Below are 46812 nucleotides of genomic sequence, written 5' to 3'. Positions count from 1 at the left end.
AAGACGGCCAGATTGATCCCGATCAGGATCTTGGTGACCAGGAAGGAATCCTCGGCGATCGTCCCGCCCGCGATGGTCCGCGGCTGGTTGGCCGCCGGGCCGTGCCCCGTACCGGAGCCGGTGCGGACACAGTCGGGGCACTGGAAGCCGACGGAAGCACTGATCATGCAGTCCGTGCAGATCGGCCGCTCGCAGCGGGTGCAGCGGATACCCGTCTCCCGGTCGGGGTGGCGGTAGCAGCCGGGCAGGCCGTGCGCGCCGCGCGACTCCTGCGGATGGCCTGGGGCCTGGTCCATGAGCTTCCACCACGTCCTTCGACATCCCGGCCGGGCGTCCCGGCTCCCGTGCGGGCCGGCCGGCCCCCGCTTCGTACGGACATTCCTGTCCGGTGTTCCGGTGCGCGGCGGCACCGGCTCCCTCCGTCGGCTTCCCCGGCCGGGCCCCGGCAACACACCGCCCCGCTCATCCAGACGGACGGGCGGGGCGGGTTTGTTCCCGGCGGCCGGAGATCAGCCCTCGCGGGTCTCGATCACCACGGACTCGATGACCACATCGTTGACCGGGCGGTCGGTGCGCGGGTTGGTCGGGGTGCCGATGATCGCGTCCACGACCTTCTTGCCGGCGTCGGTGGAGACCTCGCCGAAGATGGTGTGCTTGCCGGTCAGCCAGGTCGTCGGGGAGACCGTGATGAAGAACTGCGAGCCGTTGGTGCCCGGGCCGGCGTTGGCCATCGCGAGCAGGTAGGGCTTGGTGAAGGCCAGCTCCGGGTGGAACTCGTCCGCGAACTTGTAGCCGGGGCCGCCGGTGCCGTTGCCCAGCGGGTCGCCGCCCTGGATCATGAAGCCTTCGATGACCCGGTGGAAGATCGTCCCGTCGTAGAGCTTGTCCGTGGTCTTCTGCCCGGTCACCGGGTTGATCCACTCACGCTCGCCGGTGGCCAGCTCGACGAAGTTCTTGACGGTCTTGGGCGCGTGGTTCGGCAGCAGCCGGATCTCGATGTCGCCCTGGTTGGTCTTGAGGGTGGCGTAAAGCTGCTCGGCCACGGTCCTGCCTTCCGATGGGTTCGCACGGTCTTGTCGGTCGTCCCGATCCTCGCACGGATGGAGCGCACCGGCCGAAATGCGACCGGAAACGCCATGGAACGCCGTCTTCGGGGTACGGGCCGGATGACCCGGATGCCCGCACCGCATGCCGAGGCCCCGGCCCGGCGGCATGATTTTCCCACAGACGGACAGGCGATCAGACGACATGCACTGAACTGGGGTGGGAAGCGGGGTGCGCCCGGATGTGTCCCGTAAAGCCACCGACGAGGAGGTTCCCGTGACCAGCATGGAGAGCGTGCGCACCGCCGGCGATACGGCCAAGGAGAGTGTGCTGCACGCGGCGGAGGTGATGGCGCCCTATGCCGGTACGGCCCGGGACCACGCCGTGTACTACGCGCAGGAAGCCCGAGACCGTGTCGTACCGCGCGTCTCGGACGCAGCGCGGCGGACCGCCGCTCAGGCGCGTCTGCAGTACGGCGCGCATGTGGCGCCGCATGTGCCGCCGAAGGTGGACGCGGCTGCGCACCGGGCGGCGTACCAGGCCCGGAAGGCGGCGCGTCAGGCGGCGGATTACAGCCGTCCGCGGATCGAACACGCGGTGGCCGTGGCCCAGCCCGTGGGGGAGGAGGCCGTTGTCAGGTCGGGTGCCGCACTGGCCGCACTGCGCGGCGGGGTGACGGCGGGGGAGATTCAGCGGCTGGTGCGGAAGCACGAGCGGCGGGCGAGGGCCGGCCGGCTCGTCAAGGGGCTCGCGATCGTCGGTGGGGTGGCGGCCGTGGCGTTCGTGGCGTGGAAGTGGTGGGAGCGGCAGGCCAACCCGGACTGGCTGGTGGAGCCGCCCGAGGCGACCGAGGTTCCGGACCCGGACCGCGATCCGCTGTCGTCCGTCGACGGCAGTCCGGAGGCGCTGGATCCCGAGGTACGGGCCAAGCAGGACGAAGCTGATTCCGCGGGGCGGGACGACCGTCCCTGATCGCACCCGGTACCGGTCGTGGTCCGGGGCGTCGCCCCGTTCACCGGCCTTCGCGGGCTTCCGGCCACCGGTCTTCGCGGACTTCCGGGTGAGCCCGGGCGCCCGAGGGCTGCCGTCTGCTCCGCCCTGACCGCGTACCGCTGCCGGGCGATGCCTTCACCCGGTGGTGCGGGTCCTTCGCGTACGGCGCGTACAGCGTGTTCGGCGTGTTCCCCGTCCCCGGCGTGCTGCCCGGGTGGTGCCGGTCGGAGCCGCCGGTCCGGTGGGAGCGGTGGTGCCGGCCGTGCCCGGCCGGTGTCGCCGAGGTGCCGCGTACGCGAATTCCGGAGTCTCACGCGGCCGTCGTGAAGGACGAACGCGCCGCCGGAACGGTGGTGCGGTCGGCGGTCCGGCCGGATGCGCTCTCGCCGGTGTCCGCGGCGCCGTACGGGTCGCTCCCCGGGGCACCGGCCGCGGCCTGCGTACGGTCGGCGGCGGTGTCCGTCTCCGGTCCGGTACCCGGCGCGTCCGTGTCGTACAGCGGGATCCTGCGGACCGACGGGGAGGAACCGTGGGCTTCGGCACCGATGCGCTGCTTGATGGTCGGCGGCAACGCCTTCTCCCGTGGCCCGGCGCTCCACCGCTGGGTCTGGGACGGGATGAGCATCGGCAGCAGCGAGCGTACGATCCGTCCGCGCTCCCGGGCCTGCTCCCGGAACCGTGCCGGGAGCAGGGACCGGGTCCGGTCCCCGGCCGCCCGGTCCTGCGGCGGGATGTCCGGACGCGCGGCCCGGGCCGGGGGATGGTGTGCGCCGCCTTCCACCGCGGCAGTGGCCCCGGCGGGCGAGTCCGTGCCGTGAGACGGGAGCGCCGGCCCGGCGGGGGCGCCGGCCGCGGGCAGTGTCCGGGCCGCCGCGGCGCCGGAGAATCCCAGCGACGCGAGCAGCGCGACAAGCGCGGCAAGGAACGCGCTCCATACATCTCTGACCTTCTGGGCGGTCATGATCCCTCGCTTTCGGGTTGGACGATCTTTCGGTTTGGCGGATCTTTCGGGTTGGGCGATCTGCATACCTTTCTCATGATGTGTACGGATCCCGAGTTGCGAAGGACCGACGCCGCTGCTAAGCGGTTCTTCCGATGAACACCACCCGAACGGTCCATCCCGGGTGGCGGGGCCGGAGCCGGGTGCCTACTGTGCGCGCGGTCGGGCACGGCGGCCTGCCCCGGCTGTACGTGCTCGCACCGGCCGCTTCCCGGATCATCCGGCCGGCCCTCCGGCCCGGAGGAAATCCCCGGGATCCGCCCCCGCAGGCTGCGGGCCTTCCCGGCTTCCCTGCTTCCCGGCCTCCCGGTCCATGATCGTCTCCGGATTGTTTTCCGTGCCCTGTCACACCGGTTACCTCCGGATGGTCAGAGCAGTGGCACACGGCTGCGGAGGAAGAAGAGGCGCATGGACGAGAACGATCTGCTGGCGGCACGCTTCGAGGAGCACCGGGGACATCTGCGCGCGGTCGCCTACCGGATGCTGGGCTCCTCCGGCGAGGCGGAGGACGCGGTCCAGGATGCCTGGCTGCGGGTGAGCCGGTCGGGCACCGGCGGCGTGGAGAACCTGGGCGGCTGGCTGACCACGATCGTCAGCCGGGTCTGCCTGAACATGCTCGCCTCCCGTGCCCGGCGCCAGGAGGACCCGCTGGACATCGTCCGGGTCCCCGACCCGGTGATCGGCGGACCGGAGGGCGGAAACCCCGAGCACCAGGCGGAGCTGGCGGACTCCGTGGGCCTCGCCCTGCTGGTCGTTCTGGAGACCCTGGCCCCTGCCGAGCGGCTGGCCTTCGTCCTGCACGACCTGTTCGCCGTACCGTTCGACGAGATCGCGCCGATCGTGGACCGGAGCCCCGCCGCGACGCGCCAGCTCGCCAGCCGGGCCCGCCGCCGCGTCCAGGGCACCCCGGCGCCGGATTCCGATGTGCACCAGCAGCGAGCCGTGGTGGACGCCTTTCTCGCGGCGGCCCATGAGGGCGACTTCGAGGGGCTGATCGCGGTCCTGGACCCGGATGTGGTCGTCCGGTCCGACTGGGGCGCCCTGCGGCCGGGCGCGGTCGTACGAGGCGCCGACCAGGCCGCCCGGAACGCGATCATGTACACCCGGCTCGCGGCCGGTGCCCGTCCGGCACTCGTCAACGGCGAGGCGGGCTTCGTCTCCATGGCCCCCGACGGTTCGCCGTTCTCCGTCATGGCCTTCACCATCCGGGGCGGAAAGATCGTCGAGATCAACGCGCTGGCCGGGGCGGACCGGCTCGCGGGACTGGACCTGACCGTTCTCGACGCCTGAGGCAGGACTCGGGCACGGCCGAGGTGTGGCTGCGGGGGCTGTTTCACGTGAAACAGCCCCCGCGCCCGCGCCCGGACACTCGCCTCTCTGCGGACGAAGCTAGTGAACGAAGCTGTAGCTCTTCCAGGACCCCGCCCCGGGGGCGACCACATCCGAGGTCATGGTCGCCACATAGATGGAGTCCTTCCCCGAGCAGTCGGCCGTGGGATAGGCGATCAGATCGACCAGGGTCTCGTTGGTCAGCGCCACGGCCCCGTCGGCCCCGAGCCGGTGGCACCCCTTCACCGGCGGGCTGTTCACCAGGGCGTGGTCCTTCTTCGCGGTGTCGTAGGCGACGATCCCGACGGAGGTACGCCCCAGGCCCGAGCAGCCGCCGAGAACCACGGCCAGCAGCCCGGCTCCCACGGCGGTGACGGACCGCCGGACCCGGTTCGAAGAGGGACACCGATGGCGGATGACGGCCATGACCAGTCCTTGTCTGCGCGGCGGCAGCTCCGCGCGGGAAGCCGTAGGGATGCTGCTCACCGCCACCCTGCCGCGTCCCTCCGGCAACGGCATCCGCTGAGGGCTGCCCGGGCGACCCCGCGAACGCCGTAGAGGCCCCTCCGCGGTATGCGGAGGAGCCTCTACGGGTCCGTGGAGCCTAGGGGAGTCGAACCCCTGACATCTGCCATGCAAAGACAGCGCTCTACCAACTGAGCTAAGGCCCCGGGTGAAGGGAGCGGGGACGGGACGGATATCCCGGCCTTCGCCGCGCACCAGAATACCGGGTATCCGCGGTCATCCTGCAAAGGGATTGGGACTCCCGGTGAACGACCACTCTCCGTAAGATGCACGGCGTGGTTCGCAGCAGTGAAGCGCGCCTCGGGGAAGCGATGGGGAGACGCACATGGACGCCGCTCAGCAGGAGACGACCGCCAGAGCCAGGGAGTTGCAGCGGAACTGGTACGGGGAGCCGCTCGGCGCCCTCTTCCGCAGGCTCATCGACGATCTCGGGCTGAACCAGGCCCGGCTCGCGGCCGTACTCGGACTGTCGGCGCCGATGCTCTCCCAGCTCATGAGCGGCCAGCGGGCCAAGATCGGCAACCCGGCCGTGGTCCAGCGGGTCCAGGCCCTCCAGGAGCTGGCGAGCCAGGTCGCGGACGGCAGCGTCAGCGCCGTCGAGGCGGCCGACCGGATGGAAGAGATCAAGAAGTCCCAGGGGGGATCCGTTCTGACCGGCACCGGACAGACCACCACCAGCTCGGGCGCGCCGACCGTACGCCGGGTGGTGCGGGAGATCCAGTCGCTGCTGCGCTCGGTCGCCGCCGCCGGGGACATCATCGACGCGGCGGATTCCCTCGCCCCCACCCACCCCGAGCTGGCAGAGTTCCTCCGGGTGTACGGAGCAGGCCGCACCGCCGACGCCGTCGCGCACTACGAGTCGCACCAGAGCTGACCGTCCACCGGGGCACGGCGGGTCCGCGGCTCCCGGGAGCGGTCGCGGGCCGGCAGCGAGGCGGGGCAGGCGCCTCACGAGGGAACGAGGAGCGGGCACAGCGCCATGGGTGAGGTCTTCGCCGCTCGGTACGAGCTGATCGACCCGATCGGGCACGGGGGTGTCGGCGCGGTCTGGCGTGCCTGGGACCACCGGCGCCGGCGGTATGTCGCGGCCAAGGTGCTCCGGCAGAGCGACGCCCACACCCTGCTGCGGTTCGTCCGCGAGCAGGCGATGCGGATCGACCATCCCCATGTACTGGCACCCGCCAGCTGGGCGGCGGACGACGACAAGGTCCTGTTCACCATGGATCTGGTCGGCGGAGGCTCACTGGCCCATGTGATCGGCGACTACGGGCCGCTGCCGCCGCGCTATGTCTGCACCCTGCTCGACCAGTTGCTCGCCGGACTCGCCGCGGTCCATGCGGAGGGCGTGGTCCACCGGGACATCAAACCCGCGAACATCCTGCTGGAGGCGACCGGCACCGGCCGCCCCCATCTCCGGCTCTCCGACTTCGGTATCGCCATGCGCAAGGGCGAGCCGCGGCTGACCGAGACCAACTACGTGGTCGGCACACCGGGCTACTTCGCACCCGAGCAGATGACCGGCGCCGAGCCCGATTTCCCCGCGGACCTCTTCGCCGTCGGGCTGGTGGGCCTCTATCTCCTCCAGGGGCAGAAGCCCGATGCGGACGCCCTGGTCGAGCATTTCGTCGAACACGGCACTCCCGGCGCTCCCATCGGTATCGCGGAGCCCCTGTGGCAGGTGCTGGCCGGGCTTCTCCAGCCCGATCCCGAAGACCGCTTCAAGTCCGCCGCCGGGGCGCGCAAGGCGCTTCTCGCGGCGGTGGAGGCCCTCCCGGAGCCGGGATCCGACGAGGAACCGGTGGAGATCTTCGATCAGCTGGAGCCGCTCCCGGAAGGCTTCGGCCCGGAAGGCCCCGACGGGCCGCCACCACCGGCCATCGCCACCGTCCCCGGCACCACGACCGCTCCCGGCATCTCCGCGGCGCCGGGTGCCACCGGTACGGAAGGACACGGCACGACCGGCGGCCGCGGCTTCGCCGCCGAAACCCCTGCCCCGCACCACCCCCACTCCACCGGCCGTCCCTCCGGGCATTCGGGCGGCACCCCGGTCACGGACTCCGCCGCCGGCCCCGCCACCGGCAGCCCTGCCGTCCCCTCCGCGCTTCCCGCACCGCCTCCCGTGCCTCCGGGCCCACCGCACACCGGCGGTGTCGCCATGGTCCCGGCGCCGCCCAGCCAGCCGCCGACCCCACCGCCGCACCCGATCGGCAGCACCCCCGGCCCGCCCCCGGGCCCGTCCTCCGGAACCACTCCCGCCACCCCGCCCGGCACGGCACCGGCAGCCGCGCCCGCACCGGCCCCGCCCGTACGGAACCTGCCACCAGAAGCTCAACCGGCCTCCGCCGAGCCCGCCGCCCACCGCCCCCACGCCCTCCCGGCCCGGAGCCCCGGCCCGCCGCACCCGCCCGGGCGGACCGCGCCGACGACCCCGCTGCCCTACGGCTCCCCCCAGGCCGCTCCGACGCGGACCTACACCGCCCAGAGCCCGCGGACTCCCCTCTCCCGCGCGGAGCTCCGCCGGGCCGCCCGCCGCCGCAAACGGGCCCTGCCGCCCCTCAAGTTCGCGGTGCCCCTGCTCGCGCTGGCCCTGGTCTGCTACGCCGTCGGTTTCTGGGCCCTCGCCGAGTCCTGACCCCCGGCACCACCCGCCGCCCCGGGCTCACCCGTGCCGCACACACCCCGCAGACCGTTTCCGGACAGCACAGAGCCCCGGTCGCGCCGAGCGACGACCGGGGCTCTGCCGAGTCGGATGACCTATGACTGCCGGGTCTCACACACCGGAGCCTGCGGGCACGGAGTCGGTCGCCTCCGTCCACAGATCCTGCTCGGCGCGGTCCGCCTGGATCTGGCGGTACACGAGGAGCCCGCCGATGGCGGCCAGTGCGACCAGGAGAAGCTTCTTCACCGCGCGACCTCGTCTTTCCTTGACGTATGAGGACTTCTGGCGCCCGACTATACACACCGACCGATACCGATCGGTGACCTGTGTACCCCTTGCCGCGACGGCCCGCACCGCCCACGGCCATCCGTTCGATCCCGGCCGCCCGTACCGTTTTCCCAGGTGGCACCGGATCCCCGGACCGCCTCAGACGGCACCGGCCGGGGCCGCGCCCCGGCCCGGATCCGTACCGCGCCCGCGGTCCCGGTCGAGGGGAAGGCCGAGCATCCGGATCGCGTTGCCGCGCAGCAGCTTGTACGCCACCTCCTCCGGCAGCCCGCCGACGTGCTCCTCCGCGACCCGTTTCGTCTCCGGCCAGGTGGAGTCGACGTGCGGATAGTCCGTCTCGAAGGTCGCGTTGTCCACCCCCACCTTCTCGATGGCCTCGATCCCGTGCCGGTCCCGGAAGAAGCAGCAGAAGATCTGCCGGTAGTAGTACACGGACGGCGGCTCGGGTACGAGATTCCGTACGCCTCCCCAGGCCCGGTGCTCCTCCCACACGTCGTCGGCGCGTTCCAGGGCGTACGGGATCCACCCCATCTGGCCCTCGCTGTACGCCAGCTTCAGCCGCGGGAACCGCACCAGGACCCCGCTGAACAGGAAGTCCGTCATCGACGCCATGGCGTTGTTGAAGCTGAGCGCCGCCTGCACGGCCGGCGGCGCGTCCGGTGAGGCGGCGGGCATCTGCGACGACGACCCGATATGCATGTTCACCACGGTCCCGGTCTCCTCGCAGGCCGCGAAGAACGGGTCCCAGTACCCGGAGTGGATCGACGGCAGCCCCAGATGGGTGGGGAGCTCGGAGAAGGTCACCGCCCGCACCCCGCGCGCGGCGTTGCGCCGGATCTCCGCGACGGCGAGTTCCACGTCCCACAGCGGGATCAGACAGAGCGGGATCAGCCGGCCCCCGCTGTCACCGCACCACTCCTCCACCATCCAGTCGTTGTACGCGCGCACACAGGCCAGGGCCACCTCCTTGTCCCGCGCCTCGGCAAAGGTCTGTCCGCAAAAGCGCGGGAAGGTGGGGAAGCAGAGCGACGCCTCGACATGGTTGAGGTCCATGTCCGCCAGCCGGGCCTGCGGATCCCAGCAGCCCCGGCGCATCTCTTCCCGGGTGATGCCGTCGAGGGTCATCTCGTCCCGGGAGAAGCCGACCGCGGCGATGATCCGCTTGTACGGGAAGATCTCGTCCTCGTACCGCCACCAGTCGGTCCGCTGGCCCTCCGGATCCGTCCGGAAGCGGTACTTCCCGCCCACGTACGCCAGCTCGCCGATGCCCGCGGTGAACGGCTTGGGCCCCCGGTCCCGGTACCTGGCCGGCAGCCAGGTCTCGAAGAGGTGCGCAGGCTCGATCACATGGTCGTCCACGCTGATGACCCGGGGAAGGTCCCGGCCGCCGTGCTCCTGCTCCCTGCCAATCACGCGGATCACTCCCCATCTGACGGTCCATCAGATCCGGACTGTCAGGCTACGACCCGCCTCCCCGCGAGAGCAAGCGCCCTTCCGCCCCGAGCGGGCCCGTACGCGGGTCCCGGCACACCGGCCCCGTAGCCCCCTCCCCCGTACGCCGCCCGGCACCGCACCGCACCGCACCGCACCGGCAGGGGATCCACGCGCCCTCCGGGCAGCAAACACAGAAAACCCCCGGGTGATCTCACCCGGGGGTTTTCCACAATGTGGGGCTAACAGGATTTGAACCTGTGGCCTCATCCTTATCAGGGATGCGCTCTAACCAACTGAGCTATAGCCCCGCCGCGCTCTGCGCTGACCTCTGAAGATTAGCGCACCTGCGGCGCAGCTCCCAAATCCGTATCCCGCCGCCCCGCCCCGGGGCCCGTACCAAGGGCCCGGAGCCGCGTCCGGCGGGCCTCCGGCAAACCGGCCGGGCGGCCGGTAAGGGCCTCCGGCCGGTTTCAACGGCCCCCGTCCGGCTGGTAACCGCCCCGGGGCCGGGCCCGCGGGCGTCCCGGAGCCCCGGAGCCCCGGAGTGAGACCGGACACAGCTCCGGGCACGGTCCCCGAGCCGCGGCGAGCGGCCCGGACCGTGCCCGGTGGAAGAGTCCGGAGGTCCCGGACCGAAGCCGCCCCGTCCGCCCGCACAACGGCGGAACGGCGGAGCGGCAGGTGGAATACGGGGTTACTCGTCCTCCGCCAGGGTCAGCTCGACGCCGCCCACAAAGCCCGCGGAGAGGTTGTAGATGAACGCGCCCAGCGTGGCCAGCGCCGTCACCAGGACCACGTCGATCACCGCGATCACCGAGGTGAAGATCAGCACCCGCGGCAGCGACAGAAACGCCTGGAGGTCAAAACCGTTGCTCTCGTTGGAGCCGGTGGCCTCGCTGATCGTGCCGCCGACGGTCGAGAAGACGCCCATCGCGTCCATGACCATCCACAGCACGGCAGAGGCGACCACCGTGCAGATCCCGAGGGCGATGGAGAGCAGGAAGCTCACCTTCATCACCGACCACGGGTCCGCCTTCGCCACCCGCAGCCGCGCCTTGCGCGTCCGCGGGGTGGTCCGGGCACCCGTACGCGGCATCCTGACGCCCGACTGGGTGTCGCCGCCCTCCGGCGTCCGGTACGCCTGCGGCGGGTGATACGGCCCCGTCTGGGGCTGCGCCGCCGGGCGCTTTCCGTCGAACACCGGAGACGACCTGTCCGCAGCCTCTGTCACCGAAACCCCCTGGGAGTCCGTGGCAGAGCCACGGGGACCGTTCGACTTCGCGGCTTTCGCAGCTCCGGCAGCAGCCGGCCCGGCTCCCGTGGCTCCACTCACGCGTTTACTCCTCGTGCTCCCCGGCCGAAGGCTCAATGCCCTCGGCGGCCGCCTCGGCCGGTCCACCACCGGCCACACCAATCCCCCTGACCTCTTCAGAGGTCACCGGGGACGATTCGGTTCCGTCGGCGCCGACTTCGGTTCCGTCGACTTCCTCGGCCTCCCGACCGGCCTCGGCGTTGCGCGCGATCCCGACGACGGCATCCCGCTTGCCCAGGTTGATCAACTGGACACCCATGGTGTCACGCCCGGTCTCCCGGACTTCATTGACTCGCGTACGAATCACACCACCGCCGAGGGTGATGGCCAGAATCTCGTCGGATTCCTCGACCACCAGCGCGCCCACGAGCGACCCGCGGTCCTCCACGATCTTGGCGGCCTTGATACCGAGGCCGCCGCGGCCCTGGACGCGGTACTCGTCGACCGGGGTCCGCTTGGCGTACCCGCCGTCGGTAGCGGTGAAGACGAACGTACCCGGCCGGACGACATTCATCGAGAGCAGCTCGTCGCCCTCGCGGAAACTCATCCCCTTGACGCCCGAGGTGGCCCGGCCCATGGGCCGCAGCGCCTCGTCCGTCGCGGTGAACCGGATCGACTGCGCCTTCTTGCTGATGAGCAGCAGATCGTCCTCGGCGGACAGCAGCTCGGCACCGATCAGCTCGTCGTCGCTGCCGTCCTCGGTCTCCCGGAGGTTGATCGCGATGACACCGCCGGCCCGCGGCGAGTCGTAGTCCTTCAGCGAGGTCTTCTTGACCAGTCCGCCCTTGGTGGCGAGCACCAGGTACGGGGCGGCCTCGTAGTCCCTGATCGCCAGGATCTCCGCGATCTGCTCGTCCGGCTGGAAGGCCAGCAGATTGGCGACGTGCTGGCCGCGGGCGTCCCGGCCGGCGTCCGGCAGCTCGTACGCCTTGGCCCGGTAGACCCGGCCCTTGTTGGTGAAGAAGAGCAGCCAGTGGTGGGTGGTGGAGACGAAGAAGTGGTCGACGATGTCGTCCTCCTTCAGCTTGGTGCCCCGCACCCCCTTGCCGCCGCGCTTCTGGGACCGGTAGTCGTCGGTCTTGGTGCGCTTCACATAGCCGCTGCGCGAGATGGTGACGACGATGTCCTCTTCGGCGATGAGGTCCTCGATGGACATATCACCGTCGAAGGGCACCAGCGCGGAGCGCCGGTCGTCGCCGTACTTCTCGACCAGGACCGCCAGTTCCTCGCTGACGATCTCCCGCTGCTTGGCGGGCGAGGCCAGGATCCCGTTGTACTCGTTGATCTTCGCCTGGAGCTCGTCGTGCTCCTGGATGATCTTCTGGCGCTCCAGGGCGGCCAGCCGGCGCAGCTGCATCTCCAGGATGGCGTTCGCCTGGAGTTCGTCGATGGCCAGCAGGTCCATCAGTCCGCCGCGGGCGATCTCGACGGTGTCGCTGCGCCGGATCAGCGCGATGACCTCGTCGATCGCGTCCAGCGCCTTCAGCAGACCGCGCAGGATGTGCGCCCGCTCCTCGGCCTTCCGGAGCCGGAAACGGGTCCGCCGGACGATGACCTCGATCTGGTGGGTCACCCAGTGGCGGATAAACGCGTCCAGCGACAGCGTCCGCGGCACCCCGTCGACCAGCGCCAGCATGTTCGCGCCGAAGTTGGTCTGGAGGTCGGTGTGCTTGTAGAGGTTGTTGAGGACGACCTTGGCGACCGCGTCCCGCTTGAGGACGATCACCAGACGCTGACCGGTCCGGGACGAGGTCTCGTCGCGGACATCGGCGATCCCGCCGACCTTGCCGTCCTTCACCAGGTCGGCGATCTTCTGCGCGAGGTTGTCCGGGTTGACCTGGTAGGGCAGCTCGGTGACCACCAGGCACTGGCGGTTCTGGATCTCCTCGACCTCGACGACCGCGCGCATCGTGATGGAGCCGCGGCCGGTGCGGTACGCCTCCTCGATGCCCTTGCGTCCCACGACCAGCGCGCCGGTCGGGAAGTCGGGGCCCTTGATCCGCTCGATGAGCGCGTCGAGCAGCTCCTCGTGCGTGGCGTCAGGGTGCTCCAGCGCCCACTGGGCACCGGACGCGACCTCGCGCAGATTGTGCGGCGGGATATTGGTCGCCATGCCGACCGCGATCCCCGCGGAGCCGTTGACCAGCAGGTTCGGGAAGCGCGCCGGGAGGACCGTCGGCTCCTGGTTGCGGCCGTCGTAGTTGTCCTGGAAGTCGACGGTCTCCTCGTCGATGTCCCGGAGCATCTCCATGGACAGCGGCATCATCTTGCACTCGGTGTACCGCATGGCGGCGGCCGGGTCGTTGCCCGGGGAACCGAAGTTGCCGTTGGAGTCGACCAGCGGCATCCGCATCGACCACGGCTGGGCCAGCCGGACCAGGGCGTCGTAGATGGAGGAGTCGCCGTGGGGGTGGTACGTACCCATGACGTCGCCGACCACGCGGGCGCACTTGTAGAAGCCCTTCTCGGGCCGGTAGCCGCCGTCGTACATCGCGTAGAGCACCCGGCGGTGGACGGGCTTGAGCCCGTCCCGGACGTCGGGCAGCGCACGCGAGACGATCACGGACATCGCGTAGTCGAGGTACGAGCGCTGCATCTCGGTTTCGAGCCCGACGGGCTCGATCCGCATCTGCGGCTCCTCCGCGGCGGCGGCGCCCGCGGGCTCCTCGGTGGTGGCGGGGTTGTTCTCGTCGGCCATAGCCGGTCTTCTGTCCTTTCGTACGGTCAGCTCGGACGGCTGGGGCCGACTCAGATGTCGAGGAAGCGGACGTCCTTGGCATTGCGCTGGATGAAGGAGCGGCGGGCCTCGACGTCCTCACCCATCAGCACGGAGAAGAGGTCGTCGGCCTGGGCCGCGTCGTCCAGCGTCACCTGGCCGAGCACCCGGTGCTCCACGTCCATGGTGGTGACGCGCAGCTCCTCGGCGTTCATCTCGCCCAGACCCTTGAAGCGCTGGATCGAGTCCTCGCGGATCCGCTTGCCCTGCTGCTTGCCCAGCTCGACCAGGGCGTCGCGCTCGCGGTCCGAGTACGCGTACTCGAAGTCGTCCCGACCCCACTTGATCTTGTAGAGCGGCGGGCGGGAGAGGAACACGTGCCCGGCCTCGACCAGGGGTCGCATGAAGCGGAAGAGGAAGGTCAGCAGCAGGGTGTTGATGTGCTGGCCGTCGACGTCGGCGTCCGCCATCAGGATGATCTTGTGATAGCGGAGCTTCTCGATGTCGAAGTCCTCGTGGACTCCGGTGCCGAAGGCCGAGATCAGCGCCTGGACCTCGGTGTTCTGGAGGATCTTGTCGATCCGGGCCTTCTCGACGTTCAGGATCTTGCCGCGGATCGGCAGGATCGCCTGGTACATCGGGTTGCGGCCGGACTTCGCCGAACCACCGGCGGAGTCACCCTCGACGATGAAGATCTCGCACTTCGTCGGGTCGTTGGACTGGCAGTCGCTGAGCTTGCCGGGCAGGGAGGCGGACTCCAGCAGCCCCTTGCGGCGGGTCAGGTCACGGGCCTTGCGGGCGGCGACCCGCGCGGTCTGCGCCTGGATGGCCTTGCGGATGATGTCCGCGGCCTCGTTGGGGTTGCGGTCGAACCAGTCGGTGAGGTGCTCGTGCACCACCTTCTGGACGAAGGTCTTCGCCTCGGTGTTGCCCAGCTTGGTCTTGGTCTGGCCCTCGAACTGCGGCTCGCCCAGCTTGACCGAGATGATCGCGGTCAGACCCTCGCGGATGTCCTCGCCGGAGAGGTTGTCGTCCTTCTCGCGGAGCAGCTTCTTGTCCCGGGCGTACCGGTTGACCAGGCCCGTGAGCGCGGCGCGGAAGCCCTCCTCGTGCGTACCGCCCTCATGCGTGTGGATGGTGTTCGCGAAGGAGTAAACGCCCTCGGTGTACTGGGAGTTCCACTGCATCGCGATCTCGACCGAGAGCATCCGCTCCTTGTCCTCGGCCTCGATGTCGATCACCGTGGGGTGGATCAGCTCGCCCTTGCGCGAGTTCAGGTACTTGACGAAGTCGACGATGCCGCCTTCGTAGTAGTACGTGACCGTGCGCGCCTTGTCGGCCTCCTCCTCCTCGGTGGAGTCGGCACCGGCGGTGGCCCGCGCGGACTCGCGCTCGTCGGTCAGGGTCAGGGTCAGGCCCTTGTTGAGGAAGGCCATCTCCTGGAACCGGCGCGAGAGCGTCTCGAAGGAGTACTCGGTGGTCTCGAAGATGTCGCCGTCGGCCCAGAAGGTCACCGAGGTGCCGGTCTCCGCGGTCTCCTCGTTCTGCGCGAGGGGCGCAGTCGGGACGCCGAGCTTGTAGTCCTGGGTCCAGCGGTGGCCGTCGGTCTTCACCTCGACGGCGACCTTGGTGGAGAGCGCGTTCACCACGGAGACGCCGACGCCGTGCAGACCGCCGGAGACGGCGTAGCCGCCGCCGCCGAACTTTCCGCCCGCGTGCAGCACGGTGAGGACGACCTCGACGGCCGGCTTGTTCTCGGACGGAACGATGCCCACGGGGATGCCACGGCCGTTGTCGACGACCCGGACGCCGCCGTCGGCGAGGATCGTCACGTCGATGGTGTCCGCGTGCCCGGCGAGCGCCTCGTCGACGGAGTTGTCGACGACCTCGTACACCAGGTGATGAAGCCCACGCTCACCGGTCGAGCCGATGTACATGCCGGGCCGCTTGCGGACCGCGTCCAGCCCCTCAAGAACGGTGATCGCACTGGCGTCGTACGAGGCGGTGACCTCGCCGTCGCCGACGGAGGGGGTGGACGGGTTGATCTCGTTGGGGTTGCCGGAATCGGCCACGAAGCGCCCTTTCTGGCACAGCACAAGCCGTTCTCCGGGCAGGCGGGGACGGCTGCGTCGTTCGACATGTTCCGCAAGGTGGCGGGATTGTCCACCAGTCTACCGGTACCGCCGACACGAATGGGGGTTTGCCGGTAGCTGAGTCCTCATGTGCCGCCCTGGGAACGCCCTGTCCGACTCCCCATATTCGGGCAGGGGCTCCAAGAGGCTCACACCGGCTTTGAGCGCTTCGGCCTGTCAACCGCTCGTCACGGTGAGGGAGGGCTCGGCAAGACCCCCCGGAATCCCGTGCTCCGCCACTGCCCCGACACCGGGCGGGGCCTCGCCGCGACCGGCGCACAGCCGGTGGAAAGGCCGGAAAAGCGGCGGAAAAAGGGCGGGCGGTGCCCTGTCCGGGCGTACAGACCGTACGGAGCCGGGCGGGGCGGGACCTGAGCGGGCCGTACGGTGCCGGGCCGTACGGAAACGGCCCCGCGCACCCACCGCCCCGCGCCCCGGCACGGGATCAGCCGTAGGTGTCGCCCGGTCCGGTGCTCCCCGGGGCCCGCAGCGGGCCGAAGCCGCGGCGCGGCGCCCCCGGGCCGAGCACCTTGATCAGTACGACGGTGCCCTGTCCGAGGTCCTCGTTGAGCCGGGCCACCAGCCTGGGCGCGAGCAGCCGCAGCTGGGTGGCCCACGCGGTGGAGTCGCACTGGACCGTGAGGACCCGCTCGTCCTCGTCGTACCGCTGCGGTACGCAGTGGTTGGCCAGGCCCTCGCCGACGATCTGCGGCCAGCGGCCCATCACACCGCCCACCGCGGCCGGGGTCTCCCAGCCGCGTTCGGTGATCAGCCTGTTGATGGCGGCGCCCAGCGGCAGCGGGTCACGGCCGTCCGCACGGGCGCCCGAACGCAGTCCGCCGCCGCGGCGGGCCTGGCGGCGGTCCTGGGCGGCGGCCCCGCGGGCCCGTGCCTGCTCCTTGGCCGCGCGCAGCGCGACCCGGGCCAGATCGACCCCGGACGCCTCCGGCACTCGGGCGCCTCCGGGCGCGCCGGGCAGGGGTCCGACCGGACCGGCGGCCGGGCCGCCCGGCAGCCCGGGGCCGCCCGTACCGGGCAGGGGGAAGGGTGTGTTCTCGCTCACAGCGGGGTCACCTCGCCCTCCGCCACCGTGTACCGCGCCCCGCTCAGCGCGTCGGGTACGTCCTCGGCGACCGCCGCGGTCACCAGCACCTGTTCGCCCGGAGCCACCAGCTCCGCCAGCCGTTCCCGGCGGCGCGCGTCGAGTTCGGCGAAGACGTCGTCGAGGACCAGAACGGGTTCATTGCCCTCGGCCCGCAGCAGATCGTACGAGGCCAGCCGGAGCGCCAGCGCGTACGACCAGGACTCGCCGTGGCTGGCGTACCCCTTCGCGGGCAGCCGTCCCAGCCGGAGCACCAGATCGTCGCGGTGCGGGCCGACCAGCGTGACACCGCGCTCGATCTCCTGTTTACGGGAGGCGCCGAGGGCCGTCATGAGCAGGGTGTACAGCTCGTCCGGGCTGTCCGGCAGCGGGTCCGTGCCCGGTTCGTCGCCGGTCTCGGCCGCCAGGGCGGCGGAGGAACGGTACTCCAGGGTGACCGGCCCGCCGCCCGGTGCCAGCGATTCGTACGCCTTGTCGGTCAGCGGCTGGAGGGCGGCGATCAGCTCGCCGCGCCGGGCCAGCAGCTCCGCGCCCGCCCGGGCCAGATGCTGGTCCCAGACGTCGAGGGTGGAGAGATCCCCGCCCCGGCCGCCGTGCCGGCGGGCCATCGCCGCCGACTTCAGCAGGGTGTTGCGCTGTTTGAGGACCCGCTCGTAGTCGGAGCGGACGCCTGCCATCCGCGGTGAACGCGCGGTGATCAGCTCGTCGAGGAAGCGCCGGCGGTCCCCCGGATCTCCCTTGACCAGGGCCAGATCCTCGGGGGCGAAGAGCACGGTCCGTACTATCCCGAGCACATCACGCGGTCTGACCTGCGACGACCGGTTGATTCTGGCGCGGTTGGCGCGGCCCGGGTTGAGCTCCAGCTCGACCAGCTGGGAGCGTTCGCCCTGGGTGACGGCGGCCCGGATCACCGCCCGCTCGGCTCCGGCGCGGACCAGCGGGGCGTCGGAGGAGACCCGGTGGCTGGCGAGGGTGGCCAGATAGCCGACCGCCTCGACCAGATTGGTCTTGCCCTGTCCGTTCGCCCCCACAAACGCGGTGACGCCCGGGCCGAGGGGCACCTCGACCCGGGCGTACGAGCGGAAGTCGGCCAACGACAGATGCGTGACGTGCATGGGTGTACGCCGACCTCCCCGGCCGAAGCCGTCTTGCTTCCCGGCCCGAGGGCCGTTACTTCTTGGTCTCCACCGCGTGGCCGCCGAACTGGTTGCGCAGCGCGGCGATCATCTTCATCTGCGGGGAGTCGTCCTGGCGGGACGCGAAGCGCGCGAACAGCGACGCGGTGATCGCCGGAAGCGGTACGGCGTGGTCGATGGCGGCCTCGACGGTCCACCGGCCCTCGCCGCTGTCCTCGGCGTAGCCGCGCAGCTTGTCCAGGTGCTCGTCGTCGTCGAGGGCGTTGACCGCCAGGTCGAGCAGCCAGGAGCGGATCACGGTCCCCTCCTGCCAGGAGCGGAAGACCTCGCGCACATCGGTAACGGCGTCGGCCTTCTCCAGCAGCTCCCAGCCCTCGGCGTAGGCCTGCATCATCGCGTACTCGATGCCGTTGTGGACCATCTTCGCGAAGTGGCCGGCGCCGACCTTGCCCGCGTGCACGGAGCCGAAGTCGCCCTCGGGCTTGAGCGCGTCGAAGACCGGCTGGACCTTCGCGACGTTCTCGGCGTCGCCGCCGTACATCAGCGCATAGCCGTTCTCCAGGCCCCAGACACCGCCGGAGACACCGCAGTCGACGAAGCCGATGCCCTTGATGCCCAGCTCGACCGCGTGCTTCTGGTCGTCGGTCCAGCGGGAGTTGCCGCCGTCGACGACGATGTCGCCGGGGGAGAGCAGCTCGGCCAGCTCGTCGATGGTGGACTGGGTCGCGGCCCCGGCCGGGACCATGACCCAGACCACGCGGGGTGCGGGAAGCTTCTCCACAAGCTCCGCGAGGCTGTGGACATCGGCGAGATCGGGGTTCCGGTCGTATCCGACGACGGTGTGGCCCGCGCGGCGGATGCGCTCGCGCATGTTGCCGCCCATTTTCCCGAGGCCGACGAGGCCGAGCTGCATCTCACTGTCCTTACACATAGTCCGACGTTTTCCGTACCTGACCTGGGTCGAGCCTACGCCGGGGCGGCCCGGGCGGCCCGGCGGGTCCACCGGCCGCACCGGTGGGCCCACCGCCGCACGGCGGTCGTCGGGCCCGGCCGGGGTCCGACGGCCCGGGGCTCACCGGAGGTCCGGTGGCGGTGCTCAGCCGGAGAGGCGCACCGGCATGATCAGGTACTTGTACGCCTCGTCGGCGTCGGCGTCGACGGCCGGCTTGCCGTTGAGCAGCGCGGGCTTCGTCGACGTGGTGAAGGACAGCTGGGCGACCGGGGAGTCGATCGCGCTCAGCCCGTCGAGCAGGAACGTCGGGTTGAAGGCGATGGAGATGTCGTCGCCGTCGAGCTGGGCGTCGACCCGCTCCACAGCCTGTGCGTCGTCGCTGGAGCCGGCCTCCAGGATCAGCACGCCCTGCTCGAAGCTCAGCCGGACCGGAGTGTTCCGCTCGGCGACCAGGGCGACGCGCTTGACCGCCTCGACGAAGGGCGCGGTCTCGATCACGGCCACCGAGTTGAACTCGGTGGGGAAGAGCGTGCGGTACTTCGGGAGGTCGCCTTCCAGCAGCCGGGTCGTGGTCCGCCGGCCGGCCCCCTCGAAACCGATCAGTCCCTCTCCCGCACCGCTGCCGGAGAGTGCCAGGGTCACGGTGTCGCCGCTGGTCAGCGCCTTGGCGGTGTCCAGCAGGGTCTTCGCGGGCACCAGGGCGACCGCGGAGGCGCCGGAGTCCTCCGGCTTCCACAGGAACTCGCGGACGGCGAAGCGGTAGCGGTCGGTGGAGGCCAGGGTGACGGTATCGCCCTCGATCTCGATCCGGACGCCGGTGAGCACGGGGAGGGTGTCGTCGCGGCCCGCGGCGATGGCGACCTGGGCGGCGGCGGCGGCGAAGACCTCACCGGGGACGGTCCCGGTCGCGGTCGGCATCTGCGGCAGCGCGGGGTACTCCTCCACCGGCAGGGTGTGGAGGGTGAAGCGGGAGGAGCCGCAGACCACGGTCGCCCGTACACCGTCTGTGGAAATTTCCACCGGGCGGTTGGGCAGGGCGCGGCAGATGTCGGCGAGCAGCCGGCCGGAGACCAGGACCGTGCCGTCGTCCTCGACCTCGGCCTCCACCGAGACCCGGGCCGAGACCTCGTAGTCGAAGCTGGAGAAGCTCAGCACGCCGTCCTCGGCCTTCAGCAGCAGACCCGCGAGCACGGGCGCCGGAGGACGGGCTGGGAGGCTCCGGGCCACCCAGGCCACCGCCTCCGCGAGTACATCGCGCTCAACCCGGATCTTCACCGGAACCGCCTCCTGCTGCTGTCGCCGTCTCGCCCTTGCTGGCTCTTGTCGTCGGCTGTGTCGCCGGGGACCAGTCTGACGTACGGCGCTGACAGCGGGTGCGCCTCGGGGTCAAGTCGTGACCACGGCCGTGCCGGGCGGTCGGCTTGAGTTGTGCACAGGCCCCACTTCGAAGCGGATTCCCCGGTAACTCTGAGTGGGAGTAGTAGTAGGGCCTGTGGATACCGTGGATAACCCTGTTTTCGCAGGTCAGCAGCGGTTTTTTGTCCACCGTGCCTGTGGGTGGAGGCAGTGGATAACCAGCCGTCTCTGTGGACACCGGAAAGTTCTGCACAGGCGATGCACAGCCTCGTGGGAGTTCTCCCCAGCCCTGTCCCCAGCTTTACCCAGGTTCCCCACAGCCCAATCCGCCTCCTTGGTGTGACGGCTTTCACTCGACCCGGTGAGAGGGGGTGTTGTGTTGCCGAACAGTGGACAGCGGTGTGGACAAGCTGTGGGCAACCCCGCTCCGCCTGTGGGCGGCCGGTGGACAACTTTTCCCGCCCCCTGTGGACGGATTCGTTGTCCACAGTCTGTGGATTACGGTTGACCACAAATCCCCAACCACCTGACCTGCTGTGATCATCGGAGGACCGGCCCGCCTGTGGACACCGTAGGGACAACTCCCCGGTCCCCAGGGTGTGGACGGTGAATTCTCCCGTGTTCTGTGGAGAACCCGGCCCACCGGCCCCGTAATCGAACAGCGGCCGCGGAGGGTTCCCGCGCCCGCGGCGGTCCCGAAGCGCTCCCGGACGGCTCCCGGACGGCTCCGGAGTGCTCCAGGACGGCTCCCGGAGGCTGTGCCGGAGCCCGGGGAGGCCCTCGGAAGGCCCTCGGGAAAGCCTCCGGGGAAGCCGCTGGGCCGCCCCGTACGCCCATGGAAAAGCGCCCCGGGACCGGAGTCCCGGGGCGCTCGCCCACTGCCGCGGAAGGGGCCCGGGGGGCCTGCCCCGGGGCCGCCGTCAGCCGTTCTTGATGCGGTTGGTCAGCTCGGTGACCTGGTTGTAGATGGAACGCCGCTCGGCCATCAGCGCGCGGATCTTGCGGTCCGCGTGCATCACGGTGGTGTGGTCGCGGCCGCCGAACTGCGCGCCGATCTTCGGCAGCGACAGATCGGTCAGCTCACGGCAGAGGTACATGGCGATCTGCCGGGCCGTGACCAGCACCCGGCTGCGGGAGGAGCCGCAGAGGTCCTCCACGGTCAGCCCGAAGTAGTCCGCCGTGGCCGCCATGATCGCGCCCGCCGTGATCTCGGGCGCCGAGTCCTCTCCGCCGGGGATCAGGTCCTTCAGCACGATCTCGGTCAGCCCGAGGTCGACCGGCTGCCGGTTCAGCGAGGCGAAGGCGGTCACCCGGATCAGGGCGCCCTCCAGCTCGCGGATATTGCGGGAGATCCGGGAGGCGATGAACTCCAGCACCTCCGGCGGTGCGTTCAGCTGCTCCTGGACGGCCTTCTTCCGCAGGATCGCGATCCGGGTTTCGAGCTCCGGCGGCTGGACGTCGGTGGTCAGCCCCCACTCGAAACGGTTCCGCAGCCGGTCCTCCAGCGTCATCAGCTGCTTGGGCGGCCGGTCGGAGGAGAGCACGATCTGCTTGTTGGCGTTGTGGAGCGTGTTGAAGGTGTGGAAGAACTCCTCCTGCGTCGACTCCTTGCTCGCCAGGAACTGGATGTCGTCGACGAGCAGGATGTCGACGTCCCGGTACCGCTTGCGGAAGGTGTCGCCCTTGCCGTCGCGGATCGAGTTGATGAACTCGTTGGTGAACTCCTCGGAGCTCACGTACCGGACCCGGGTACCCGGGTAGAGGCTGCGCGCGTAGTGCCCGATCGCATGCAGCAGATGCGTTTTGCCGAGGCCGGACTCCCCGTAGATGAAAAGCGGGTTGTACGCCTTGGCGGGCGCCTCGGCCACCGCCACCGCGGCCGCGTGGGCGAACCGGTTGGAGGCGCCGATCACAAAGGTGTCGAAGAGGTACTTGGGGTTCAGCCGGGCATGCGGCTCCCCCGGACCGCCGGGCGCCGGCGGACCCCCCGGGGCTCCCCCCGGACCGTCGGCGCCGCCCGGCGGCCTCGCGGGCCCCTGGAGCCCGGCCGGCCCGGAGCGGTGCGGGGGCTCGGCGGGCTCGCGCCGCTCGGGCCGCTGCTGCTCGTAGGACGGCCGCTCGGACTGCTGGGGGCCGCGGTAGTCGTGCTGCGGCATCTGGTGCGGACGCGGGCCGGCGTACGGATCGCGGTCCTGGAACCCGCCGAGCCGCGGCTGCTGCCAGGACAGGTCCTCCTGGGTGCGCGGCCAGGCACCGGGCTCGGGCCGCTGCTGCTGGTACTCGGGGTAGGCCGGGCGGATCTCCGGCAGCCCGTCCTCGGCCGGGCGGTGCCCGTAGCCGCCGTAGGGATCGGCCCCCCGGTAGCGCTCGGGACCCGGCTCGCCGGGCTCGTCGTAGAGCGGGGCGGCGGGCGCGGACTGCTGGTGCGGGGGCGCGGGCTCGGCCGCCGAATCGTCCACGGTGATCGCGATCCGGATCGGGCGGCCGCACTCCCGGCTGAGCGTCTCGCTGATCAGCGGCGCCAGCCGGCCCTCCAGTACCCGCTTCCCCCACTCGTTGGGAACGGCGAGCAGCGCGGTGTCGGCGACCAGCGCCAGCGGCTGGCAGCGCTCGACCCACTGCTTGTCCTTGGGCTCGACGCCCTGGCCCTCGGCGAGGAGCTGTTCCAGCACTCGTGGCCACACTGCGGCAAGATCGGCAGGTACGTCAGCCACGAGCCACGCTCTCTCGAAGGTCCCGCACGTGCCCGAAAGGGTGGTCCGGGGGCGGTGGGGGAAGGACAGTCAAGGACAGAAAGGAAAGATTCGGAGTTCAGCCACGGTAGTCAGCGCGACCCGGCTCGTTCAAGTTGTTGTCCACAGCCTGTGCACAGCGGGCCCTGTGCGGCGGGTCGGCAGGGGGCCGCCGGGGGCTGGTTTGACCGGATGGCGTAGCCGCGCGTACCGTAACCAGGTCGAGTTGTCGATGGCTGCTGCCGCCTGCCTCCGATGGGCAAAGATCACGTTTGTGGTCGTGAAGCGGTGCACTCGGGCGAAACGCGAGCTACTCGTGGGCGCACGGTGACAGCCAGGCGATACCCCGCCACCTACGAATCTTCATCTGGAGCCCCCGAGTGAGCAAGCGCACCTTCCAGCCGAACAACCGTCGCCGGGCGAAGACCCACGGTTTCCGTCTGCGCATGCGTACCCGTGCCGGCCGCGCGATTCTCGCGTCTCGCCGCAGCAAGGGTCGCGCTCGCCTGTCCGCCTGATCGCGTACAGGTTATGACGTGCTGCCTACCGAGAATCGGCTGAGGCGGCGCGAGGACTTCGCGGCCGCGGTACGACGAGGACGCAGGGCCGGACGGCCGTTCCTCGTCGTCCATCTACGCAGCGGTTCACCGGACCCGCACGCGCCTGGGGAGAGCGCTCCCCCGACGTGTGCGGGTTTCGTCGTGAGCAAGGCAGTGGGTGGCGCGGTTGTGCGCAACAAGGTCAAGCGCAGGCTGCGGCATCTGATACGCGACCGGCTTGCCGAGCTGCCCGCCGGTAGCCTGGTGGTCGTACGGGCGCTGCCCGGAGCGGGCGACGCCGATCACGCACAGTTGGCCCGGGACCTGGACGCCGCCTTCGAGCGGCTCCTGGGAGGGGGCGCGCGATGAAGTACCCGCTGCTGGCTCTGATCAAGCTGTACCAGTGGACGATCAGCCCCATGCTGGGGCCCGTCTGCCGGTACTACCCGTCGTGTTCCCACTACGGGTACACAGCCATCGACCGGCACGGTGCGGTGAAAGGCACAGTGCTCACCGCCTGGCGGATCCTGCGGTGCAATCCGTGGTCACCGGGCGGAGTGGATCATGTGCCCCCGCGGAAGCGTCCACGGTGGCACGAGATGCTGCGCAACGCCCTGCGGGGCAAGGACGCCCATGCCGGCACAGACAAGGGCGGGCACGGTTCCGAGGTGCCTCCGGCGCCGTCGGGAGGGGATTCCGCACCCCCGAGTCCGGCCGCAGAGACCTCGCCCAAAGCTCAAGGAGCCTGATTAGTGGACACGATTGCCAGTCTCTTCAGTTTTATCACCACACCCGTCTCGTGGATCATCGTCCAGTTCCACAAGCTCTACGGGGCGATCTTCGGCCCCGACACGGGCTGGGCCTGGGGACTGTCCATCGTGTCGCTGGTGGTCCTCATCCGTATCTGTCTGATCCCGCTCTTCGTGAAGCAGATCAAGTCGATGCGGAACATGCAGGCGCTCCAGCCGAAGATGAAGGCGATCCAGGAGCGCTACAAGAACGACCGGCAGCGCCAGTCCGAAGAGATGATGAAGCTGTACAAGGAGACGGGTACCAACCCGCTCTCCTCGTGCCTGCCGATCCTCGCCCAGTCGCCGTTCTTCTTCGCGCTCTACTACGTCCTCTCCAAGATCGCTTCCGGCGATGTGGTCGGCGTCATCAATGAGCCGCTGCTGGCCAGTGCCCGGCAGGCGCATATCTTCGGCGCTCCGCTGGCGGCCAAGTTCACGGACAGCACCGAGAAGGTGGAGGCCCTTCAGGCCTCGCTGACCGATGTCCGTGTCGTCACCGCGATCATGATCATTCTGATGTCGGCGTCGCAGTTCTACACCCAGCGCCAGCTGATGCAGAAGAACGTCGACCTGACGGTGAAGACCCCGTACATGCAGCAGCAGAAGATGCTGATGTACATCTTCCCGGTGATCTTCGCGGTCATGGGTATCAACTTCCCCGTCGGTGTCCTCGTCTACTGGCTGACCACCAACGTCTGGACCATGGGTCAGCAGATGTACGTGATCAGCCAGAACCCGACGCCCGGCAGCAAGGCCCAGGACCAGTACCTCACCCGGCTGCTGAAGACCGCCACGCACCGTGGCGAGATCGGCTCCCGCCGCCGTCGCAAGGTCGTCCAGGCGGTCGTCGCCAAGGGTCCGGACCGCAACGACAACGAGCGCAAGTTCATCACCGGTCTGGCCAAGGCCGGATTCGCGGCCCAGGCCGACGGTTCGATCGTGAAGAGCGAGACCGTCGAGACCGAGGCCGAGGCCGGTACCACCAAGCGCCAGCAGCCGAAGCGGCAGAGCAAGTCCCAGCGGCAGTCCACCAGCGCGCAGCCCTCGGACAAGGCGGAGGAGTCGGATGATTCCGGCTCCGCCGGTGCCGAGTCGAAGCCCTCGCTCCGCAAGGACACCCCGCAGAGCGCCAAGTCCAAGCAGCCCCGGGCCAACTCCGGCCGTCAGCAGCCGAAGTCCGGACAGCGCAAGGGCCCGCAGCGCCCCAAGCACCCGTCGTCCAAGAAGTAGTAGAAGGAGTCCATCCGTGACGGAAGGCACCATCCCCGCTGCCGCTGACGCTGCTGCCGAGGAAGGCGACACCCTCACCCGCCTTGAGCAGGAGGGGGAGATCGCTGCCGACTACCTCGAGGGTCTGCTCGACATCGCCGACCTCGACGGTGACATCGACATGGATGTCGAGGCGGACCGGGCCGCTGTCTCGATCATCAGCGATGCGAACGGCCGCGATCTCCAGAAGCTGGTGGGACGGGACGGCGAGGTCCTCGAAGCCCTTCAGGAGCTGACCCGTCTCGCCGTGCACCGTGAGACGGGTGACCGCAGCCGGCTGATGCTGGACATCGCGGGCTTCCGGGCCAAGAAGCGCACCGAGCTGGCCGAGCTGGGTGCCAAGGCGGCCGACGAGGTGAAGAGCACCGGCGAGCCGGTCAAGCTCAAGCCGATGACGCCGTTCGAGCGCAAGGTCGTGCATGACGCGGTCGCCGCGGCGGGTCTGCGCAGTGAGTCGGAGGGCGAGGAGCCGCAGCGCTTCGTCGTCGTACTCCCCGCCTGACCCTGATCGTTCCCTCGGCCCCGTCTGTAGCGCAGACGGGGCCGATCTTTGTCAGCCTGATAGTCAGCCACCACGATCCATGAAGCGATAGTGCGGTACGGAAGGACGGTTCCCGTGACGGAGGCAGCGGAGCTTCCCCAGGCGCCCGAAGCGGCGCGAAGGGTCTTCGGAGAGTACTTTCCGGAAGCCGTTCGCTATGCGGAGCTGCTGGCCGATGCCGGGGTCAAGCGCGGTCTGATCGGCCCCCGTGAGGTGCCCCGGCTCTGGGAGCGCCATCTGCTGAACTGCGCGGTGCTGTCCGAGGTGGTACCCGAGGGCGTCTCGGTCTGTGATGTGGGTTCCGGCGCCGGGCTGCCCGGTATCCCGCTGGCGCTGGTCCGCCCCGATCTCAGGATCACGCTCCTGGAGCCGCTGCTGCGGCGTACCAACTTCCTCCAGGAGGTCGTGGAACTGCTGGGTCTCGACCATGTGACCGTGGTCCGGGGCCGGGCCGAGGAAGTCCTCGGAAAGGTTCCCCCGGTCCATGTGGTCACGGCCCGGGCCGTGGCGCCTCTCGACCGGCTGGCGGGCTGGGGGGTTCCCCTGCTCCGTCCCTATGGGGAGATGCTGGCGCTCAAGGGCGATACCGCTGAGGAGGAGCTGCGGGGAGCCCGTGCCGCGCTGAGCAAGCTCGGGGTTGTGGAGACCTCGGTGCTTCAGGTGGGCGAAGGGCTGGTCGATCCGCTCTCCACCGTGGTGCGGGTGGAGGTCGGGGAGAGCCCCGGAGGGGTGCGTTTCGCGGCGAAGCGAGCCAAGGCCGCCCGGGTCAGCCGCACCCGACGGCGCCGCTGAGGGCTCCCGTACGTACGTATGCCGGAGTGTCGTCCGGGCGTCGCGGGGCGCCACGGGCATCGTGTTTCACGTGAAACGTCGCTCTCTGCTGCAAGGAATCATCAGCCGCGGGCGTGCTGCCGCCCCGATTCGGAACCGGAGACCCCTCTCAGGGGTCACAAAGTTGTCCACAGAAGTGGATTCATCCACAGAAGCACGGGCCTCGCTGGTTCATGACCCCGAAAGCATGGCAGGCTCTGTTCATCGCGAGCCTGAAGTCGAGGAGAGTGAATCCTTGCGGTCCGACGCCAACATCGCGGGACCGATGACCGATCCGGTCCCCGGTCCCCGTACCGAGTCGCCCGGAGACGATGTTTCACGTGAAACACCGGCCCCGATGGATGACACCCCCATCGGCCGAGCCGCCCAGCTGGCCGTAGAGGCCCTGGGCCGAGCCGGTGAAGGTCTGCCCCGACCCGAGCAGACTCGTGTGATGGTGGTCGCCAACCAGAAGGGCGGCGTGGGCAAGACCACCACCACGGTCAATCTCGCCGCCTCTCTCGCCTTGCACGGTGCGCGTGTTCTGGTGATCGACCTCGATCCCCAGGGCAATGCCTCCACAGCGCTGGGTATCGACCATCACGCCGAAGTGCCGTCGATCTATGACGTCCTGGTGGAGAGCAAGCCGCTCTCCGAAGTGGTCCAGCCCGTCCCCGACGTCGAAGGGCTCTTCTGCGCCCCCGCCACGATCGATCTCGCCGGTGCGGAGATTGAACTGGTGTCGCTGGTGGCGCGGGAGAGCAGGCTTCAGCGGGCGATCCAGGCCTATGAGCAGCCACTGGACTATGTGCTGATCGACTGCCCGCCTTCCCTCGGTCTGCTGACGGTCAATGCCATGGTCGCCGGTGCCGAGGTGCTGATCCCCATCCAGTGCGAGTACTACGCGCTGGAGGGCCTGGGCCAGTTGCTGCGGAACGTCGATCTGGTACGCGGGCACCTCAACCCCGCCCTCCATGTATCGACGATCCTTCTCACCATGTACGACGGCCGTACCCGGCTGGCCTCCCAGGTGGCCGACGAGGTTCGCAGCCACTTCGGTGAGGAAGTGCTGCGGACCAATATTCCGCGGTCCGTCCGGATCTCGGAGGCGCCCAGCTATGGGCAGACGGTGCTGACCTACGACCCGGGTTCCAGCGGGGCCCTGTCGTATCTGGAGGCGGCCCGGGAAATCGCCCTGCGCGGAGTAGGCCTTCAGTACGACCCGCACCATGCCCATGTGGGCGCAGAGAACCAACGGCAGAACATCTCGGAGGGGATCCAGTGAGCGAGCGACGTAGAGGGTTGGGGCGTGGGCTCGGTGCCCTGATCCCTGGCGCTCCCCAGGAGAGGCCGGCCACCTCGGGGCCCGTGCTGAGCTCGACCGGGTCGATTCCGGTGCTGGCCGAACAGCGTGGTGTCGCGGCGGCCAAGGTGGCCACGCTGCCGTCGGCGGCCGTGGCCCCCGATTCCACCGTCGGCTCCGTCGGAGTGGAGGAATCGTCCGCACTGATGACGCCCTCCGGTGCTCACTTCGCCGAAGTGCTGCTGGATGCCATCACCCCCAATCCGCAGCAGCCTCGTGAGATCTTCGACGAGGACGCGCTGGCCGAACTGGTTACCTCCATCAAGGAGGTCGGACTGCTTCAGCCGGTTGTCGTTCGGCAGACCGGTCCCGAGCGCTTTGAACTGATCATGGGCGAGCGCCGCTGGCGCGCCTGCCGTGAGGCCGGTCTGGAGCGGATTCCCGCGATCGTCCGGGAGACGGAGGACGAGAAGCTCCTCCTGGACGCGCTGCTGGAGAACCTCCACCGCGCCCAGCTCAATCCGCTGGAGGAGGCTGCTGCCTACGACCAGCTGCTGAAGGACTTCAACTGCACCCACGATCAGCTCGCCGACCGGATCGGCCGGTCGCGTCCGCAGGTCTCCAACACCCTGCGTCTGCTGAAGCTGGCTCCCACGGTCCAGCGGCGGGTGGCCGCCGGAGTGCTGACGGCCGGGCACGCCCGTGCGCTGCTGTCGGTGGAAGACCATGAGGAGCAGGACAAGCTGGCCCGGCGGATCGTGGCCGAAGGGCTCTCGGTGCGCTCGGTCGAGGAGATCGTCACCCTCCTCGGCTCCGATCCGCAGAGCACGGTGAAGCCGAAGAAGAGCCCTCGGGCCGGTGCCCGGGTCTCCCCCGCACTGACCGATCTGGCTACCCGGCTCTCCGACCGCTTCGAGACGAGAGTGAAGGTCGACCTGGGGCAGAAGCGCGGGAAGATCGTCGTCGAGTTCGCCTCGATGGAGGACCTGGAGCGCATCCTCGGCACTCTTGCCCCCGGCGAGGACCGCGTCCTGGAGCAGGGGCTCTCCCAGGGCGGACAGGACGCCGACGACTGATCCCGTCGCCCGCCGGGCGGTCGGGGAGAACAGGGAGGCGCGGACGCTATGGGCCGTCGACTGGTGCCCCTCACCCTGGACAATCTCCCGGACTTGCCCAAGCGCTGCCGCTCCTGTGTCTTCTGGGAGCTGGACCCGGTCAGCGGTGATGCCGCGGCCAAGGCGGGCCGGCCGGAGCTGGAGAAAGAAGCCTGGATCTCCGCGGTGCTGCTGGAATGGGGATCCTGCGGCCGGGTCGTCTATGTCGACGAGGTCGCGGTCGGCTTCGTTCTCTATGCTCCGCCCGCCTATGTGCCGCGGTCCCTGGCCTTTCCGACCAGCCCGGTGTCCCCGGACGCCGTCCAGTTGATGACCTCCTGGATCAACCCGGGATTCCAGGGCCAGGGGATCGGCCGGGTCCTGGTGCAGACCGTCGCCAAGGATGTTCTGCGCCGGGGCTTCAAAGCCGTCGAAGCCTTCGGCGATGCGCGCTGGCAGCAGCCTGCCTGTCTCCTTCCCGCCGACCATCTGACCGCGGTGGGATTCAAAACGGTCCGTCCGCATGCCTCCTATCCACGGCTGAGGCTGGAGCTGAGAAATACGCTCTCCTGGAAGGAGGACGTCGAGCAGGCGCTGGACCGGCTGCTCGGCGCGGTCCAGAAGGAGCCGGTGCTGCGACCGCTCTGACCCCGGCAACAGCGAAGGGCCCACCCGACCGGGTGGGCCCTCCGTCATGTTTCACGTGAAACACCGGGCGCGCAGGCGCCACTGACTAGCCGATGAAGTTCTCCAGGTCGCGAACGATCGCGGCCTTCGGCTTGGCACCGACGATCGTCTGCACGACCTCGCCGTCCTTGTAGACGTTGAGGGTCGGGATGGACATGACGCCGTACTTGGCCGCCGTGGCCGGGTTCTCGTCGATGTTGAGCTTGACGACCTCGATCTTGTCGCCGTGCTCGGCGGCGATGGCTTCGAGGGACGGTGCGATCTGACGGCACGGGCCGCACCAGGCCGCCCAGAAGTCCACCAGAACAGGCTTGCCGCTCTTGAGGACATCCTCTTCGAAGGAGTCGTCCGTTACGTTCTTCAGCACGCCGGCCACGGCGGGCCTCCTTTGATCAACTGTTGTGGGGTGAGGAGAGTGGTCCGGGCAGGCCCTCCAACGGGCCCGATCGGATCAGTGAGAGTTGTCGGCGTCGGCCAGTGCGGCCAGGAAACGCTCGGCGTCGAGCGCGGCGGAGCATCCGGTGCCGGCAGCCGTGATCGCCTGGCGGTAGGTGTGGTCGACGACATCGCCCGCGGCGAAGACGCCGGTGAGGTTGGTACGGGTGGAGGGCGCCTCGACCTTGAGGTACCCCTCGTCGTCCAGGTCGAGCTGGCCCTTGAACAGCTCGGTCCGCGGGTCGTGGCCGACGGCGATGAACAGTCCCGTGACCGCCAGCTCGGAGGTCTCGCCCGTCTTGGTGTTGCGCAGGGTCAGACCGGTGAGCTTCTGCTCGCCGTGGATCTCGGCGACCTCGCTGTCCCAGGCAAACGTGATCTTCGGGTCGGCGAAGGCGCGGTCCTGCATGGCCTTCGAGGCCCGCAGGCTGTCCCGCCGGTGGACGATCGTCACCGACTTGGCGAACCGGGAAAGGAAGGTGGCCTCCTCCATCGCGGTGTCCCCACCGCCGATCACGGCGATGTCCTGGTCCTTGAAGAAGAAGCCGTCGCAGGTGGCGCACCAGGAGACACCACGTCCGGAGAGAGCGTCCTCGTTCGGCAGACCGAGCTTGCGGTGCTGGGAGCCGGTGGTGACGATCACGGCCTTGGCCCGGTGGACGGTGCCCGCGGTGTCGGTCACGGTCTTGATCTCACCGCTGAGGTCGACGGAGACCACATCGTCCGGAATCAGCTCGGCACCGAAGCGCTCGGCCTGCGCCCGCATGTTGTCCATGAGGTCCGGCCCCATGATGCCGTCGCGGAAACCGGGGAAGTTCTCGACGTCGGTGGTGTTCATCAGGGCGCCACCGGCGGTCACCGCTCCCTCGAATACCAGGGGCTTCAGGGAGGCCCGTGCGGTATAGAGCGCCGCCGTATAACCGGCGGGTCCGGAGCCGATGATGATCACGTTTCGGACGTCGCTCACGGGTCTCTTCCTCGTCTCTGCAGGCTGTCTGCTGACTATTGGCCGGGGCAATGGCTCTCACCCCACCCAACGGATCCTAAGGGGGATGCATTCCCGTGCTGTCACGCAGCGCGCTCGGAACCGTCAGTGACGGGAGAAGGACTCCGTCAGCAGGACCTTTCCGGGGGCCTGGGACGAGCCACTCGTACAACCGGCATCAATGACGAAGGCATCGACCCGCTGGATGTCCCCGTTGGCCGGCAGAACCAGAAGAAAGGCATCGGTGCCCTGATAGCGGCCCCGCTCCACCGCGATCGGAAGCATGGTGCGGCCGGTGCCCCGCTGAACGCAGGAGGGCACCGCGGGGTCATTGCCGGTATGTCCGCCCAGCTCCGTGCCCGGTACTCCGGGGGCGGGTGAGTCCGACTCCTCACCGGCGGTCATGGCATGCCCCCGGTCACCCTGGATGGCGGGACGCGTGAGCAGATCCCGGACCCTGCTCTCCAGGCCCGTCGCGGAGAACTCCCCCGGAGCGGCCGACGAAGCGAGAGTCCGGCCCGCGCTCGGAGGGCCCTCCGGGTCCCCGCTCCGGAGAAGGAACACACCGACGCCTACGGCGGCGATACCGACGAGGGCTCCCAGTACCGAACCCCGCCGCCTGCGGCGCTGTGCGGCGGTCCGGCCCGGACCGGTGGCACCGCGGGCGCGGCCGGCCGGACGGGTCGCGGCACCGGCGGCCCCGGATGGGCTCTGGGCCGAGTCGGCAGGATCTCCGGAGGACGATGTTTCACGTGAAACATGCCCGGGACGATGCCCGGCATCGAGCAGGGCCTCGGCAGCCAGTGCGGCGTCGATCCGCTGGGCCACATCGACCGGCATCCGGGGTGTGCCCGGGACGGCCCCCAGGAGCGTACGGATCTCTTCCAGAGACGTCCTGACATCCGCGCACAGTTCACAGGCGGCCAGATGCCGCCGCAGTGGCCCGCTCTGCGCGGGGGAGAGCAGCCCCTCGGTGAGATCGGAGATCTCGGATACATCCGGATGCTGAGTCATGTCGGCCGTGGATGTCACGTGCGTCCACCTCCGCCCTTCACAGCAGCAGGATCGGTCGGCCCTGCGTCCTTGTGGCCCGTCGCCGGTGGGACGGCTGCCCCCGGCGTCCGGTTCCTTCCCCGGCCGGGATCATCACTATCCCCGGAGGTGCCGCGCAGATGGGTGACCAGAGGAAGCAGCTTTGCCCGGCCCCGTGCGCAGCGGCTCTTCACCGTGCCCGGAGGGACGTTCAGTACCTCCGCGGCCTCCGCGACGGAGTAGCCCTGCATATCCACCAGTACCAGGGCCGCCCGCTGCTCCGCCGGGAGTTTCCCCAGGGCGGCCAGCAGCTGGCGGTTCAGGTCCCGGCGCTCCGCCGGTGCCGCCGCGGACTCATGGGGTTCGAGTAGCTGTTCCAGCCGCTCGGTGTCCTCGACGGGCGAGGTCCTCCGGGAAGCGGACTTACGGGCCCGGTCGAGACAGGCGTTGACCGTGATCCGGTGGAGCCAGGTGGTGACGGCGGACTGGCCCCTGAAGGTGTGAGCGGCTCTGAAGGCGGAGACCAGGGCGTCCTGTACCGCGTCCGCGGCCTCTTCGCGGTCTCCCAGGGTGCGCAGGGCGACGGCCCAGAGCCGGTCGCGGTGCCGCCGGACCAGCTCACCGAAGGCGTCGGGATGTCCCGCGACATGACGGGCCAGAAGCTCGGAGTCGCTGACTGTGTGGGACGCCTCCGTCGTCACGGCCTCCCCCTCTGGTCGGTCCCGTTCGGCGCCTGGAAGCATCAGCTCCGGCCCGGTCTGTCTATCACGATTCCCCTGGGGAGAGGCAGAGCACCGGGGAATCCAGGGCCGGGACCCCGGTGGCGGGCAGAGCCCGCCGAACCGGGGGTCAGCGACCCAGAATCCTGATCTCCGAGACGCCGCCCCGATAGCGGTTCGCCTGTGCGGTGGGCGGCAGTTCGGTGATCCGGATCAGCACATAGCGCGTCCGGACGGGAGCGTCGAACGTTTCCTTCAGCTTCTGGCCGACCGTCTGCTCCGGGGTGAGCCGTTGGCCGAAGTCCGCGAGCGAGGACGGATCCGAGGCGTTCTCACCGGCGGCCAGGACTTCCGCCTTCTGGCCGGCGCGGTACAGGTCGATATCGACTCCGGCGACCTCCCGGACGGTGCCGAGGTCGACGATGATCCCGCTGCCCTGACGACGGCTGGGGATGTTGCCGAAGTTCGGGTAGTTCCGGTACTCGGGTGTCACCCAGGACGTTGCGGGGTCGCCGTCGACGGTGAGGGGTGCCTCGTGCTGCTGTATGCCGGAGCCACTGGGCTTGAACTCCGAGGCGTGGTCGACGGCGATCGGCCGGGCGGGCGGCTTCGGCTTCTCGTCGCCCCCGGCGGGCGGTGCCTCGGTGGCGGGACCGGACCCCTTCTCCCGGTCCAGCAGCTTCTCCGAGATCTGCCAGCTTCCGAGCCCCAGCGCTGCGATCAGCAGCGCGGCGACGGTCCACTTGAGCGCTTTGCCCGCGCGGCTCTCCAGGGGCGCGGGAGGAATCGGAACCGGATGCGGGAGAACGGGTCCACCGGGCCGTACGGCGCCGGGGCGGCCGTAGTTGCCCTGCTGGTAGGTGGTGCGCTGGTACTCCGGCGGAGCGGCGAACGCGGGCTCCGGCGGCCTGATACGCGGCATCTCCGCGACGGCCTTGGCCAGCTCCTCCGGAGTGGTGCAGGGCGGGTCCTGACGGGAGGCGGTGGCGCCGTTGTTGACCAGGGCGCGCATGGAGAGTTCGGAGAGCCCGCGATGGACCCCCGCCCGCACCTGGTCGGGCGGGAGCAGCCCGATGCCCTTGGGCAGTCCCGAGAGACCGTAGGCGTCGTTCTCGTAAGGCCAGCGCTGGGTCAGTGCGGCGTAGAGCAGCGCCCCGATGGCCTCGGTGTCGGTGCGCTGGGGATGGTCGGCGCTGATGCCGCGCAGTGCGGCGTTCACCGCGAGCCCACGGATCCGGTACTGGCCGCTGGAGGTCCGCAGCACGGCGCCGGGGGTGAGCTTGAGATGCGAGAGCCCCTCGCGATGGGCCGCCGCCATGGCCTGGGAGACCTGGTCGACGAGCCGGTATGCCTCGTGCGGCTCCAGGGCGCCCATGGCAAGCAGGGTGGTCAGCTCGGTGGCATCGGGAAGCCACTCGTGGACGACATAGACGAGGTCGTTCTCCTCGACCGCGTCCAGCACCATGACGAACCGGGGGTCGCCCAGGAGGGCGGCGGAGCGTGCGGCGGCGAGCACGGAACGGGCCCGGGAGTGATCGGCCGGGAGCGCATGGACCCCGACCGCCCGGCGCAGCTTCTCGTCCACGGCACGCCAGCTGCTGAAGCCGTCCAGCCGGGTGATGCACTCCTCGAGGCGGTAGCGCTTGGCAAGCTTGTGGCCGCTGTGCAGCTCGGGGGTCGCGGCGGCGGGCTCTGCGGCCTTCTGCGCGCCGTCTTTGGTGTCCGCGCCGCCCTTGCCGACCGCGCTGTCCGCGCCCTCGTCGGGGTTCTGGTCACCGGGGACGGGCAGTTCCGCGGTCGTCTCCGATCCGGCAGCACCGTCGGCCGTGGCGTCCTCCGCCTGCGCGGTCGGCGGTTCGTTCCCGCCGTTGTCGGCCACGTCGACGGCAGCCGTGCTACGTTCCGCCACCGTCGCTCCTGCCTCCCCATCCGTTGCGCACAAATCAACAGCCATGCCAATTGTGCCCACAGTCCACTGCTATGCACGACACACGGCCCCTGGCGATGGTTGTGCGGAAGCGGTTCGAATGCGCCCCGGCTCGTGTCTCAGCGGCCGAGCCGGCCGCGGACCATGCCCACCATGGAGTTCAGCTCTTCGATGCGCATCCGGCGGGCCGCCAGGAAGAACACGCCGAGGAGGACGATTCCGCCGCCGACGAGCGCGACCAGGGAGGGCAGAGCACCGCTGCCGAGGAGCTTGATGATGCCGAAGGCGGTGGCACCGCCGAGAAGCGCCGCGGGCAGCGAGGCGATGCAGAGCCTGGTGTACGTGCGCATGACGTGAGCGCCGTCCAGATCACCGCCCAGCCGCTTTCTCAGCCGGCTCCAGGCGACTCCCACGCCGATCATGTAGGCCAGGCCGTAGGAGGCGGCCATGCCGACGACGGCCCAGCGGGCGGGCAGGAGGAGGAAGCTGAGACCGGCGGCGCCCGCGTTGATCAGGGCGACGATGACGGTGTTGTAGAAGGGCGTCCTGGTGTCCTCGTAGGCGTAGAAGCCGCGGAGGACGACGTACTGCACGGAGTACGGAATCAGTCCGAGCCCGAAGGCCATCAGGGTGAATCCGATGTTCCTGGCGCCCTCGGCGCCCGATCCGGCGTACATCAGCCCCGCCATCGGGACACCCAGGGCGAAGAAGGCGAACGCCGAGGGCACGATCGCGACGGCGGAGGTGCGGAGGCCGTAGGAGATGTCGTCCCGGACGGCGGCCGCGTCGCCGTCGTGGGCGGAGCGGGAGATCCGGGGCAGGACCGCGGTCATCACGGAGACCGTGATGATGGCCTGGGGGAGCTGCCAGAGCAGCAGGGCGAAGTTGTAGGCGGTGATACCGGTGCCGGTGAAGCCGTGCTTCTCGGCGGTGGCGCCCGCCGAGGTGGCGAGCTGGGTGACGACGATCATGCCGAGCTGATTGGCCAGCACGAAGAAGAGGGTCCACTTCGCCAGCCCGGCCGCCTTGCCCAGCCCCTGTCCGCGCCAGTCGAACCGCAGCCTCATCCGGAAGCCCGCGTCGCGCAGGTAGGGAAGCATCGCCAGAGCCTGGACCACCAGACCGAGCATGGTGCCGATACCGAGGAGCCGGACACCTTCCGGGGTGATCGTGGTGGTGTTGACACCGGAGGTGGTGAAGCTGCCGAACGCCCAGATGAAGGCGGCGAACGAAGCGATGATCACCACGTTGTTGAGGACCGGGGTCCACATCATGGCGCCGAAGCGGCCACGGGCGTTGAGGATCTGCCCGAGCACCACATGGATGCCCATGAAGAAGATGGTCGGCAGGCAGTAGCGGGCGAAAGCGACGGCCACCTCCTTCTTCTGCGGGTCGGAGGCGATCGTCGGCGACATCATGGTGACGAGCAGCGGGGCCGCCACCACACAGAAGACGGTCACCCCGGCCAGCAGGACGACGACAAGGGTGAGCAGCCGGTTGGCATAGGCCTCGCCCCCGTCCTCGTCGTTCTTCATCGCCCGGACGAGCTGAGGGATGAAGACCGCGTTCAGGGCACCGCCGCCGACCAGCACGTAGATCATCGTCGGCAGCACATTGGCGACCTGGTAGGTGTCGCTGAGTACGCCGACACCGATGGCGGCGGCCATCACGAGGTTGCGGAGGAAGCCGGTGAGACGGGAGACGATCGTGCCCGCGGCCATCACCGCGCTCGACTTCGCCAGACTGGAGACCCGACCGCCGGAACGCTTCGGGGCGGCCGGGGCGGGCATCGGCTCCGGTGCGGGCGCCGGGACCGTCTTGGCGCTGTTCTGCTGGTCCCGGAAGAGATGGGCGAAGGCGTCCTGCTGCGGCTGATCGTCGGCGGCATTGCTGACCAGGTCGTCCACGCCGGTGTACTGCGTGGTCCGGGCGTCGTCGCCGTACGGGAGATGCCGCGAGGGGCCCGACGGCTCCGGCGGCGGGGTGTGCGCCCAGACCCGGGGGTCCGGCGCGTAGTCCGACGGAGGCGGCTGCTGGTAGAGCGGCTGCTGGTCGGGGTAGGTGCCGGGCGGCGGCGGAGGGTGCGAGGCACGGTCGTAGAGGGCCTCGGCCACCGGGTCCTGGGCGGAGAGGTCCTGCGCCCGGTAGGGATCCTGGGCGTAGGCGTCCCCCAGGTAGGGGTCGTGCGCCGCGTCGTAGCCGGGCTGCTGCCCCGCCGGGTCGTACGGGTACGGGGCCTGCTGCTGGTACTGGGCGGGGTCGTAGGTGTACGGCCGGCCGTCCGCGTCGTGGGCGGGACCGTAGCCGGGGTGCTGGGCGTGGGCGGGCAGGGTCGGGTCGTGGGCGTACGGGGGCTGCGGCGGTGGCGGCTGGTCCGCCGGGTTCGCCCCGGCGCCCTGACCGCGGTCACCGTCGTACGGCGCGTTCATTGCTACCCCACCTCATCGTCCCCGGCCGGTGGCCACGACATCGCTCAACGGTCCACTTTCTCACCCGCGCGCGATCGGTTGCCGCTTTCCGGTCGGGTGTCCGGTGTCGGGTCACTCGCCTGCCCGGGATCGGCCGCGTCGTCACCGCCTCCGGGGGGCTCCGTACCGTCCGGAGCGGCGTCTCCGCCGGGCTCGGTGCCCGGCCCGTCGGCGGGGGTGTCACGGGCCGCCGCCCGCTTGCGCTGGGTGTACATCCGGACACCGGCGAGCACCAGGAGCAGCACACCGCCCGCGATGACCAGCAGCACGGTGGGGGTGGCCTCGGAGACCTGCACCGTGAACTGCATCGCCGGCCCGTAGAGCTTGCCGTCCTCCGTGTAGAGCTGCGCCGTCAGCCGCACCTGGCCGTTGGCGTTGGCCTTGGCATCGAACTTCACGGACTGGCTGTGGCCGCCCTTGATCTCGATGGGCCGCTCGGCGATGCCGCGGCCGCCGTCGAGGCTGAGCCGGGCTCCGTTGTCGGAGCTGAGCCGCAGAACCAGATTGTCGACGTCCTGGACCAGCCGGTTCTGGACGGTCACCGGGATGGTGGCGCTGCGGCCGGAGAGCGTGATCTGCGACTTCTCGATGAGCTGGACCTCGCCGACGAGCCGGTCGAGGTTCTCCCGCACCCCGGCGCGATACGCCTCGGCGGCCTGGCGCTGGCCCCGCCACGCGGTGGACATCTCCCGGTCGATCGCCCGCGAGAACGGGGTCTCCACCCGATCCCGGGCGGTGAGGATGAGGGTGAAGTTGTCGAGGTTCTCCTGGGTGCCGTGGATCTGCTCGAAGGCGCTCACGGGCAGCTCGCGCTTGCGCAGCGCCTCGGGGTACTGGGAGCCCGGCGGTACCCGCCGGTTCGCACCGCTGTCGGGCTTTGCCTCCGCGGCCGCGAGCAGATCGGAGGGCTCGGTCCAGAGCCGTCCGCCGAGCCCCTGGAGGGCGCGCGCCATGGACTGGGCCTGCGAGGTGGTGGGCATCCGCTGGGGGGCCACAACGACGCTGCGGGCCCCCGGGGCGTCGTCCTGGAGGGCGACCGCCAGGGTCTGGGCCAGGAAGCGCTGGACGGCGAGCGTGGACTCGCCGCTGTCGAGCATGTTCCCCTCGAACGCCTTCGACAGCCGGGCGTCGGCGACGACGGCGGTGGTTCCGCCGCCGATCGGCCGGGCGGCGGACGCCGTGTACGGAAGGTCGTCGCGGAGGCTGTCGCTGCGGGCGATCACATGGTCGGCCCCCGCCGAGGTGGCCACGTTCACGATGGACGAGTCGATCGCCCCGTCGACGGGCCAGGCGAAGTCCACGGACGGCTTCACATGCAGGATCGTCTCCACCGTCAGACCCGCCACCTCGGTGGCGTCCAGCAGCCGTCCGAGGGTGCCGGAGACCTGGGTGCCGCGGTGAGCCAGGGACGCCAGATCCGGGTCCGCGTAGGGAAGGGCGATCACCTTGCGGCTCTGGACCGCGGCCTCCAGGGAGCTGAGCCACTGCTTGGCGACCGCCTGGTTGCGGCCCGGCACGGTCTCCTCGCCGTCTCCGCCGTCCTTCACCCGGTAGTTCCGGGTCATGGCGTCGACGGTGGCCAGCAGGTCGGGATCGATGACCCAGGTGACCGGCAGCTCACGGCCGAGGGACACCATCTGCCCCAGCCGGCCCTCGGGGGAGATCTCCTTGGCCAGCGACTCGTCCTCGAAGACCGGTGTCCGCTGCTCGTCCGATCCGACCTCGGACGTCAGATGGGTCGAGGAGATCAGCGGCCAGAGGTAGGTGAGGCGGGGCTTCTTCTCCAGGGCGTCGGGCTGCCAGGGGAGGAAGGTCCGCTCGATGCCCAGGACCTGCCGGTAGGAGACTCCGCGGCTGCGCCCCGAGAGGCTGACCCCGAGCTGGTAGACGCCCTCCTCACCCAGCCCGAGCTCCTCGACCGGCACCGACACGGTGAAGTCCCGGCTGATGCCCGGGGCCAGGGAGGGAAGCTTCACGGTGTACCGGTCGCCCACGGACGGGCCGTCGGCCGCACGGTCGTAGCCCGTGCGCTTCGCCGCCCGGTCGATACCGGTACGGCCGTTCAGCGGCCGGTCCCCGATATGGAGGTCGATCTCGGGGCTGCTGACGGGGCCCTTGGTCCGGTTGACCACAGTCCCGGATACGGTGAGGGTCCCGTCCTCCTCCGGCACGCTCGGGGAGAGTGTGGTGAGACTCACATCCACCGAACGCGGACCCGAGGCGGCCGGAGCGGCTTCCGCGGCGGGCGCGGAGGCTCCCAGGAGCCCCGCGACCACAGGGGCGGCGGCAAGGGCGCAGACGGCCCTGCGGAGCCACCGACGGGCAGGCACGGGGGTCATCCTCCGGAAGTCTGCCGCCTCGGCCACGCGCTCGTCCGTCCCTTGTCGTCTGCTGTCGTCAGGTCGCTGTCGCTCATTGCGTCCACGCATGGTAACGAGGTGCGCCGGGCGGAAGTGCCGCGGACTGCCACACATGATCGTCACGGGCTTCTGGGGACCCCCGCGGGCCCGGGGGACGTACCCTTCTCTGTTGTGCCGAACGCCAATGAAGACACTCCCTCCGCACTGAACCAGGTGCAACGCCGCGCGGTGGCGGAGCTACTGCGGGTAGCCCCTGTCGCGGACGATCTCGCCCGCCGCTTCCAGGAGGCGGGCTTCCGTCTCGCCCTGGTCGGCGGCTCGGTGCGGGACGCACTCCTCGGCCGGCTCGGCAACGACCTGGACTTCACCACCGACGCCCGCCCCCAGGACATTCTCCGGATCGTCCGTCCCTGGGCGGATTCGGTATGGGACGTCGGAATTGCCTTCGGTACCGTCGGTGCGCAGAAGAGCGGCTATCAGATCGAGATCACCACCTACCGGTCCGAGGCGTACGACCGCACCTCCCGCAAGCCCGAGGTGTCCTACGGCGATTCCATCGAGGACGATCTGGTCCGCCGGGACTTCACGGTGAACGCGATGGCCGTCGCGCTCCCCGAGAAGGAGTTCATCGACCCGCACGGCGGCCTGGAGGACCTCGCGGCGAAGGTGCTGCGTACCCCCGGCACTCCCGAGGCGTCCTTCTCCGACGACCCGCTGCGGATGATGCGTGCCGCCCGGTTCTCGGCCCAGCTGGACTTCGAGGTGGCACCCGAGGTCGTCACCGCCATGACGGAGATGTCCGAGCGCCTCGACATCGTCTCCGCCGAGCGGGTCAGGGACGAGCTGAACAAGCTGCTGCTCTCCGCGAACCCCCGGAAGGGACTGGCGCTGCTGGTCGACTCCGGAATGGCCGCCCGGGTGCTGCCGGAGCTTCCCGCGCTGAAGCTGGAGAGCGACGAGCACCACCGGCACAAGGATGTCTACGAGCACTCCCTGACCGTGCTGGAGCAGGCGATCGACCTGGAAGACCAGGGCCCGGATCTGGTGCTCCGGCTCTCCGCGCTGCTGCACGACATCGGTAAGCCGCGCACCCGTCGCTTCGAGAAGGACGGCCGGGTCTCCTTCCACCACCACGAGGTGGTGGGCGCGAAGATGACCAAGAAGCGGATGACCGCGCTCAAGTACTCCAACGAGCTGGTGAAGGATGTCTCCCGGCTGGTGGAGCTGCATCTGCGCTTCCATGGATACGGCGACGGCGAATGGACCGACTCCGCGGTGCGCCGCTATGTACGGGACGCCGGGCCGCTGCTCACCCGGCTGCACAAGCTGACCCGCTCGGATTGCACCACCCGTAACAAGCGGAAGGCCGCCGCGCTCTCCCGGACCTATGACGGCCTGGAGGAGCGCATTGCACAGCTCCAGCAGCAGGAGGAGCTGGATGCCATCCGGCCCGATCTCGACGGCAACCAGATCCAGGAGATCCTCGGGGTCGGCCCCGGACCGGTGATCGGCAAGGCGTATGCGCATCTGCTGGAGCTGAGGCTGGAGCACGGGCCGATGGAGCACGACGACGCGGTAAAGGCCCTTACGGAGTGGTGGGCCGCTCAGAGCCGGTGAGGGTGGCGGTGACCGACGGTCCGGTGCGGGGCATGTTTCACGTGAAACATGCCCCGCTTCCGTTCGGGGTGTTCCTCCGGCCGGACAGAGGCGGGCGATGTTTCACGTGAAACATCGCCTGTTGCGGCGCTGGAGTCAGTCCGCCGGGCCGGCCGGGCCGACCGTTACCGGAGCGGTCCGGTTCCAGTGCCGGAGCAGCAGAGCGATCCCCGCGTAGAGCACGCCCACCAGTACCACCAGCGGGACCGAGCGGCCGTCGGGCGGCAGTATCAGCGCCGCGACGGCCGCCGCCGCGACGAACGAGACATTGAACAGAACGTCGTAGAGCGAGAAGACCCGGCCGCGGTAGGCGTCGTCGACCGATAGCTGGACGACGGTATCGGTGGTGATCTTCACCCCCTGGGTGACCAGGCCCAGGACGAAGGCCGCGGCGAGTATCGGTCCCTGGGCGAAGGGGAGACCGAGGGCCGGGACGAGGACCGCCGCGGTCGCGGCGCAGCAGATCATCCAGCGGTACGGGCCGAGGCGTCCGATCGTCCAGGGGGTGATCACGGCCGCGACGAAGAATCCCGCGCCCGAGACGGCGACGGCCACCCCGAGCAGAGCCAGGCCGTTGCGCTCGTCCTCGTACCAGGCGTACCGGCAGAGCATCAGTACGGTCACCAGCAGGGCGCCGTAGCAGAAGCGCATCAGGGTGACCGCCGTCAGTGCCCGGGCGGCCGCCGGGCGCCGGGCCAGATGGCGCAGCCCGTCCACCAGGCCGCGGGCCGTGGAGGCGACGGCGGCCGTCAGACGGGGCTGTACGCGCTCCGGATCGGGGCCGAGGAGATCGCGTGCCATCCGGAGGGAGGCGAGCCCCGCACAGAGGTAGAGAGCGGCTCCCAGCAGGACGACCGCGGCATCGGAGTCGGCGACGGCGAACCGGACGACAAAGGCGAGTCCGCCGCCCGCGGTCGCGGCCAGGGTGCCGGCCGTGGGTGAGAGGGCATTGGCGATCACCAGCCGCTCCTCGTCCACCACCCGGGGCAGGGAGGCCGAGAGGCCGGCGAGCACGAAGCGGTTGATGGCGGTGACCGACAGGGCCGACACATAGAAGAGCCAGTCGGGTACGGAGGCCAGGATCAGCAGGGCGGTGCCGCAGGCGAGCAGTGCCCGCAGCAGATTGCCGTAGAGCAGGACCTGGCGGCGGCGCCAGCGGTCCAGCAGTACCCCGGCGAAGGGGCCGATCAGGGAGTACGGCAGCAGCAGCACGGCCATGGCCGAGGCGATGGCCGCGGGCGAGGTCTGTTTCTCCGGCGAGAACACCACGTACGTGGCGAGCGCCACCTGATAGACGCCGTCCGCTGTCTGGGACAGCAGCCGGACCGTCAGCAGTCGGCGGAAGTTCGTCAGGCGCAGGAGTACGCGCAGATCACGTACGACGGGCATGCGGTCTAGCGTCACACACCGGTCCCGCGCACATGCGGAGGGTCCCCGGTGAACCACCGGGGACCCTCCGCGGCCTTGCGCCACTGCTCTCAGGCAGAGATCAGCGCTCGACCTCGCCCTTGATGAACTTCTCGACGTTCTCGCGGGCCTCGTCGTCGAAGTACTGGACCGGCGGGCTCTTCATGAAGTAGCTGCTGGCCGAGAGGATCGGGCCGCCGACGCCGCGGTCCTTGGCGATCTTCGCGGCGCGAACGGCGTCGATGATGACACCGGCCGAGTTCGGGGAGTCCCAGACCTCGAGCTTGTACTCCAGGTTCAGCGGGACGTCACCGAAGGCACGGCCCTCCAGGCGGACGTACGCCCACTTGCGGTCGTCGAGCCACGCGACGTAGTCGGACGGACCGATGTGGACGTTCTTCTCGCCCAGCTCGCGGTCGGGGATCTGCGAGGTGACGGCCTGCGTCTTCGAGATCTTCTTGGACTCCAGCCGGTCGCGCTCCAGCATGTTCTTGAAGTCCATGTTGCCGCCGACGTTCAGCTGCATCGTGCGGTCCAGGATGACACCCCGGTCCTCGAAGAGCTTCGCCATCACACGGTGCGTGATCGTGGCGCCGACCTGCGACTTGATGTCGTCGCCGACGATCGGGACGCCCGCCTCGGTGAACTTGTCGGCCCACTCCTTGGTGCCCGCGATAAAGACGGGGAGGGCGTTGACGAAGCCGACCTTGGCGTCGATGGCGCACTGCGCGTAGTACTTCGCAGCGTCCTCGGAACCTACGGGCAGGTAGCAGACCAGAACGTCGACCTGCTTGTCCTTGAGGACCTGGACGACGTCGACCGGGGCCTCGGGCGACTCCTCGATGGTCTCGCGGTAGTACTTGCCCAGACCGTCGAGGGTGTGGCCGCGCTGCACCGTGACACCGCTGTTCGGCACGTCGCAGATCTTGATGGTGTTGTTCTCGCTGGCACCGATGGCGTCCGCCAGGTCGAGGCCGACCTTCTTGGCGTCCACGTCGAAGGCGGCCACGAACTCGACGTCCCGGACGTGGTAGTCCCCGAACTGGACGTGCATCAGACCCGGCACCTTGCCGGCCGGGTCGGCGTCCTTGTAGTACTCGACGCCCTGCACCAGCGAGGCGGCGCAGTTGCCCACGCCGACGATGGCTACGCGAACCGAACCCATTCCGGTTGCTCCCTGTGTGATTTCGGTATTCCGGATGAGACCCTGCGGACCGCGGGGTCTCAGTTGGCGGTGCCGTCGGACGGATCCGGCGGGGTGGCGGGCCCGGAGGGCTCCGCGTTCCCACGCCGGGGCAGGCCGTCCCCGGGCCCCGCGGTGTTCTTCTGCTGTGATGCGGAGCCGGGGGAGGAGCGTCGCTGATCCCGTCCCGCCCGCTCGCTCTCGATGAGCTCGTTCAGCCAGCGCACTTCGCGCTCCACGGACTCCATTCCGTGGCGCTGGAGCTCCAGCGTGTAGTCGTCGAGGCGCTCACGGGTCCGGGCGAGGGAGGCGCGCATCTTCTCCAGACGCTCCTCCAGCCGGCTGCGGCGGCCTTCCAGCACCCGCATCCGCACCTCGCGCTCCGTCTGCCCGAAGAAGGCGAACCGGGCCGCGAAGTGCTCGTCCTCCCAGCTGTCCGGGCCGGTGTGCGCGAGCAGCTCCTCGAAGTGTTCTTTCCCTTCCGCCGTCAACCGGTAGACGATCTTGGCGCGACGCCCTGAGAGTGGAGCGGCCAGGGCGTCGTCGGGAGCGTTCCCCGGTTCCTCGATCAACCAGCCGTTGGCGACCAGCGTCTTGAGGCAGGGGTACAGGGTCCCGTAACTGAAGGCCCGGAAGATCCCCAACGAAGTGTTGAGCCGTTTCCGCAGCTCGTACCCGTGCATCGGGGCTTCACGGAGGAGACCGAGCACGGCGAACTCAAGAATTCCCGAGCGCCTGCTCATCACGGCCTCCCTTCGCGCTGCCCCGAACCTCTATCTCGTGCTGATGTATCGAGTCGATACATCAGCACGATAGGACGGCGGGGCTTCTGCGACAAGAGGGGTCGCGGTGAACGGGGTCACATCGTCAATTCGCTCTGGCCAACTTGCCGGATTTGGGATGAACTTCAATGTCGGGATGGATTTGTTCGTGCGTAGTCTGTGCGGATGCAGACCACCGGGAACCAGATGACGGCCCCAGTCGTCATCGCCGTGGGTGCACTGCGGACGAGCCCTTCGCGCGGCCGGTCCGCATCCATGCCGGGGGGACCGGAAGTCAACTGCCGCTTCCAGGCGTTTCGCCTGCCCGAGGAGTAGTCGTTCGATGAGCGAGCACCGTCGCAAACCGCCGCAGACCGGCGGACGCGCGGCTGCCAGGCGCGCTGCCCAGCAGCCATCCGGCCACCGAGCCGCCCCCACCGGGGACGCCGGCGCCGTCCCTCCGTCCGCCTCCCATGGCGAGGAGCGGCCCTACGGGGGCCGCGCCGAGGCCCGTCGCGCCCAGCGCGGCGGGCGCCGCAGGGTGGATCCCGGCGCCGCGGGGGGCGGCGGCCGGAGTGGCGGCGGTGGCCGCCGGGGCGGCGGCGGAGCCGGCCACCACGATCCCGGCGGGAGCGGCGGCCCGCGCAAGCGGCGCCTGATCGACTACCCGCGGTTCGACAAGGACGGCTGGCGCCGCTGGGTGCCCTCCTGGAAGCTGGTCACCGGCCTCTCGCTGGCCTTCTTCGGCTCCCTGATGGGCGCGGCGACGCTGGCGTACGCCTGGGTGGACGTTCCGGACCCCCGTAAGCAGGCGGAGGCCCAGAACAACGTCTACTACTACTCCGACGGCACCCAGCTGGCGGCGACCGGCGGTGAGTACAACCGGCAGAACGTGGGGATCGAGCAGATCCCCGTGCATCTGCAGAACGCCGTGAAGTCCGCGGAGAACAAGACCTTCGACTCGGACTCCGGTATCGACCCCAAGGGCATCAGCCGGGCGCTGGTGAACATGGCCCGCGGTCAGCAGACCCAGGGCGGCTCCACCATCACCCAGCAGTATGTGAAGAACGCCCGGCTCGGCGACCAGTCGCAGACCGTCAGCCGTAAGTTCAAAGAGCTCTTCATCTCCATGAAGGTCGGCACCGAGATGAAGAAGCCGGAGATCATGGCCGGCTATCTGAACACCTCGTTCTACGGCCGGAACTCCTACGGCATCCAGGCCGCGGCGCGGACCTACTTCGACACCGACGCCAAGAGCCTGACCGTTGCCCAGTCGGCGTTCCTGACCACCCTGCTCAAGGGCGCGACCTACTACGACCCGGCCGGAGCCACCGACTTCGACCCCGCGGCGACCCGAGAGGCGAACACCAAGCGGGTCACCGAGCGCTGGAACTGGATCCTCGACGAGATGGTGAAGGACGGCCATCTGGAGAAGGCGGAGCGCGACAAGACCGTTTTCCCCGAGGTGCAGCCGCTCTCCAAGGGAGCCAAGCTCGGCGGCCAGGTCGGCTATCTCGTCGATCTCGCCAAGGCGAACTTCCTCGCCAACAACAAGCAGATCACCGCCGCGGACCTGTCCCTCGGCGGCTACGAGATCCACACGACCTTCGACAAGAAGAAGATCGGTCAGCTCCAGGATTCCGTCAAGAAGGTCTACAACAAGAACATCGACCCGAAGAAGCGGCCCGACACGGACACTCATGTCCAGTTCGGCGGCGCCTCGGTCGAACCGAAGACCGGCAAGATCGTCGCGATCTACGGCGGAGCCGACGCCACCAAGCACTTCACCAACAACGCCGACAGCACCGGCGCCCAGGTCGGCTCGACCTTCAAGCCCTTCGTGCTGGCCTCCGCCATGGACGACGGGGTGCGCGATCCCAAGGGCGACCGGGTCCAGACGGAGTCCCAGCGCACCAAGGTCGACCCCGACAAGACGATCTACAACGGCAAGAACAAGCTCAAGATCAAGAACTACGACGGGTCGGTCTGGCGCAACGAGGAGGGCAAGGAGTGGCTCCAGGTCAACGACGGTGACAAGGACTACGAGAACATCAATCTGCGCGAGGCGATGATCGACTCGGCGAACAGCCCCTTCGTGCAGCTCGGTATGGACATCGGCGTCGCGGAGGTCCGCA

General features: G+C 69.6%; 38 protein-coding genes, 2 tRNA genes and 1 pseudogene (1 of these 41 cut by a window edge). 15 read left to right on the top strand and 26 right to left on the bottom strand.

Translation table 11 applies throughout. From position 1 onward, the window contains the following. A pseudogene (locus ACWDR0_RS12595) lies at positions 1-296 on the bottom strand (rhomboid family intramembrane serine protease); the annotation flags it as partial. 213 nt (positions 297-509) lie between these two features. Then, positions 510-1043 carry a peptidylprolyl isomerase gene (locus tag ACWDR0_RS12590; RefSeq protein ID WP_456351639.1) on the bottom strand — a complete coding sequence of 178 codons (534 nt, stop codon included), beginning with the start codon at positions 1041-1043 and terminating at the stop codon, positions 510-512. Between the two features lie 277 nt (positions 1044-1320). On the opposite strand from ACWDR0_RS12590, the gene ACWDR0_RS12585 reads away from it, so the two are divergent. After that, the gene (locus tag ACWDR0_RS12585; RefSeq protein ID WP_456351638.1) at positions 1321-2016 is read left to right on the top strand and encodes a DUF5324 family protein; all 696 of its coding nucleotides are present in this window, start codon (positions 1321-1323) and stop codon (positions 2014-2016) included. Positions 2017-2347: 331 nt separating this feature from the next. Here ACWDR0_RS12585 and ACWDR0_RS12580 read toward each other — a convergent pair whose 3' ends face one another. Further along, the gene (locus ACWDR0_RS12580; RefSeq protein WP_456351637.1) at positions 2348-2998 is read right to left on the bottom strand and encodes a DUF6344 domain-containing protein; all 651 of its coding nucleotides are present in this window, start codon (positions 2996-2998) and stop codon (positions 2348-2350) included. A 447-nt stretch (positions 2999-3445) separates the two neighbouring features. Here ACWDR0_RS12580 and ACWDR0_RS12575 point away from each other — a divergent pair, with 447 nt between their 5' ends. Beyond that, positions 3446-4327, top strand: a complete 882-nt coding sequence (locus ACWDR0_RS12575) for a sigma-70 family RNA polymerase sigma factor (protein WP_456351636.1) — start codon at positions 3446-3448, stop codon at positions 4325-4327. Between the two features lie 99 nt (positions 4328-4426). Here the strand turns inward: ACWDR0_RS12575 and ACWDR0_RS12570 are convergent, their stop codons facing one another. Both ACWDR0_RS12570 and ACWDR0_RS12565 read right to left on the bottom strand, forming a co-directional pair. Beyond that, entirely contained in the window at positions 4427-4792 is a 366-nt protein-coding gene (locus ACWDR0_RS12570; RefSeq protein WP_456351635.1) for a hypothetical protein, read from the bottom strand. A 172-nt stretch (positions 4793-4964) separates the two neighbouring features. Next, positions 4965-5037, bottom strand: a tRNA-Ala gene (locus ACWDR0_RS12565). Positions 5038-5216: 179 nt separating this feature from the next. Between ACWDR0_RS12565 and ACWDR0_RS12560 the strand changes: the two genes are divergently transcribed. Further along, positions 5217-5765, top strand: a complete 549-nt coding sequence (locus ACWDR0_RS12560) for a helix-turn-helix domain-containing protein (RefSeq protein WP_006348038.1) — start codon at positions 5217-5219, stop codon at positions 5763-5765. Between the two features lie 105 nt (positions 5766-5870). Then, positions 5871-7523, top strand: a complete 1653-nt coding sequence (locus tag ACWDR0_RS12555) for a serine/threonine-protein kinase (protein ID WP_456351634.1) — start codon at positions 5871-5873, stop codon at positions 7521-7523. 138 nt (positions 7524-7661) lie between these two features. Here the strand turns inward: ACWDR0_RS12555 and ACWDR0_RS12550 are convergent, their stop codons facing one another. From ACWDR0_RS12550 to dnaA, 11 genes are all read right to left on the bottom strand, one after another. Continuing rightward, the gene (locus ACWDR0_RS12550) at positions 7662-7796 is read right to left on the bottom strand and encodes a DLW-39 family protein (protein WP_003958712.1); all 135 of its coding nucleotides are present in this window, start codon (positions 7794-7796) and stop codon (positions 7662-7664) included. Between the two features lie 180 nt (positions 7797-7976). Further along, entirely contained in the window at positions 7977-9251 is a 1275-nt protein-coding gene (locus ACWDR0_RS12545; RefSeq protein ID WP_456351633.1) for an amidohydrolase family protein, read from the bottom strand. 255 nt (positions 9252-9506) lie between these two features. Next, positions 9507-9580: transfer RNA gene (locus ACWDR0_RS12540), tRNA-Ile, on the bottom strand. A gap of 386 nt (positions 9581-9966) precedes the next feature. Next, positions 9967-10605 (bottom strand): DUF3566 domain-containing protein, encoded by a 639-nt coding sequence (locus tag ACWDR0_RS12535; protein WP_456351632.1) that lies wholly within the window; start codon positions 10603-10605, stop codon positions 9967-9969. 4 nt (positions 10606-10609) lie between these two features. Beyond that, positions 10610-13282, bottom strand: coding sequence for a DNA gyrase subunit A (gyrA, locus tag ACWDR0_RS12530; RefSeq protein WP_456351631.1), 2673 nt, complete (start codon positions 13280-13282; stop codon positions 10610-10612). Positions 13283-13332: 50 nt separating this feature from the next. Next, entirely contained in the window at positions 13333-15396 is a 2064-nt protein-coding gene (gene gyrB, locus ACWDR0_RS12525; RefSeq protein WP_456351630.1) for a DNA topoisomerase (ATP-hydrolyzing) subunit B, read from the bottom strand. A gap of 481 nt (positions 15397-15877) precedes the next feature. Next, complete coding sequence (locus ACWDR0_RS12520) at positions 15878-16495, bottom strand: DUF721 domain-containing protein (protein WP_456351629.1); 618 nt, start codon at positions 16493-16495, stop codon at positions 15878-15880. After that, positions 16492-17649, bottom strand: a complete 1158-nt coding sequence (gene recF, locus ACWDR0_RS12515) for a DNA replication/repair protein RecF (RefSeq protein ID WP_456351628.1) — start codon at positions 17647-17649, stop codon at positions 16492-16494. The genes ACWDR0_RS12520 and recF overlap by 4 nt, the downstream gene beginning before the upstream one ends. 55 nt (positions 17650-17704) lie before the next feature. Then, positions 17705-18583 (bottom strand): phosphogluconate dehydrogenase (NAD(+)-dependent, decarboxylating), encoded by an 879-nt coding sequence (gnd, locus tag ACWDR0_RS12510; protein WP_456351646.1) that lies wholly within the window; start codon positions 18581-18583, stop codon positions 17705-17707. 183 nt (positions 18584-18766) lie between these two features. Next, the gene (dnaN, locus tag ACWDR0_RS12505; RefSeq protein ID WP_456351627.1) at positions 18767-19897 is read right to left on the bottom strand and encodes a DNA polymerase III subunit beta; all 1131 of its coding nucleotides are present in this window, start codon (positions 19895-19897) and stop codon (positions 18767-18769) included. 1001 nt (positions 19898-20898) lie between these two features. Further along, a complete protein-coding gene (gene dnaA, locus ACWDR0_RS12500; RefSeq protein ID WP_456351626.1) occupies positions 20899-22692 on the bottom strand; it encodes a chromosomal replication initiator protein DnaA in 1794 nt (597 codons plus the stop codon). A 398-nt stretch (positions 22693-23090) separates the two neighbouring features. Here dnaA and rpmH point away from each other — a divergent pair, with 398 nt between their 5' ends. The 9 genes from rpmH to ACWDR0_RS12455 all read left to right on the top strand — a co-directional run bounded on the left by rpmH (position 23091) and on the right by ACWDR0_RS12455 (position 29705). After that, positions 23091-23228 carry a 50S ribosomal protein L34 gene (rpmH, locus tag ACWDR0_RS12495; protein ID WP_003956500.1) on the top strand — a complete coding sequence of 46 codons (138 nt, stop codon included), beginning with the start codon at positions 23091-23093 and terminating at the stop codon, positions 23226-23228. An 18-nt stretch (positions 23229-23246) separates the two neighbouring features. Further along, positions 23247-23618: a ribonuclease P protein component gene (rnpA, locus tag ACWDR0_RS12490; protein WP_456351625.1), complete on the top strand. Its 372-nt coding sequence runs from the start codon at positions 23247-23249 to the stop codon at positions 23616-23618. After that, the gene (gene yidD / locus ACWDR0_RS12485) at positions 23615-23998 is read left to right on the top strand and encodes a membrane protein insertion efficiency factor YidD (RefSeq protein WP_456351624.1); all 384 of its coding nucleotides are present in this window, start codon (positions 23615-23617) and stop codon (positions 23996-23998) included. The genes rnpA and yidD overlap by 4 nt, the downstream gene beginning before the upstream one ends. 3 nt (positions 23999-24001) lie before the next feature. Beyond that, the gene (yidC, locus tag ACWDR0_RS12480; RefSeq protein WP_456351623.1) at positions 24002-25270 is read left to right on the top strand and encodes a membrane protein insertase YidC; all 1269 of its coding nucleotides are present in this window, start codon (positions 24002-24004) and stop codon (positions 25268-25270) included. 16 nt (positions 25271-25286) lie between these two features. Further along, positions 25287-25811, top strand: coding sequence for a Jag family protein (locus ACWDR0_RS12475; protein ID WP_456351622.1), 525 nt, complete (start codon positions 25287-25289; stop codon positions 25809-25811). Positions 25812-25925: 114 nt separating this feature from the next. Further along, the gene (rsmG, locus tag ACWDR0_RS12470) at positions 25926-26642 is read left to right on the top strand and encodes a 16S rRNA (guanine(527)-N(7))-methyltransferase RsmG (protein WP_456351621.1); all 717 of its coding nucleotides are present in this window, start codon (positions 25926-25928) and stop codon (positions 26640-26642) included. 226 nt (positions 26643-26868) lie between these two features. Next, the gene (locus ACWDR0_RS12465) at positions 26869-27945 is read left to right on the top strand and encodes a ParA family protein (RefSeq protein ID WP_456351645.1); all 1077 of its coding nucleotides are present in this window, start codon (positions 26869-26871) and stop codon (positions 27943-27945) included. Continuing rightward, on the top strand, positions 27942-29039 hold the full coding sequence (locus ACWDR0_RS12460; RefSeq protein WP_456351620.1) for a ParB/RepB/Spo0J family partition protein: 1098 nt from the start codon (positions 27942-27944) through the stop codon (positions 29037-29039). Before ACWDR0_RS12465 ends, ACWDR0_RS12460 begins: the two co-directional genes overlap by 4 nt. Positions 29040-29087: 48 nt before the next feature. Then, positions 29088-29705, top strand: coding sequence for a GNAT family N-acetyltransferase (locus ACWDR0_RS12455; protein ID WP_456351619.1), 618 nt, complete (start codon positions 29088-29090; stop codon positions 29703-29705). 85 nt (positions 29706-29790) lie between these two features. On the opposite strand, the gene trxA is transcribed toward ACWDR0_RS12455, so the two are convergent. The 7 genes from trxA to ACWDR0_RS12420 form a co-directional block, all read right to left on the bottom strand. After that, a complete protein-coding gene (gene trxA, locus ACWDR0_RS12450) occupies positions 29791-30120 on the bottom strand; it encodes a thioredoxin (protein ID WP_456351618.1) in 330 nt (109 codons plus the stop codon). Between the two features lie 75 nt (positions 30121-30195). Continuing rightward, complete coding sequence (gene trxB, locus ACWDR0_RS12445) at positions 30196-31146, bottom strand: thioredoxin-disulfide reductase (protein ID WP_456351617.1); 951 nt, start codon at positions 31144-31146, stop codon at positions 30196-30198. Positions 31147-31269: 123 nt separating this feature from the next. After that, entirely contained in the window at positions 31270-32178 is a 909-nt protein-coding gene (locus ACWDR0_RS12440) for a hypothetical protein (RefSeq protein WP_456351616.1), read from the bottom strand. Between the two features lie 14 nt (positions 32179-32192). Then, entirely contained in the window at positions 32193-32939 is a 747-nt protein-coding gene (gene sigM, locus ACWDR0_RS12435; RefSeq protein ID WP_456351615.1) for an RNA polymerase sigma factor SigM, read from the bottom strand. A 106-nt stretch (positions 32940-33045) separates the two neighbouring features. Beyond that, positions 33046-34824, bottom strand: a complete 1779-nt coding sequence (locus tag ACWDR0_RS12430; RefSeq protein WP_456351614.1) for a protein kinase family protein — start codon at positions 34822-34824, stop codon at positions 33046-33048. Positions 34825-34961: 137 nt separating this feature from the next. Further along, entirely contained in the window at positions 34962-37271 is a 2310-nt protein-coding gene (gene murJ, locus ACWDR0_RS12425; RefSeq protein ID WP_456351613.1) for a murein biosynthesis integral membrane protein MurJ, read from the bottom strand. 44 nt (positions 37272-37315) lie between these two features. Next, on the bottom strand, positions 37316-39676 hold the full coding sequence (locus ACWDR0_RS12420; RefSeq protein WP_456351612.1) for a DUF6049 family protein: 2361 nt from the start codon (positions 39674-39676) through the stop codon (positions 37316-37318). A 165-nt stretch (positions 39677-39841) separates the two neighbouring features. Between ACWDR0_RS12420 and ACWDR0_RS12415 the strand changes: the two genes are divergently transcribed. Further along, positions 39842-41287 (top strand): CCA tRNA nucleotidyltransferase, encoded by a 1446-nt coding sequence (locus tag ACWDR0_RS12415; protein WP_456351611.1) that lies wholly within the window; start codon positions 39842-39844, stop codon positions 41285-41287. A 135-nt stretch (positions 41288-41422) separates the two neighbouring features. Here the strand turns inward: ACWDR0_RS12415 and ACWDR0_RS12410 are convergent, their stop codons facing one another. The 3 genes from ACWDR0_RS12410 to ACWDR0_RS12400 form a co-directional block, all read right to left on the bottom strand. After that, positions 41423-42715: an MFS transporter gene (locus tag ACWDR0_RS12410; RefSeq protein WP_456351610.1), complete on the bottom strand. Its 1293-nt coding sequence runs from the start codon at positions 42713-42715 to the stop codon at positions 41423-41425. Positions 42716-42815: 100 nt separating this feature from the next. After that, complete coding sequence (locus ACWDR0_RS12405) at positions 42816-43898, bottom strand: inositol-3-phosphate synthase (protein WP_456351609.1); 1083 nt, start codon at positions 43896-43898, stop codon at positions 42816-42818. Positions 43899-43957: 59 nt separating this feature from the next. Beyond that, the gene (locus tag ACWDR0_RS12400) at positions 43958-44659 is read right to left on the bottom strand and encodes a helix-turn-helix transcriptional regulator (RefSeq protein ID WP_456351608.1); all 702 of its coding nucleotides are present in this window, start codon (positions 44657-44659) and stop codon (positions 43958-43960) included. A 361-nt stretch (positions 44660-45020) separates the two neighbouring features. Here ACWDR0_RS12400 and ACWDR0_RS12395 point away from each other — a divergent pair, with 361 nt between their 5' ends. Further along, on the top strand, positions 45021-46812 hold the 5' portion of the coding sequence (locus ACWDR0_RS12395) for a transglycosylase domain-containing protein (RefSeq protein WP_456351607.1). 986 nt of this gene lie beyond the right edge of the window; only the first 1792 of its 2778 coding nucleotides appear in the window; its start codon is at positions 45021-45023; its stop codon lies beyond the right edge, outside the window.

It is taken from the genome of Streptomyces sp. NPDC003691 (assembly GCF_053981115.1).
The sequence above is the reverse complement of the archived record's forward strand: the minus strand, read 5'-3'. Positions and strand labels throughout refer to the sequence as shown.

What these genes read in the sequence shown, in the direction of transcription:
- sigM (WP_456351615.1), bottom strand. Translation starts at nt 32,939, where the DNA reads ATGCTTCCAGGCGCCGAACGGGACCGACCAGAGGGGGAGGCCGTGACG.
- gnd (WP_456351646.1), bottom strand. Translation starts at nt 18,583, where the DNA reads ATGCAGCTCGGCCTCGTCGGCCTCGGGAAAATGGGCGGCAACATGCGC.
- yidD (WP_456351624.1), top strand. Translation starts at nt 23,615, where the DNA reads ATGAAGTACCCGCTGCTGGCTCTGATCAAGCTGTACCAGTGGACGATC.
- ACWDR0_RS12580 (WP_456351637.1), bottom strand. Translation starts at nt 2,998, where the DNA reads ATGACCGCCCAGAAGGTCAGAGATGTATGGAGCGCGTTCCTTGCCGCG.
- ACWDR0_RS12400 (WP_456351608.1), bottom strand. Translation starts at nt 44,659, where the DNA reads ATGAGCAGGCGCTCGGGAATTCTTGAGTTCGCCGTGCTCGGTCTCCTC.
- ACWDR0_RS12465 (WP_456351645.1), top strand. Translation starts at nt 26,869, where the DNA reads ATGGCAGGCTCTGTTCATCGCGAGCCTGAAGTCGAGGAGAGTGAATCC.
- murJ (WP_456351613.1), bottom strand. Translation starts at nt 37,271, where the DNA reads ATGAACGCGCCGTACGACGGTGACCGCGGTCAGGGCGCCGGGGCGAAC.
- ACWDR0_RS12440 (WP_456351616.1), bottom strand. Translation starts at nt 32,178, where the DNA reads ATGACTCAGCATCCGGATGTATCCGAGATCTCCGATCTCACCGAGGGG.
- ACWDR0_RS12410 (WP_456351610.1), bottom strand. Translation starts at nt 42,715, where the DNA reads ATGCCCGTCGTACGTGATCTGCGCGTACTCCTGCGCCTGACGAACTTC.
- gyrA (WP_456351631.1), bottom strand. Translation starts at nt 13,282, where the DNA reads ATGGCCGACGAGAACAACCCCGCCACCACCGAGGAGCCCGCGGGCGCC.
- ACWDR0_RS12575 (WP_456351636.1), top strand. Translation starts at nt 3,446, where the DNA reads ATGGACGAGAACGATCTGCTGGCGGCACGCTTCGAGGAGCACCGGGGA.
- ACWDR0_RS12455 (WP_456351619.1), top strand. Translation starts at nt 29,088, where the DNA reads ATGGGCCGTCGACTGGTGCCCCTCACCCTGGACAATCTCCCGGACTTG.
- recF (WP_456351628.1), bottom strand. Translation starts at nt 17,649, where the DNA reads ATGCACGTCACGCATCTGTCGTTGGCCGACTTCCGCTCGTACGCCCGG.
- ACWDR0_RS12555 (WP_456351634.1), top strand. Translation starts at nt 5,871, where the DNA reads ATGGGTGAGGTCTTCGCCGCTCGGTACGAGCTGATCGACCCGATCGGG.
- ACWDR0_RS12405 (WP_456351609.1), bottom strand. Translation starts at nt 43,898, where the DNA reads ATGGGTTCGGTTCGCGTAGCCATCGTCGGCGTGGGCAACTGCGCCGCC.
- ACWDR0_RS12560 (WP_006348038.1), top strand. Translation starts at nt 5,217, where the DNA reads ATGGACGCCGCTCAGCAGGAGACGACCGCCAGAGCCAGGGAGTTGCAG.
- ACWDR0_RS12570 (WP_456351635.1), bottom strand. Translation starts at nt 4,792, where the DNA reads ATGGCCGTCATCCGCCATCGGTGTCCCTCTTCGAACCGGGTCCGGCGG.